46 protein-coding genes and 1 riboswitch (1 of these 47 running past the window's edge) are annotated in these 57,671 nt (G+C 40.2%); of the genes, 33 read left to right on the top strand and 13 right to left on the bottom strand.

The window, feature by feature from the left end; genetic code table 11:
- Positions 1-220: 220 nt before the first annotated feature.
- Positions 221-1,264: a hypothetical protein gene (locus FZF08_RS03250; RefSeq protein ID WP_159467164.1), complete on the bottom strand. Its 1,044-nt coding sequence runs from the start codon at positions 1,262-1,264 to the stop codon at positions 221-223.
- 207 nt (positions 1,265-1,471) lie between these two features.
- Between FZF08_RS03250 and FZF08_RS03255 the strand changes: the two genes are divergently transcribed.
- From FZF08_RS03255 to FZF08_RS03275, 5 genes are all read left to right on the top strand, one after another.
- Complete coding sequence (locus FZF08_RS03255) at positions 1,472-2,074, top strand: NTP transferase domain-containing protein (protein ID WP_159467165.1); 603 nt, start codon at positions 1,472-1,474, stop codon at positions 2,072-2,074.
- 11 nt (positions 2,075-2,085) lie between these two features.
- A complete protein-coding gene (gene fdhD, locus FZF08_RS03260; protein WP_159467166.1) occupies positions 2,086-2,916 on the top strand; it encodes a formate dehydrogenase accessory sulfurtransferase FdhD in 831 nt (276 codons plus the stop codon).
- An 18-nt stretch (positions 2,917-2,934) separates the two neighbouring features.
- Positions 2,935-3,303, top strand: a complete 369-nt coding sequence (locus FZF08_RS03265; RefSeq protein WP_159467167.1) for a DUF7009 family protein — start codon at positions 2,935-2,937, stop codon at positions 3,301-3,303.
- 2 nt (positions 3,304-3,305) lie between these two features.
- Positions 3,306-5,624, top strand: coding sequence for an FdhF/YdeP family oxidoreductase (locus tag FZF08_RS03270; protein WP_409012633.1), 2,319 nt, complete (start codon positions 3,306-3,308; stop codon positions 5,622-5,624).
- 352 nt (positions 5,625-5,976) lie between these two features.
- Positions 5,977-6,747, top strand: coding sequence for a glycerophosphodiester phosphodiesterase family protein (locus tag FZF08_RS03275; protein ID WP_159467169.1), 771 nt, complete (start codon positions 5,977-5,979; stop codon positions 6,745-6,747).
- A 76-nt stretch (positions 6,748-6,823) separates the two neighbouring features.
- On the opposite strand, the gene FZF08_RS03280 is transcribed toward FZF08_RS03275, so the two are convergent.
- The 5 genes from FZF08_RS03280 to FZF08_RS03300 all read right to left on the bottom strand — a co-directional run bounded on the left by FZF08_RS03280 (position 6,824) and on the right by FZF08_RS03300 (position 12,038).
- Positions 6,824-7,606, bottom strand: a complete 783-nt coding sequence (locus FZF08_RS03280; protein WP_229216395.1) for an SDR family NAD(P)-dependent oxidoreductase — start codon at positions 7,604-7,606, stop codon at positions 6,824-6,826.
- Positions 7,607-7,676: 70 nt separating this feature from the next.
- Positions 7,677-8,585, bottom strand: coding sequence for an AraC family transcriptional regulator (locus FZF08_RS03285; protein ID WP_159467171.1), 909 nt, complete (start codon positions 8,583-8,585; stop codon positions 7,677-7,679).
- Positions 8,586-8,655: 70 nt separating this feature from the next.
- On the bottom strand, positions 8,656-9,441 hold the full coding sequence (locus FZF08_RS03290; RefSeq protein ID WP_159467172.1) for a M48 family metalloprotease: 786 nt from the start codon (positions 9,439-9,441) through the stop codon (positions 8,656-8,658).
- Between the two features lie 163 nt (positions 9,442-9,604).
- On the bottom strand, positions 9,605-10,657 hold the full coding sequence (gene metX, locus FZF08_RS03295; protein WP_159467325.1) for a homoserine O-acetyltransferase: 1,053 nt from the start codon (positions 10,655-10,657) through the stop codon (positions 9,605-9,607).
- Between the two features lie 76 nt (positions 10,658-10,733).
- Entirely contained in the window at positions 10,734-12,038 is a 1,305-nt protein-coding gene (locus FZF08_RS03300; protein ID WP_159467173.1) for an O-acetylhomoserine aminocarboxypropyltransferase/cysteine synthase family protein, read from the bottom strand.
- Positions 12,039-12,225: 187 nt separating this feature from the next.
- Positions 12,226-12,334: riboswitch (SAM riboswitch) on the bottom strand.
- A 203-nt stretch (positions 12,335-12,537) separates the two neighbouring features.
- On the opposite strand from FZF08_RS03300, the gene FZF08_RS03305 reads away from it, so the two are divergent.
- From FZF08_RS03305 to FZF08_RS03320, 4 genes are all read left to right on the top strand, one after another.
- Positions 12,538-12,864 carry a DUF721 domain-containing protein gene (locus FZF08_RS03305; protein ID WP_229216396.1) on the top strand — a complete coding sequence of 109 codons (327 nt, stop codon included), beginning with the start codon at positions 12,538-12,540 and terminating at the stop codon, positions 12,862-12,864.
- A 75-nt stretch (positions 12,865-12,939) separates the two neighbouring features.
- The gene (locus FZF08_RS03310; protein WP_159467174.1) at positions 12,940-13,875 is read left to right on the top strand and encodes an LD-carboxypeptidase; all 936 of its coding nucleotides are present in this window, start codon (positions 12,940-12,942) and stop codon (positions 13,873-13,875) included.
- A gap of 15 nt (positions 13,876-13,890) precedes the next feature.
- Positions 13,891-14,691, top strand: a complete 801-nt coding sequence (locus FZF08_RS03315) for an SDR family oxidoreductase (RefSeq protein ID WP_159467175.1) — start codon at positions 13,891-13,893, stop codon at positions 14,689-14,691.
- A 116-nt stretch (positions 14,692-14,807) separates the two neighbouring features.
- Complete coding sequence (locus FZF08_RS03320; protein WP_229216397.1) at positions 14,808-15,149, top strand: four helix bundle protein; 342 nt, start codon at positions 14,808-14,810, stop codon at positions 15,147-15,149.
- Positions 15,150-15,542: 393 nt separating this feature from the next.
- Here the strand turns inward: FZF08_RS03320 and FZF08_RS03325 are convergent, their stop codons facing one another.
- Positions 15,543-16,847, bottom strand: coding sequence for an amidohydrolase (locus FZF08_RS03325; protein ID WP_159467177.1), 1,305 nt, complete (start codon positions 16,845-16,847; stop codon positions 15,543-15,545).
- Between the two features lie 301 nt (positions 16,848-17,148).
- Here FZF08_RS03325 and FZF08_RS03330 point away from each other — a divergent pair, with 301 nt between their 5' ends.
- The 7 genes from FZF08_RS03330 (at position 17,149) to FZF08_RS03360 (ending at position 30,101) form a co-directional block, all read left to right on the top strand.
- Positions 17,149-20,250 carry a SusC/RagA family TonB-linked outer membrane protein gene (locus FZF08_RS03330; protein WP_159467178.1) on the top strand — a complete coding sequence of 1,034 codons (3,102 nt, stop codon included), beginning with the start codon at positions 17,149-17,151 and terminating at the stop codon, positions 20,248-20,250.
- Positions 20,251-20,274: 24 nt separating this feature from the next.
- Positions 20,275-21,657, top strand: a complete 1,383-nt coding sequence (locus FZF08_RS03335; RefSeq protein ID WP_159467179.1) for a SusD/RagB family nutrient-binding outer membrane lipoprotein — start codon at positions 20,275-20,277, stop codon at positions 21,655-21,657.
- Between the two features lie 619 nt (positions 21,658-22,276).
- Complete coding sequence (locus FZF08_RS03340) at positions 22,277-25,561, top strand: SusC/RagA family TonB-linked outer membrane protein (RefSeq protein ID WP_159467180.1); 3,285 nt, start codon at positions 22,277-22,279, stop codon at positions 25,559-25,561.
- Between the two features lie 9 nt (positions 25,562-25,570).
- A complete protein-coding gene (locus FZF08_RS03345) occupies positions 25,571-27,028 on the top strand; it encodes a SusD/RagB family nutrient-binding outer membrane lipoprotein (protein ID WP_159467181.1) in 1,458 nt (485 codons plus the stop codon).
- Between the two features lie 92 nt (positions 27,029-27,120).
- Entirely contained in the window at positions 27,121-28,365 is a 1,245-nt protein-coding gene (locus FZF08_RS03350) for a pyridoxal phosphate-dependent aminotransferase (RefSeq protein WP_159467182.1), read from the top strand.
- Positions 28,366-28,523: 158 nt separating this feature from the next.
- Positions 28,524-29,318: a queuosine precursor transporter gene (locus FZF08_RS03355; RefSeq protein ID WP_159467183.1), complete on the top strand. Its 795-nt coding sequence runs from the start codon at positions 28,524-28,526 to the stop codon at positions 29,316-29,318.
- 60 nt (positions 29,319-29,378) lie between these two features.
- Positions 29,379-30,101 (top strand): endonuclease/exonuclease/phosphatase family protein, encoded by a 723-nt coding sequence (locus FZF08_RS03360; RefSeq protein ID WP_159467184.1) that lies wholly within the window; start codon positions 29,379-29,381, stop codon positions 30,099-30,101.
- 98 nt (positions 30,102-30,199) lie between these two features.
- On the opposite strand, the gene FZF08_RS03365 is transcribed toward FZF08_RS03360, so the two are convergent.
- Complete coding sequence (locus FZF08_RS03365) at positions 30,200-30,955, bottom strand: RNA methyltransferase (RefSeq protein WP_159467185.1); 756 nt, start codon at positions 30,953-30,955, stop codon at positions 30,200-30,202.
- On the opposite strand from FZF08_RS03365, the gene FZF08_RS03370 reads away from it, so the two are divergent.
- From FZF08_RS03370 to FZF08_RS03400, 7 genes are all read left to right on the top strand, one after another.
- Positions 30,955-33,423, top strand: a complete 2,469-nt coding sequence (locus FZF08_RS03370; protein WP_229216398.1) for a BamA/TamA family outer membrane protein — start codon at positions 30,955-30,957, stop codon at positions 33,421-33,423. The genes FZF08_RS03365 and FZF08_RS03370 overlap by 1 nt on opposite strands.
- 200 nt (positions 33,424-33,623) lie before the next feature.
- Entirely contained in the window at positions 33,624-35,081 is a 1,458-nt protein-coding gene (gene miaB / locus FZF08_RS03375; RefSeq protein WP_159467186.1) for a tRNA (N6-isopentenyl adenosine(37)-C2)-methylthiotransferase MiaB, read from the top strand.
- A gap of 67 nt (positions 35,082-35,148) precedes the next feature.
- Positions 35,149-36,447, top strand: coding sequence for a sigma-54-dependent Fis family transcriptional regulator (locus FZF08_RS03380; RefSeq protein WP_159467187.1), 1,299 nt, complete (start codon positions 35,149-35,151; stop codon positions 36,445-36,447).
- A 30-nt stretch (positions 36,448-36,477) separates the two neighbouring features.
- Positions 36,478-37,038, top strand: a complete 561-nt coding sequence (locus FZF08_RS03385; protein ID WP_229216399.1) for an LptE family protein — start codon at positions 36,478-36,480, stop codon at positions 37,036-37,038.
- 65 nt (positions 37,039-37,103) lie between these two features.
- Positions 37,104-37,787, top strand: coding sequence for a hypothetical protein (locus FZF08_RS03390; protein ID WP_159467188.1), 684 nt, complete (start codon positions 37,104-37,106; stop codon positions 37,785-37,787).
- Positions 37,788-37,840: 53 nt separating this feature from the next.
- Positions 37,841-38,215, top strand: coding sequence for a preprotein translocase subunit SecG (gene secG, locus FZF08_RS03395; protein ID WP_159467189.1), 375 nt, complete (start codon positions 37,841-37,843; stop codon positions 38,213-38,215).
- 93 nt (positions 38,216-38,308) lie between these two features.
- Positions 38,309-38,890 (top strand): TIGR00730 family Rossman fold protein, encoded by a 582-nt coding sequence (locus FZF08_RS03400; RefSeq protein WP_159467190.1) that lies wholly within the window; start codon positions 38,309-38,311, stop codon positions 38,888-38,890.
- A gap of 50 nt (positions 38,891-38,940) precedes the next feature.
- Here FZF08_RS03400 and FZF08_RS03405 read toward each other — a convergent pair whose 3' ends face one another.
- Positions 38,941-39,648, bottom strand: coding sequence for a hypothetical protein (locus FZF08_RS03405; RefSeq protein ID WP_159467191.1), 708 nt, complete (start codon positions 39,646-39,648; stop codon positions 38,941-38,943).
- A gap of 232 nt (positions 39,649-39,880) precedes the next feature.
- Between FZF08_RS03405 and groES the strand changes: the two genes are divergently transcribed.
- Positions 39,881-40,177 carry a co-chaperone GroES gene (groES, locus tag FZF08_RS03410; RefSeq protein WP_137338835.1) on the top strand — a complete coding sequence of 99 codons (297 nt, stop codon included), beginning with the start codon at positions 39,881-39,883 and terminating at the stop codon, positions 40,175-40,177.
- Between the two features lie 54 nt (positions 40,178-40,231).
- Entirely contained in the window at positions 40,232-41,863 is a 1,632-nt protein-coding gene (gene groL, locus FZF08_RS03415; protein ID WP_159467192.1) for a chaperonin GroEL, read from the top strand.
- Between the two features lie 328 nt (positions 41,864-42,191).
- On the opposite strand, the gene FZF08_RS03420 is transcribed toward groL, so the two are convergent.
- A complete protein-coding gene (locus FZF08_RS03420; protein ID WP_159467193.1) occupies positions 42,192-42,854 on the bottom strand; it encodes an ABC transporter ATP-binding protein in 663 nt (220 codons plus the stop codon).
- Between the two features lie 88 nt (positions 42,855-42,942).
- On the opposite strand from FZF08_RS03420, the gene sucC reads away from it, so the two are divergent.
- Positions 42,943-44,166, top strand: coding sequence for an ADP-forming succinate--CoA ligase subunit beta (sucC, locus tag FZF08_RS03425; RefSeq protein WP_159467194.1), 1,224 nt, complete (start codon positions 42,943-42,945; stop codon positions 44,164-44,166).
- Positions 44,167-44,674: 508 nt separating this feature from the next.
- Here the strand turns inward: sucC and FZF08_RS03430 are convergent.
- The 3 genes from FZF08_RS03430 to FZF08_RS03440 form a co-directional block, all read right to left on the bottom strand.
- Positions 44,675-46,006, bottom strand: coding sequence for a GntP family permease (locus FZF08_RS03430; RefSeq protein ID WP_159467195.1), 1,332 nt, complete (start codon positions 46,004-46,006; stop codon positions 44,675-44,677).
- Positions 46,007-46,045: 39 nt separating this feature from the next.
- Positions 46,046-47,200: a S9 family peptidase gene (locus tag FZF08_RS03435; RefSeq protein ID WP_159467196.1), complete on the bottom strand. Its 1,155-nt coding sequence runs from the start codon at positions 47,198-47,200 to the stop codon at positions 46,046-46,048.
- A gap of 209 nt (positions 47,201-47,409) precedes the next feature.
- On the bottom strand, positions 47,410-48,285 hold the full coding sequence (locus FZF08_RS03440) for a diacylglycerol kinase family protein (protein ID WP_159467197.1): 876 nt from the start codon (positions 48,283-48,285) through the stop codon (positions 47,410-47,412).
- A 46-nt stretch (positions 48,286-48,331) separates the two neighbouring features.
- Here FZF08_RS03440 and FZF08_RS03445 point away from each other — a divergent pair, with 46 nt between their 5' ends.
- The 7 genes from FZF08_RS03445 to FZF08_RS03475 form a co-directional block, all read left to right on the top strand.
- Entirely contained in the window at positions 48,332-49,339 is a 1,008-nt protein-coding gene (locus FZF08_RS03445) for an App1 family protein (RefSeq protein ID WP_159467198.1), read from the top strand.
- 9 nt (positions 49,340-49,348) lie between these two features.
- Positions 49,349-50,509 (top strand): PLP-dependent aspartate aminotransferase family protein, encoded by a 1,161-nt coding sequence (locus FZF08_RS03450; protein ID WP_159467199.1) that lies wholly within the window; start codon positions 49,349-49,351, stop codon positions 50,507-50,509.
- A gap of 75 nt (positions 50,510-50,584) precedes the next feature.
- A complete protein-coding gene (locus FZF08_RS03455; protein WP_159467200.1) occupies positions 50,585-51,271 on the top strand; it encodes a response regulator transcription factor in 687 nt (228 codons plus the stop codon).
- A gap of 47 nt (positions 51,272-51,318) precedes the next feature.
- Positions 51,319-52,686 (top strand): cell wall metabolism sensor histidine kinase WalK, encoded by a 1,368-nt coding sequence (locus tag FZF08_RS03460; protein WP_159467201.1) that lies wholly within the window; start codon positions 51,319-51,321, stop codon positions 52,684-52,686.
- A gap of 80 nt (positions 52,687-52,766) precedes the next feature.
- The gene (locus tag FZF08_RS03465) at positions 52,767-54,014 is read left to right on the top strand and encodes a TolC family protein (RefSeq protein WP_159467202.1); all 1,248 of its coding nucleotides are present in this window, start codon (positions 52,767-52,769) and stop codon (positions 54,012-54,014) included.
- Between the two features lie 72 nt (positions 54,015-54,086).
- Positions 54,087-55,190: an efflux RND transporter periplasmic adaptor subunit gene (locus FZF08_RS03470; RefSeq protein ID WP_159467329.1), complete on the top strand. Its 1,104-nt coding sequence runs from the start codon at positions 54,087-54,089 to the stop codon at positions 55,188-55,190.
- A 126-nt stretch (positions 55,191-55,316) separates the two neighbouring features.
- A protein-coding gene (locus FZF08_RS03475) for an efflux RND transporter permease subunit (protein WP_159467203.1) crosses the window boundary here: on the top strand, positions 55,317-57,671 show its 5' portion. 750 nt of this gene lie beyond the right edge of the window; 2,355 of the gene's 3,105 nt are visible here — the first part of the coding sequence; its start codon is at positions 55,317-55,319; its stop codon lies beyond the right edge, outside the window.

The following is a 57,671-nucleotide window of genomic DNA, read 5'->3' on the forward strand; positions in this document are numbered from 1 at the left end:
TTNTCAGACAAAGAACCCCTGGAAAATATTTTCGAACACAAACTTCGAAACGAGCCATCATTAACAATTAACCCTTAACAATTAACCATTATAATGCGTTTGCTTTGAGTGGACACAAACGTAGACTTATGTTTTATCACACAAAGAACCCCTGGAAAATATTTTCGAACACAAACTTCGAATAGGCCATCATTAACAATTAACCCTTAACAATTAATCATTATAGCCTCACTTGCCGGATTACGTTTTTTACGTTTAATTCGATAATATCTGTCATAGTCAAACAACGATAGTAATCCGGATTATTATGAAATTGTGCTAATCCGGAACGTAATTCAAGGATTTTTTCAGACGTTGAAATATTATCTTTTTTGGAAACATCCCGTAAAGCAGCCAACCGGTGCCGCTCACTCCGTACCTGATGCACGATTGAAGATTGTTCTTCCTGTTGGTATTGCAGGACGGTTTTATCTGTCAAATGCTCCATTGCCAATTGGACGTAAGACAAGTTTTCCTTAAAATACTGTGGCATGTAAACCTTCATATTTCCTTCATAAAACTGCTGATCAAAATCGATGGCACGTAAACGGAACTGATAATCGTCAAAATCCGGCGTGATCTGCATGACGAAATTATATGCACGCATATCACCTAAAAGCGTAATCATACAGCGTTCATTAAACTTTACAAATTCCTTAGCAATACGTTTGGGATTATAATCTGAATGTTCCAAACGCGTTTTCAAAAAAACATCTCCCGGAATTCCGGCAATATGCTCCTCAATCAATGAATTGCCATCAACCAGGTAATTGACTTGGTTAGGAGAAAAAATTTCTTCCAGTTCCAAACCGTAAATTCGGGATGCGTCCGCTTTTTTTACATAAAAATAATCATAAATATCGTTCAACCGGTTGACGATTTTGATACGGAAAGGATTAGAATTCCCAAAAGTGCAATACTCAATTTTATCAATATACTTATGTTCAACAATGCGGAGATTTCCCGATGCTTTTAACATAGCATAGGCTTTTTTCAAACCATTATGCAGTCGTTCAATATCGTATGGCGGATAAAGCGGACTTTGCCAAAGCGTATCTTTTCCGTTTTTGTCAATTACCGGAAACGATTCATAAAAGTTAAGTAAATCATTATAACCAACCGGAAGCCGGGCTTCACGCTGATAGGAACGAAGGTATTTTCTTAACTCGGCACTTACCGGATAAATTGGCTTCTTTTTGGAAATTTTAACATCACTATTCTCCATAACAATATTTAATAATAATTTAATCCTGCTAAAATCAATTAGAAATCAGAATCTTATCGGTATGATTGCCTTTAAAAAGATAAAGTTAAGTTTTAAATTGAAAGATAAGCTTTGAGTCAAATCACAATAATTATTTTGTAACGTTATATTGACTTAAAAAAAATTTACACGTTTTGGTTTCACTCCTATTTTAATTCGGGATATTAGATGAGAAAGGAATTGTATGGACTTGTCATTTGCGGCGGACAGAGCACGCGCATGGGCACAGACAAAAGTTTGATCGATTACCATGGAAAACCGCAGCGTTATTATGTATACGAAATGCTGGAATGGGTCTGTGACAAGGTTTTTATTTGTTGCAACAGCGTTCAAAAGGAAAGTATCACGGAACCGTATAAAATGCTTCCTGACCTGCCTCAATACGAAAATATTGGACCGATGGCTGGTTTGTTGACGGCCTTTAATTACTATCCTAATCGCGATTTTCTAGTTGTGGGCTGCGATTATCCATATATTACCACGAAAGATTTAAAAGAATTTGCGAAATCAGTAAACGAGGAAAAAATCGCCTCCGCATTCTATAACCAGGAGCATGATTTGTACGAACCGCTGCTTGCATGGTATTCACAAAAATCCAAAAACGAAATTCTGCGTATGTATGACAAAAGTGAATTTTCAATACAACATTTTTTGAATGAAAATGAAGCTGGAAAATATCATCCGGCACGTTCAAAAAATCTCGTAAGCGTCGATACCCCTGAGGATTGCCAGCTTGCAAAGGAAAATATTATCCGTAAAATTCAATTTTGAATTACATTTTCATGTTAAAAGATTCGGTTAAACATATCAGTATCAAGAAGGTTTCTACCAACGGAATTATCGAGGCCGATGATCAGCTCGCGGTGGAAGAACCGTTGGAAATTCAGATAAAATATGACCTGTCCGACAATCAAACGAAGAAAAGCATTTCAGTCACGATGCGGACGCCTGGTAATGACGAAGAATTAGCCATTGGATTTTTATTTACCGAAGGCATTATTAGTTACAGAAATCAAATTGAACATGCAAAGTCCGATTTGCTTGATGAAAACAAAGTAACCGTGACATTAGCAGAAAACGTCGTTCCAAAACTTCATACATCCGAACGGAATTTTTACACAACATCCAGCTGCGGCGTTTGCGGAAAATCCAGTATTGACGCAATTAAAACGGTTTCTTGTTTCCAACAAGAAAAAGATAATATATCAGTACCCGCAGATTTGTTTTACACTTTGCAGACGACGTTAAGAAAAGAGCAGGAAGTATTTCAAAATACAGGTGGCTTACATGCCTCCGCGCTTTTCGATCTGGCAGGAAATTTTCTTTTGCTTCGGGAAGACGTTGGTCGCCATAATGCGTTAGACAAAGTCATCGGCGCATCCTTTATATCAGAACAGCTGCCTTTGTCAAATACGATTTTATTGCTAAGCGGAAGAGCAAGTTTTGAATTAATTCAAAAGGCGAGTATGGCTGGAATTAAAATCGTAGCCGCGATCGGTGCCCCATCCAGTTTGGCATTACAACTAGCAGAAGATTTTGGTATGACACTGATCGGCTTTTTGGGTCAAGAAAGATTTAACATTTATTCAGGAAGTCAGAGGATAACACTTTGACTTAGAGAAATCAACACTATGAAAATAAGAATTCAGGGCAATTCCATCAGGATTCGGCTATCAAAAACTGAGGTAGATACACTGTCGGCGATTGGCTATATTGAAGAAAAAACCTCTTTTGGAAATAATGCTTTTTATTATTGTTTGCAAAAGAAAAAAGGAATCACAGAACTGACTGCGGCTTATGCCGATGACAAAATTACAATGTCTGTTCCCCAATCCTTACTGGCAAACTGGGCGGAAAATAATATTATTGGTTTTGACGCTAACATGGAGATAAGTAAAGATGAAACTTTGTATCTCCTGCTGGAAAAAGATTTTAAATGTCTGGATAATGTAACCGAAGACCAATCCGACAATTTTGAAAACCCAAATAAAACCTGCTAACCATGGACATGGACAATTCATCAATACCAGACGCTGAAAACCCTGAAAAATTCACAGGATTAAAGCGAGGAAAAATCAAAACCATAGCCGCCGGAATTCCCGCCGTAGTTTCCAGTATGGAAAAAGTGGTTGGCGAAGCAGGTTTTAGCAGGGGAATGAAAGCGCTTTGGAGTTTGAATAAAAAAGGCGGATTTGATTGTCCAAGCTGCGCCTGGCCGGATCCCGACGACGAGCGTTCACCTGTCGCGGAATATTGTGAAAACGGAGCGCGAGCGGTTGCAGAAGAAGCAACAGCAAAAAAACTCACGCCTTCTTTCTTCGCAGAAAATTCAGTTTCAGATCTTGCTAAATTATCAGATTACGAAATTGGCGGTAAAGGACGAGTTGCCCAGCCAATGTTTCTACCAAAAGGTGCGACACATTATCAACCGATTTCCTGGGACGATGCGTTTGGTAAAATCGCAGCTTCCTTAAAAAACCTGGCTTCTCCGGATGAAGCGATTTTCTATACTTCCGGTCGTACGAGCAATGAAGCGGCCTTTTTATACCAGCTTTTTGTAAGAGAATATGGTACCAATAATCTCCCGGATTGCAGCAATATGTGCCATGAAAGTAGTGGCGTAGCGTTAGGAGAATCTCTGGGAATTGGAAAAGGCTCCGTTAAATTATCCGATCTGTACGAAGCGGAAGTGATCATTATTTTGGGACAAAATCCAGGCACGAATCATCCAAGAATGCTTTCTGCACTACAAAAAGGAAAGCGAAATGGTGCGAAAATAATTTCTGCGAACCCACTGCCCGAAACCGGTTTAATGGGTTTTAGTAATCCGCAAACCGTAAAAGGTGTTCTGGATATTGATACTGCATTGACGGATCTTTTTTTACATATCAAGATTAACGGCGACATGGCTTTATTGAAAGCAATTCAGATGCTGTTGATTGAAGAAGACGAAAAAAATCCAGGCTCAGTTCTGGATCTGGATTTTATTAAGAAAAACACGATTGGCGTTGAAGATTTCAAGCAGCATATTAAGGAGCAAAATCTGGATGAGTTAATCAAAACCTGTGGAATTTCGCTCACTCAGATTAAGGAAACAGTTGAGATTTTAAAACATAAAACAAAAATAATCGTCTGCTGGGCCATGGGTTTGACACAGCATAAAAATGCTGTTGACACGATCAAAGAAGTTGTTAATTTGCTTTTGCTAAAAGGCAGCATCGGAAAACCTGGTGCAGGAACTTGCCCGGTTCGCGGCCACAGCAACGTGCAGGGCGACCGGACGATGGGAATCTGGGAAAAGCCAACCGACGATTTATTACAAAAAATCGAAGAGAATTTCGGATTTGTGCCACCAAAAGAGCATGGATTAGATGTAGTCAATAGCATCAAAGCCATGCACGCAGGCAAGGCCAAAATCTTTTTCGGCATGGGTGGAAATTTCGTTTCCGCAACGCCAGATACCATATATACCGCCGAAGCTTTAAGAAAATGCAGCCTTACGGTTCACGTTTCCACAAAATTGAACCGCAGCCATTTGGTTCACGGTGAGGAAGCGATCATTTTACCATGTCTGGGAAGAAGTGATATTGATTCTGTCAACGGTGAAAAACAATTTATTTCCTGTGAGAATTCAATGGGCGTAATTCAATCTTCCAAAGGAATATTAAAGCCAATTTCTGATGATTTGCTGAGTGAGCCGGTTATTGTCTGTCGATTGGCAAAAGCATTATTTGGCAATTCCAGCACGGTAAATTGGGATGATTACGAAAACAATTACGACAAAATCCGGGATGCAATTGAAAAAACAATTCCTGGATTTGAGAAATATAATGAGCGTGTGAGAATACCGGGAGGTTTCTATCTTCCAAATTGTAATAGGGAAGGGACGTTTGATACTCCAACCACAAAAGCCCATTTTAATATTGCCCCGGTAACTACCCTACCGATGGAAAAAGATGATCTGATGATGATGACAATTCGAAGCCACGATCAGTTCAATACTACAATTTATGGATTAAACGACCGCTATCGGGGTATTTATAACGAACGTCGGGTGATTTTGATGAACGAAAACGATATCAGCAGTCGTGGATTGAAAGATGGGGATGTCGTTGACCTCGTCAATAACCACGATGGTATTGAACGTGTTGCCAATAAATTCATTATCGTTAAATACCCGATTCCGGAAGGCTGTACAGCCACTTATTTCCCGGAAACGAATGTACTTGTACCAGTAAGCAGCGTGGCGGACAAAAGTAATACGCCTACTTCCAAACAGGTAATTTTGAAGATTAAGAAGCATCTGGAAATAATGGCGTGATCTGGTTGCGGACTATGGCTAAAGCCCTGGGTTAGTATCTTCGCATCAATCCAAAAACCTAAACAGATTTTCAACCCCGGTACACGAACAAGCTTTGAAAGTTCCCTTGGCTTTGGCCATTACTTTTCAACGCAAAAAAACTAACCCAGGGTTTCAACCTTGGGTGCATGAACAAGCCCAGAACTCCCCGAGCCTTAGCCATTGCTTTATTTAGACTTTCGAAAAAGCCATTTCTTAACACACACCTAACATCCCCATTCTTAAAAAACAGTACTTTCGCGGCTACTTACCAGACTTTGGACTGGTAGAAAACACGGTATTGAGTCTTGTATTAAAAGTTAAATCTATTAAAATGAAAAAAAATATTCTGGCATTTGCCGTTTCGCTATTTTGCCTGATTTCGATTGATGGTATGTCACAAAATAAAACAAGAGTAATCGCGCATCGTGGTGCCTGGAAAAATACTGGTGCGACCGAAAATTCCATTGCAGCACTGGAACATGCTATCAAGTTGGGTTGTTACGGCAGCGAATTTGACGTACATATGTCAACTGACTCAGTTCTTTTTGTTAATCATGATCATATCATTCAGGGAACGGACATTGAAAAGGCAACTTCTCAGGAATTATCTCAAATAAAATTAGCCAACGGAGAAACACTTCCAACGCTTGAAGCTTACCTAAAAACTGGTGGAAAACAGAAAAACACACGTTTGATATTGGAGATCAAAACGTCGTCTATCAACAAAGAACGCTCATTGGCTTTGACTACCAAATGTGTTGAAATGGTAAAAAAATTAAAAGTTGAAAAAATCACGGACTACATCGCCTTCGATTTTGATGTTTGTTTGAAAGTGAAACAACTGGCTCCAAAAGCACATGTTGAATATTTAAACGGAGATAAAACGCCGGCTGAAATTCTTGCAGCGGGGTTATCAGGAATTGATTACCACTATTCTGTTTACAAAAAGAACGAGAACTATATTGAAGAAATGCATAAAAAAAAGCTGACAACCAATGCCTGGACAGTCAACGATAAATCAACCATGCAGTGGTTTATTGACAAGAAGGTAGATTTCATTACCACCAACGAGCCGGAGCAATTGTTTGAGTTATTGAAATAAGATTCTAACAATAAAAAATGAGCAGCAATATCGGAGATTGATACTGCTGCTCATTTTTTATTACTTAAAACGGTAATTACAAATTCATTCCGCCCGATGCTTCAATACGCTGAGCATTAATCCAGCCAGCTTCTTTTGAACACAGGAATGCCACAATTCCACCGATATCTTCAGGCAGACCGACTCTTCCAAGTGCTGTAATAGAATTCATATGGGCTTCCATTCCTTCATGCGAAGCAAAAGCACGTTTTGTAAAATCGGTGTGGATAATACCGGGTGCAACAACGTTGGCTGTGATTCCACGATGGCCCAATTCCTTAGCCAAGTAACGCGTAAACACTTCAATGGCCCCTTTAATTGATCCATAGGCTGCATAACCAGGAGTTGCAAATCTTGCCAGTCCGCTTGATAAATTTACTATTCTTCCGCCATCCGCCAATAGGGGCAATGCTTTTTGAGTAAGGAAATAAACACCTTTGAAATGAACATTGATTAACTCATCAAAATCTTCTTCGGTTGTATCTGCAAAGGCAGACGAACGATCAATTCCTGCATTATTGATAAGAAAATCAAAAGTTTCACGTCCCCATTTTTCTTTCAATAAAGTTGAAATAGCTTCAAAAAATCCTTTAAATGCTTTGGTACTTGCCACATCCAGTTGAACCGCTGCCGCAGCTCTTCCTAATTTCTCAATTTCAGCAACTACTTCATTCGCTTCATTTTCATTCGTACGGTAAACGATAATAACGTCATTCCCTTTTTGCGCCAGTGTTAGCGCCATATTTTTCCCTAATCCACGGCTTCCGCCTGTTACAAGAGCAATTTTATTTGTCGATTCCATCTTTTTTTGTTTTTTCATTTTGATAGAACAAAGGTACAGCACCTTAGCGCAAGCTATCTTGCAGATTTCAAATCAGGAATTACAAAAATCAAATCCAGGACCTAAATGACTTCGGTGTAAGACTGGTATGTTTCTTAAACAGATTATTAAAATGCGCAGGTTCTTCAAAGCCCAGACTATACGCAATCTCGGAAATATTCCAGTCAGTATGTTTGAGCAAGATTTTGGCTTCCTGCACAATTCTTTCCAAAATAAGTCCGGTAGTGGTTTTACCAGTCATTTCCTTCAAAACTTTATTCAGATAGTTGACGTGGATCGAAAGCTGATCGGCATAATCTTTAGCCGATCTTAGTTTTAATTTTTGATGCGGGGGTTCAACCGGAAACTGTCTTTCAAGCAACTCCATAAATAATGAAGATATCCGGCGAAATGCGTTGGTCTCCGTATTCAGAGCAGAAACGGGTTGTAATTTTTGTCCGGTATGGATCAATTCTATGACATAATTGCGGATAAGATCGTATTTATAAGCATAATCAGATTCCAACTCCCGAAGCATTTTACTGAAAATCAGCTTTACTTCATCCATTTGTTCATCTGTAAGAAAAAAGATCGGATTACCACCTGGCTGAAAAACCGGCATATCCGGAATTACAACTCCAGTATTGCTCTGGACAAAAAAATCTTCTGAAAAAATGCAAAAAATCCCTGTCTGATTATCGTCAAGCGAATGATAGTTGTAGGGAATTTGTGGTGTAGCAAATAGCAGCGCATTCTTTTCAATCTCTATAACCTTATCAGCATATTCAGCCCGGTTTCGCCCGATAATCAAACTTATCTTGTAATAAGCTCTTCTATTATAAGGCATTTTGGTTTGCTTGGCACTAAAAACTTCTTCGGTTTTAAAAACGTTAAAGTGCCCGATTTCCTTCTGAATCCTTTCCGGGATTAGCAGGGAAGCCTCTTTATAAAAATCCTGCACTGTGAGTATTTTCGCCATAGTCCAAAATTACGAATTTCAAATCTTTATTGAAAAATAATTGTTATTATAAAAGAAAACAGGCGCCGCTTTATTTACGTTTATGGTACTTTATAATGGTACTTTTCAGATTTTCAATCCTGTTTTCAGGAACCGGATGCCTGTTTAGAAAATCTTCTGCACCAGGAATTTCTGATTTTCCACTAAGTTTTTCCAGAATCTCCGGAAATGCCTTGGGATTATATCCTGCTTCAACCATGTATTTCAGCGCCAGTTCGTCAGCTTCGCTTTCTTCCTCTGAATCAAAAGTAATCTTCAAAAGATCGGTTATGTAGCTGTTGATCTGGTTAGGGCTATAATTGGTTATAACATGTGTTGAATCTTTAAATTTTTCCAGAATATCAAATCCAGACAACTTTTCCGTGGTATGCCGCCCCATCACATGTCCTATTTCATGACTTAATATAATGGCGATTTCATCATCCGTTTTAAGCAATTTCAACAATCCTCTGGTAATAAAAATCTGTCCGCCAGGAAATGAAAAAGTATTAACCATTTGTGAATCAGCAAGTATATGAAAATCAAATTGGTAGGGAGATTTACTTACCTGCCTTACCGCTACGAGTTTTTGACCAATTACTTTCACTTTATTTTTTATATCCGTATTCGAATAAAGGCCGCCGAATCTGGCTGCCATATCCGGAGCACATTCAAGTCCGAGCTCGATTTCCTGTTGATGCGTAAGGTTAATATGCTGCTTTTTACCGGTTACGGGATTGAGCTGCGTTTTTCTGAAAAATAATAAAACAGAGATTAAAACCACGATGACAATCAGGATAATCCCTGTTGTGTATTTCCGGATTTGATTGGATAACATGGTTCTTTAATTTGTCAAATATGGAAAAGTCGGATGAAAATCAATTTATATTCCCGTGGATTAAAATCCGCGGCTACAATGTCGGCCTTGCCTACGGCAATGGGTTTTAAAACGAAAAGTCCTGCGGTTTGCACAGGACTTTTTCATTTATACCAATTTTTTATCAACCAATTTTTGCAGTTTGTAATTGTCCGTTGGTTTCACGCCAGGCGCGGATAACCTGCGTTAATTGTTTGTATTCAATCAAAAATCCGTCGTGACCGTACAGGGAATCGATTTCCTGAAATACAGCATCAGGAATGTGACGGGCTAAGAATTGTTGTTCGGACACCGGAAAAAGTAAATCTGATTTTATACCTAAAACAAGTGTTTTGGCTTTAACCAATCCCAACGCGTGCACGATTCCTCCACGATTTCTTCCTACGTTATGCGAATCCATAATTTTGGAAAGTGTCCAATAGGAATACGCATTAAACCTTTTTACAAACTTATCGCCCTGATATTGCTGATAGGATGACGCCCGAAAATCGTCTATCTGATCAGGATTATCACGGGCCTGGGTGAAATTGTAAGTATCGTAGTTTCGGTAAGAAAGCAAAGCCATGGAACGTGCTGCGCGCATGCCCATTTTCCCGGAATCTTCGTGATCTTCCTGCCAGGTTTGATCCGCCTCAATCGCCATTCGCTGGGATTCGTTGAAAGCGACTCCCCAGGGAGAATGCAGTGCATTTGAGGCAATTAAAATCAGTTCTTCGAAAAGATCCGGGGCCTCAACAGACCATTCCAACGCCTGCTGTCCACCCAAAGACCCGCCTATACAAAGTTTAATTTTTTGTATGTCAAGCTCCTGGCGAAGAATTTCCAGTGTCCCAACCACGTCCTTTACCGTAATCGTCGGAAAATCCCGAAAGTACGGTTTCTGTGTTTTTGGATTGATCGACATAGGCCCTGTTGAACCATAAGCTGACCCGAGGACATTGACACAAATGATAAAGTCCTTTTCTGAATTAATGTATTTGCCATCACCAACCAAACCGTCCCACCATTCGGCAGCATCAGAATTGCCGGTTAAAGCATGACAAATCCAGACAATATTATCATCCTCCGGATTTCGGGTACCGTACGTCGAGTACGACAATTCAAAACCTGGTAGTTCACGTCCCAATTCCAAAGGATAGGCATAGGGATATCTAAAAATCTTGTGTTCCGCTTGCATACGTGCCAAAGCACTAAGTTTAAATACTAAAACTATTTAAAATCAAGGAGTTAAAATTAACTCCCTGACCATGGTATTACCTCACAGCTTCAAAAGCCTGCTGAAGGTCTGCCTTTATATCTTCAATATGTTCAATCCCAACAGACAGCCGCAATAACCCGGGTGCAACGCCTGCATGTTCCTGCTCAGTTTCCGAAAGCTGGGAATGTGTTGTACTGGCCGGGTGGATGATCAGTGTTTTCGAATCACCGACATTGGCCAGATGGCTTGTCAATTTTACAGAATTCACGAAAGTATCCGCGGCTTCTTTTCCCGCTTTTAGTTTGAAAGAAAGTACTGATCCGGCACCTCTGCTCAAATATTTTTCAGCCAGTGCTTTGTATTTGTTACTAGCCAAACCAGGATAATTAACAAATTCAACGTCTGGATGTCCTTCCAGCCAGATTGCCAAAGCCAACGCATTTTCACTTGCACGTTCCACGCGAAGTGTGAGCGTCTCTAATCCTTGTAATAATAAAAAGGAATTAAACGGACTTTGAGACGGTCCCCAGTCACGAAGACCTTCGACGCGTGCACGAATGATAAACTGGATATTTCCGAAAGGTCCGTTTTTACCAAAAACGTCGTTAAAAACCAGTCCGTGATAACTTGGCGACGGTTCTGTAAATTGTGGATATTTTCCATTTCCCCAGTCAAAAGTACCGGCGTCAACAATGACCCCGCCCATCGTAGTACCGTGTCCACCAATCCATTTTGTAGCAGATTCAACAATAATATGTGCGCCCCATTTGATTGGCTGACAAATTGCACCACCTGCACCGAAAGTATTATCTACAATAATCGGCAAGTCATATTTTGCTGCCAAAGCAGAAAAAGCTTCAAAATCCGGAATGCTGTAACTTGGGTTACCTATCGTTTCCAGATAAATCGCTTTTGTTTTATCGTCAATCAGTTTTTCAAAACTTGAAATATCGTCGCCATCCGCGAAACGTGCTTCAACGCCGATATTTTTGAAGGAATTTTTAAACTGGTTAAAACTTCCACCATATAAAAAGGAAGTAGAAACAAAATTGTCGCCAACGGTTGTAATATTATTAATAGCCAGAAACTGCGCCGCATGGCCCGAAGCAACACCCAAAGCCGCAACTCCTCCTTCCAGAGCAGCCAGTCTTTTTTCAAAAACATCAGTCGTCGGATTCATGATCCGGGTATAGATGTTTCCAAATTCTTTCAACCCGAACAGATTTGCACCGTGTTCTGAACTGTTGAACGTGTAAGAGGTTGTCTGATAAATTGGCACAGCGCGGGCATTGGTAACCGGATCGGGTTCCTGACCTGCATGTAATTGAAGTGTTTCGAACTGATACGTTGTGTTTGACATACTTTTTTGAAAGGTTTATTTGTGCGGCAAATATTAACTAACTACAAAAAATTCAGGAAAAACGGCAACAAAACCTCATTGGAAAAACCATACGGAAATGCTGTTGAGAAGCTTTGCTTATCAATTGTAGATACGAGGACGAAGCCCTCCGGCTTGCGGAAATTCTAATAATGTTCATGCGCGTTTGATTTTATATCTCCTAAAACAGCTTAGGTAGGAATTAGCACCTTTCTCGACGCATGAGTAGGTTGCCAGAGGTTCGTAGAGCCTATTCTCTCGCCTCTTCTTTATAAATCAACCGCTAAAAGTGAAGCAAATTGACTTGATGATGCAATGATAAGCCCGGAAGGCGGGAAAAACAAATATTGCTATTAAATTTTAGTCGAATCGATACGCGTATGATTAATCTCTTCTATTGTTTTACTGTTTTTTATCATTCTTTTATTTTCTCCTTCCAGCCTTCCCTGCTTTGTCCTATCTTTGTATAAAGTACATTTTTATGGCAATGCATTATCGTTTCGACAAAGAAAAATCTTCCCGAAAACCGGGGATTACTCCGCTTAAAGAGGCGATAGATATGATGATTGACCGCTACAAACTCAGAAGCCGGTTTGATCAGTCGTATGTTGTGGCGCATTGGGATAAAATTATGGGATCAGCCATTGCCTCCCGGACAAAAAGTATTTACATCAAAGACCGAATCCTCTTTCTTCATATTGAATCGGCTCCGTTAAGAAGCGAGCTTGTTCGTGCAAAATCAAAAATTATCGAATTGATCAATCGCGAAATGAAATCTGACCTCGTGGAAGATGTCGTTTTCATATAATCTAAACGGATCAATCTGATATCCATTCTAACAAATCAACCACCAACTGCATATAAGATCTGCGCACTTATTACTATGCCCACTATACAAATTCCGCCTTTTTTACAACCAGGTGATAAAATAGGGATTGTTGCACCCGCCAGCGCTATCCATTATGATGATATACTTCCTGGAATCAGCTTATTTCGCGATAAATGGAAATTAAAAGTTGTTGAAGGAAAAACATTAAAGTCTTCTTACAATCAATTTTCAGCAACGGATGAAGACAGAATAGCCGATTTGCAGGCAATGCTCGATGATCCGTCGATCAAAGCGATTATCGCTGCCCGTGGCGGGTATGGTTGTTCCAGAATCATTGATCGGCTCGATTTTACTGACTTCATCAAATCTCCAAAGTGGATTGTTGGATTCAGCGATCTGACGGCCATTCTTTCACAGTTATACCAGCTCGGTTATGCCAGCGTGCATGCTCCAATGGCTAAATCCATCACCCAGGAAGGTGCGGAAAAAGCAGCGGAATCTTTGCGATCGATTTTATTTGGTGAGCTTCCGGGATATTCGGTTGAACCAAATCCTCTGAACCGAAACGGCAGCGCGGTAGCTGAAATTGTGGGTGGAAATCTCTGTTTGCTGGCACACTTAATCGGTTCAAATACACAGATTGACACCGAAGGAAAAATTCTTTTTATTGAAGATCTCAACGAATATTTGTACAATCTGGACCGGATGATGATCCAGATGAAACGGGCTGGAAAACTTAGTCATTTGGCAGGTTTAATCGTTGGGCAATTTACTGATATGAAGGACAATTCAACGCCTTCTTTTGGAAAAACGGCTTATGAAATCATCCACGAGCATGTTGCAGAATATGATTACCCGGTTTCTTTCAATTTCCCCGTCGGACATGTAGCGGATAACCGCGCCATCGCTGTGGGTATGAATGCTTATCTTGACGTTAACAAAGAAGGTGTGGAACTTCACTTTTTATCCTCCGCTCCTACCATTATATAAAGTTGAATTTTTAGCATGGATACATTTCAAAATAAAGTTGTCTGGATTACCGGTGCCTCTTCCGGCATTGGAGAAGCAATCGCGATGGCATTTGCCAAAGAAGGCGCAAAACTGGTTTTGACAGCAAGAAGAGAAGAAGAACTGGAACGTGTAAAATTAGCAACCGGCTTACCGGATTCCTCGGTTTTGATTCTTCCTTTTGATGTTACTGAATTCGACAAAGCTGAGGGCGCTGCTGCTGAGATTATGGCAAAATTTCAACGGATTGATATTATGGTACACAATGCCGGAATCAGCCAGAGGTCTTATATCAAAGATACCGATCTTGAAATTTATAAGAAATTGATGGATGTCAATTTTTACAGCACTGTGGCTATTACAAAAGCAATTTTGCCTTATATGATCAAACAGCAAAGTGGACATTTTATCGTGATCAGCAGCGTAGCAGGGAAAATCGGAACAATTATGCGATCCGGATATAATGCTTCTAAACACGCATTACAGGGTTTTTACGATTCTTTAAGAGCAGAATCTTATAACGACAACATTAAGGTAACAACGATTTGTCCGGGTTATATCCGTACCAACGTTTCTGTGAATGCAATCAATGAAAAAGGTGAGAAATTTGGTAAAATGGACGCCAATCAGGAAAAAGGAATCGCACCTGAAGAATGTGCAAGACAAATTCTGAATGCAGTCAAAAAGGATAAAAAGGAGATTTATATTGGAGGATTTACCGAAGTAGCGGCTATATATCTGAAGAGGTTTTTACCGAATTTGTTATTTGACCAGGTACGAAAAAATACACCGGAATAATTGTTAATGATTAAGGGTTAATTGTTAATGATGCTCAATCAAACACACTATTTTAAGGGTTACTTATTAAGGGTTAATGCTTCCAGACCAAACACACTATAAAAATGAGGGAAAATATGGTTAAGGACAAAAGCTTTGCTTTTGCGATTCGGATTGTCAGGCTTTATCAGTATTTGTGTAATAGTAAAAAAGAATATGTTCTGTCAAAGCAGTTATTGCGAAGTGGCACGAGTGTAGGCGCTATGGTGCGGGAAGCTGAACATGCTGAAAGTAAGACTGACTTCAAGCACAAAATGTCGGTTGCCCAAAAAGAAAGAAACGAGACCATTTATTGGCTTGAACTTTTGACTGCAACTGAATTTCTAACACAAGAACAGTTTGATAATATTAACGCAGACGCCGTTGAAATCATAAAACTGATCACAACAATTATCAAAACAAGCAAGATTAACAATTAATGGTCAATGGTTAAGGGTTAATGAATGAGACTCAAACATCAAATCCACCATCATTAACCCCTAATAATTAATTGTTAATTGTCAATGGTTAAGGGTTAATGAACGAGACTCAAACATCGAATCCACCATCATTAACCCCTAATAATTAATTGTTAATTGTCAATGGTTAAGGGTTAATGAACGAGACTCAAACATCGAATCCGCCAACATTAACCCCTAATAATTAATTGTTAATTGTCAATGGTTAAGGGTTAATGAACGAGACTCAAACATTGAATCCACCATCATTAACCCCTAATAATTAATTGTTAATTGTCAATGGTTAAGGGTTAATGAACGAGACTCAAACATTGAATCCACCATCATTAACCCTTAACAATTAACCCTTAACCATTATTTACGTGCTTTTTTCTCCATATAGTCAACAGTCAATCGACTCAAAGATCTCACTCCCAATAACATTCCGCTATCATCAATAAAGAAATCAGGCGTATGGTGTGCTGAGGCTGTCAAAGGATCCTTCCCAACGGGCATTCCTCCTAAAAAGAAGAAAAATCCAGGTACCTTTTGCTGGAAAAAGGAGAAATCTTCTGCGCCTGATGCCGCCGGTACAAGTTTTACATTATCCTTTCCCGCAACATCCTTTAAAGTACCGATCATTTCTTCTGTCAAAGGAATATCATTATACGTTACCGGATAAAGTATTCCGATATTTACATCTGCTTTTGCACCTGCACTTTCAGCAATATTAGTGGCAATTTCCGTGATACGTTTGTGCACTTTTATGTGCATATCTTCATCGAAAGTCCGGATGGTACCGATCATTTTCACCTCTTCCGGGATAATATTCTGGCGAATTCCGCCATTGATTGCACCAATTGTTACAACAGCAGGCGCTTTTGTAAGATCAAGATTACGACTGACGATCGTTTGTAAACCCATAACAATTTGGGCAGAGGTAACAATTGGATCCACTCCCGACCATGGATAAGCACCATGCGTTTGTTTTCCTTTTACATCAATACTGAAAAAGTCAACCGCTGCCATGGTTGCCCCTGGCTTGTACCCAATTTTCCCAACTTCCGTTTGAGAGTTAATATGCAGACCGAAAATCGCATCCACTTTTGGATTTTCCAGTACACCTTCTTTGATCATCAATTTTGCACCACCTTCTTCACCTTCCGGAGCGCCTTCTTCTGCCGGTTGGAAAATGAATTTAACCGTTCCTTTCAAATCAGCTTTCACAGAAGACAAAACTTCGGCCACTCCCATCAGAATAGAAATATGTGTATCGTGTCCACAAGCATGCATCACACCCACTTTTTGCCCGTTATAATCTGTTGTAACCGTAGATTTAAACGGAACATCTACTCTTTCCGTTACCGGCAGACCATCCATATCCGCACGTAAAGCGACAACGGGACCCTGTTTTCCACCTTTGAGCAAACCGACAACACCGGTATGTCCAAAGCCCGTCTGCACTTCAATTCCCAGACTTTTTAAATGGGCAGCTATCTTTTCAGCCGTTTTGAATTCCCGATTTCCAAGTTCAGGGTGCTGATGAAAATCCCTGCGCCATTCGATGATTTTGGGCTCAATCGATTTCGATTTCTGGTCAATTTTGGTACTTAACGGGGACTGAGAAAAGGAAGAAAAGCCAGCAAAAGTCAAGCTGGTTAGAAGTAAAAGCCTGCGCATAATAAGAGTGATGTTTATAAATTAGGTAGAAATAATTCTTTACTCAACCAAAGTAGTCAGAAATAATGATTTTTCCATTTGCTTAAAACCTCAGCTTTAAAACCAATGTTATCACCGGTCACAATTAATGGATTTACCTCTGCTATTTATCTCTTGTTTTTCGAGTGAAGCCAATTCCGGGGAACCAAATAAACCAAATCTTAATTGTAGAAAACACTGCTATACGTTGAAATAAATAAACTTATTATTATTTTTATAACAATTATTATATTCATCAAAAACAAATCTTAATCGTTAAAGTATGAGGAAGTTTCTACAATCACTATTGGGTATCTCACTGCTGCTCAGCAATCAGCTTTACGCCCAGGACGTCAATGTAACCGGGAAGGTTATAGCAGACGACGGTTCTACATTACCGGGGGTTAATATTGCTGTAAGATCGACTACAAATGGCACAACAACTGACGTTCAGGGGAGTTATAGCATTCAGGTAAAACAAGGTGCTACATTAGTATTTAGTTTTATTGGGTTTGCATCAAAAGAAATCGTTGTGGGCAGCCAGTCTGTCATTAACGTCACGCTTGCCGCAGGCACTAACCAACTTAGTGAAGTAGTTGTAACTGCTCTTGGTGCAGTCCGTGAAAAACGGTCCCTTGGCTACGCAGTTTCCGATCTGAACGGCGACCAGCTTGCCAAATCCGGAGAATCCAATATCGTACAAAGTCTTGCGGCAAAAACGGCCGGGGTTATTGTAACGGGTTCGTCAGGATTGCCTGGCGCTTCCAGTAAAATCGTTTTGCGTGGCCCGGCAACATTTACCGGAGAGCAGCAGCCGCTTATCGTGGTTGACGGCGTTCCTATCAATAATGAAACCGTGACCTCTTCGGCCGGAGATTATCCGTTCAACGCTAATTTGGGTGGTGTAAATAATTCTAACCGCGCACTTGATATCAATCCGGACGATATTGAATCTGTAACGATTTTGAAAGGACCAGCCGCTTCTGCATTGTATGGGGCACGTGCAGGAAATGGTGCTATTCTTTATACAACCAAAAGAGGAAAAAAGCAGAAAGGAATTGGCGTCACGCTTAATTACCGTCTCGAACTTTCCGAGGTGAATAAATTGCCCGATCTGCAAAAAGAATATGCACAGGGCACCAGTGGAAAATACCAAACGGCAGATCCGGGACCTGATTTGAGACACGGTACCGATGATGATGTTGCACTGGGAACAGCCAGCAGCTGGGGACCAAAAATATCTTCCGATCCGTCTTTGAAATATTATGACAACCCCGGAAATTTCTTTAAAACTGCTGTCTCACACAATACAAACGTTACGCTTTCAGGCGGAAATGATAAATCCTCTTTCCGTTTGTCATTTGGAAATCTTACGCAAAACGGTATTATTCCAAACACGGATTATAAAAGAAATTCAGTTCGTTTAACGGCTGATAGTTATCTGACAGATAATTTCAAAGTAGGTGGAACAGTAAGTTATATCAATTCCGGAGGTATTAAATCCCAGAACGGAAGCAATGTAGCAGGTACGATGCTAAGTCTTTTACGGACACCGGCTTCTTTTGATCTGAGAGAATATAAATATGCAAACGGATATAACCGGACTTATTTTGCTGCTTATGACAACCCCTTATTTTCAGCACATGAAAATCCGTTTAAGGACGAAATCAACCGTGTTCTAGGAAATATTTATCTGAATTATCACATGAATAAATATTTCGATGTTACCTATAAACTCGGTGTGGATTCTTATTCCGACCGTCGCCAGCAGATTTATGCAATCAGCTCGAATGGTGACGACAACTCCGTAGGGTATGGACAGGTCAACTATGATAACGTTACAAGTCGCGATGTTTATGGCGACTTAATTTTCCGCGGGGAATTAAAACCCACGAATAAATTAGGTATTAATTATACCGTAGGCCACAACATTACCTCTGCCAATTTTACAGATAATTTCCAGAGAGGCCGTAACCTGACTGTTCAGAATTTCTATAATCTTGGAAACGCTTCTGAATTATACGCTTCCAATAATACGCAGCGTAAATATACTACGGCAGTATTCGGACAGCTGGATTTCGATTATGCAAGCCAGATTTACGTTTCACTTACCGGAAGAAATGAATGGTCTTCAACTTTTGGGAAAAGTAAAAACAATTTCTTTTATCCATCAGCTAACGTTTCCTGGGTTTTCAGTGAATTATTCAGTTCTGATATCGTCACATTTGGAAAAATCCGCTACGCATATTCCGAAGCAGGGATTTCACCTACCGCTTATCGTAATAAAACATTTTTTGGAAAACCTTCTTTTACAGACGGATTTACCAATGGTTTGAGTTTTCCTTACAACGGTGTGAACGGTTACTCTTACTATAATCAGGTTGTGGGAAACACCAATCTTAAACCGGAACGGGTAATTGGCAATGAAGTTGGGTTGAACCTTAAATTTTTGAAACAACGCTTTGACCTTGACCTTACGGTTTACAACCAAAAAACACAGGATATTTTATTGGACAGACCAACAGCTCCGGCATCCGGATTTACCGCAGAATATACAAATTCCGGCCAGTTACGTAACCGTGGTGTGGAAGTAATGATTTCTGCCAATGCGATCAAAACAAAAAGTTTCAGCTGGGATATCAGTTTGAACTGGTCCAAAAATGTAAGCAAAGTTTTGAAACTCGCAGAAGGTGTACAGGAATTAAGCCTGGAAAGTGCGTTTACAGGTATTGGCGGTTATGCCATTGTGGGCCAGCCGTTGGGTGTGCTTTATGGAACAAAATGGCAGCGTAATGATAAAGGGGATCTGATCATTGGCTCTAATGGGATTCCATTGCAGGAAACAGCCCAGGGAAATATTGGAAATCCATACCCAAAATGGCTGAGCAATTTACGTAACACATTTACTTACAAAGGCATAAGCCTGACTGCACTGATTGACGTACGCCATGGCGGAGCAATCTGGAATGGAACTTATGCGCGTCTGAACCGTATCGGGCGGACTCAGGAATCTGCTGATCGTGAAAGAACTTATGTGATTCCGGGTGTAACGGCTAGTGGCGAAGCGAATACCAAAGAAGTAACTGCACTTAATTATTTCAGCAGCTATGTTGGTGACGGTGGCGCAGCAGCAGAACAATTTGTAGAAAATGTTAACTGGCTCCGTTTGCGGGAAGTTGGTTTGAGCTATCGTTTCAAGTTTAAGAAATATGTCAATTATGTTGATGTTTCTTTCACGAGCCGTAATCTGTACCTGAATACAAATTACAAAGGTGTGGATCCGGAAACCAGTTTAACGGGTGCAGGGTCTAACCTGCAGGGATTTGATTACTTCAATAATCCGGGTAGCAAATCATATATTTTCGGCGTAAACATCGGATTTTAATTTCCACAAAGCATCGTAATCATTATGAAAAAGATATTATTTACATTTCTTGCCCTGACCGTTGTCGCAACATCATGCAAGGATAAATTTGACGAATACGGAGTAAATCCAAACGACCCTGAAACCGTAACAGCGGCTTCACTCCTTACCGGCGCGGAAGTTTCAACTTTTGCAGCTTATGGCGGACAACTAGGCCGTGTAACCAGTATGCTTGTACAGCAAACTGCCGGAACTTCGGAGGGATCACAGACGCAGGCCTTTGCAAACTATACAATCACAGAAGCCGATGTGGTTAACGAATGGGCCAATTTGTATAATGGTTCGTTAAACAACACGCTAACACTGATCAAGGATTACGGCGCAGAGAATCCCTACTATGCCGGGATGGCAAAAGTAATCACTGCCATGAATATTGGTATTGCTACGGATCTTTGGGGTGATATTCCCTATACAGAAGCGATTAAAGCACTTTCAGGAAATTTCAATCCAAAATATGACAAACAGGAAGATGTTATTAAAAGCATCCAGACTTTGCTTGATGAAGCAATTACCGCCCTTAGTACTGCCAAAACAGCCAATAAATTTATCCCAGGTGCCGACGATCTGATTTTTGGCGGCGATACAAAAAGCTGGATAAATGCAGCCTATATCATCAAGGCCCGTTATGCAAACCGTTTGAGCCAAAGTGATCCGACGGGAAGTGCTACCAAAGCGTTGGAATATCTTGCCAAAGTAGACTCATCCGCCAGCGATATGGATGCGAAGTTTTTCAATACAGGAAATACCTATAATCAATGGTACGATTTCTATAACAACCGTACGAATAACCTGAAAATGGGAAAATTCTTTATCGATTTTATGGCTGCAACAAAAGATCCGCGTCTGCCATTTTTTGCTACACTGGATGAAGACGGTAAGTATTCTGGCACGCCAGCTGATGATCAGGACCAAACGACGACTTCTGACCCAGGACCCGGTATTGCCTCGGCAGATTCCCCAATCGGATTGGCTACTTTTACAGAAGCAAAATTTATTGCGGCAGAAGCTCAGTTAAGATTAGGCAAAACGGCAGAGGCCGCCGCAGCATACAATATCGCGGTTGTCTCATCCGTGAAACGTGTAACAGGAAGTTCTATCTCAGCAGATTTCGCAAAAACAACTGCCTCTGAAACTTCGGCATCTTTGACTTTGGAGAAACTGATCACTCAGAAATATGTTGCACTATTTACGCAGATCGAGCCATATAATGATTTCCGCAGAACAGGTTTCCCAAAACTTACAGCAAATCAGAATTCATCAAAAAAGCAGATTCCGGTACGTTTGCCAACCTCACAGGATGAGCGTGTCAACAATCCGAATGCAACCGTAGTGGATGATATTTATACGCCGGTTTGGTGGGACAAATAACTTTCAGCATTCATAGTAAAAGGAAGAGTTGCCCGGATGTTCCTGGCAACTCTTCCTTTTTTATTGGCAAAGTAACCATTTATAATTTAAAGTATATTAAATCAAACAATCGTAAGTAAAATTATTTTAATTACTACAAAAGAATATTTATCCAAATATAATTCTGAAAAACGACGCAGTTCGTATTCTTTTTATACGCTTAACCTATTATAAGAAGAACAAATTGTACCATTAAACGTAGATTATATAAGTTTAATGATTTTATTAAAATAAAATTAAAAATTGGCAATGTTTACGCTCATTTTTTGGACAATTCGCAATGTTGTCTGCTAAATACTGTTTTACGTATCTTCTTTACCGTTCTGAAAAAGAGACTGATTCTTCTTAACATTATAGTAATAATCCTATTTTATTTATATAAAAACCGACTTCAACCATAATTACAATTTTCACATTTAATACTAGATAATTACTGAGAATTATAATATTATATCAGGAAAATAGGTCTACTGCCAAAGTAAATTTTGAATTTTTGTAAAAATACCTTGTAATGGTTAAAACAATAATTACTTTTGCAACATTAAATTTTCTTAATAAAACCTAACTTAATTTTTAAAGTATGAGGAAGATTCTATTATCGTTATTGGGATGTTTGCTGCTTTTGGGCACACAAACGTACGCCCAAGATCGCTCCCTGACTGGAAAGGTCATTGCAGAAGACGGCTCAACATTGCCGGGTGTAAATATTTCCGTAAAAGGAACGAACCGGGGATCAACAACAGACGCTAAGGGAGAATATTCGATTGCAGTTTCACAAGGTGCTACACTGGTTTTCAGTTTCATCGGATTTCAATCTCTGGAAGCAAACGTTGGTACCCAGTCAGTACTCAACATTACATTAAAAAATGATGTGAGCCAACTACAGGAAGTTGTGGTAACGGCTCAGGGAATCGAGAAAAAACGTAATGAGCTTGTTTACGCGGCTCAGGGTGTGACCGCTGAGCAAATCACGCAGTCTCGTAACCCGAACGTCATGAACGCGCTTGCTGGTAAAGTTGCCGGTATGGATATTAAGTCATCAAATGCAATGGGCGGTTCTACCAACGTTGTAATTCGTGGTTTTAAATCAATGACAGGTAATAACCAGGCACTTTGGGTAATTGACGGCGTTCCTGTTTCCAATGCAAACAACAACTCTAGTACACAGCAAGGTGGTGGTGCAGGTGCTGACTACGGTAATGCCGCAGCGGATATTAACCCTGACAACATTGCATCTATGAACGTACTGAAAGGAGCTGCTGCTTCTGCACTTTATGGTTCTCGTGGCGCGAATGGTGTAATCATGATCACCACTAAAAAAGGAAGAAAAAACAGCTTTGACGTGACGGTTAATAGTGGTGTTACCTGGGGTAAAATTGATAAAACAACTTTTGCCAAATATCAGAACGAATATGGTGGAGGTTATGGTGGTGACAAGGCCTCTGATGGCTCTGTAAACCCGGACAGATTTTACTCAGGTAATTTAGGCTCAGGCAATGGACCGATCGCTCGTTTTGACGATGATGCTTCTTTTGGAGCCAAATTTGATCCAAGCCTTATGGTTTACCAGTGGGATGCACTAGATCCATTCTCTCCTAATTATCAAAAAATGAGACCTTGGGTTGCTGCTTCTAACGGTCCATCCAAATTTTTTGAAACGGCTGTTACCTCAAACCAAAGCATCAACATTAGCGGTGGTGGTGATAAAAGCACATTCAAAGTTGGTTTTACAAGAAATGACGAAAAAGGAGTTCTTCCAAACAGTACTTTGAAGAAAAACCTTTTCAACTTTGGAGCTACATATGATCTAACTTCGAAATTAGTGGCATCTGCTGCTGTTAACTTCAGCCAAATTACTGGTATGGGACGTTATGGAACAGGTTATAGTGGTAAAAACCCTAACCAGGCTTTCAGACAGTGGACGCAAACTAACGTTGACCTTCTTGAACAGAAAGAAGCGTATTTCCGTAACTCACAAAACGTAACATGGAACTGGAACGATTACTTAAAACCAACAGGACCAATTTACGCAGATAACGCATATTTTAACCGTTACCAGAACTACAACAATGATGCTCGTACGCACATCCAGGGATATGCTTCTATGACGTACAAACTTGCTGACTGGGTTGATGTAATGGGACGTTATGCGTATGATGGAACTACAGATATGCAGGAAGAACGTACAGCTGTTGGTAGCTCAGGAATTCCTGCTTATTCAAGATACGATCGTACCTTCTACGAAACTAACCTTGACTTTTTGGCTAACTTCCGTAAAGCGATTACAAAAGACCTGAGCTTTGCCGGGGCTTTGGGTACGAATATGAGAAGATCAAAAATGTCTTCTATCCGCGCTGCAACGAATGGAGGTTTGGTAGTTCCAAAACTTTACTCTTTGTCAAACTCTGTGAGTGCAATTCAGGCACCAGAAGAAATCGTTCAGAAAATTGGTGTAGATGGTATTTTTGCTAATGCATCTTTTGATTACAAAGGCTTGATTAATCTTGACCTTGCTGCAAGACAAGACAAATCAACTACGCTTCCAACATCAAATAATACTTATTTCTATCCATCGGTTGGTGCTAACTTTAACTTCTCAAACCTTAGCTTCCTTAAAACAAGCACATGGTTGTCGGCAGGTAAAATTCGTGCTAACTACGCAGAAGTTGGGAACGATGCTCCTCCTTTGTCTATCTACAATACATACGACAAACCAACTGGTATCGGTTCTGTACCATACTTCTCGCTTCCAAACACAAGAAATAACGCTGACCTTAAATCTGAAAGATCTAAAAGTTACGAATTTGGTGTAGAAGCTTCTTTCCTGCAAGACCGCATTGGTTTCGACGTAACATATTACAAAACAAATACGCTTGACCAAATCATTCCTGTAACGATTTCATCTGCGACTGGTTACACAGCAAGATACGTGAATTCAGGAGAGATGCAGAATAAAGGTGTTGAGATCGCTGCCTTCATTACACCGATCCAGACTTCCAACTTCTCATGGAAAATGAATGTGAACTTTACAAGAAACCGTAACGAAGTGCTTAGCCTTTACGGAGATGTAACAAATGTTCAGATCAACTCTTTCCAGGGTGGTGTTACAGTAAATGCTGCACTTAAAGTTGATCCTCTTACAGGAAAAGCATCAGGCGGTGGATATCCATATGGTGTGATCAGAGGAACAAACTTCTCTTACAACGATGCAGGACAAAAAATTGTTGGTACAAACGGTATCTACAAACCAACTGCAAGTTCTGCCGAGATCATCGGTAATCCAAACCCGGATTGGTTAGGTGGTGTTTCCAACACATTGAAATACAAATCACTTGCGCTTAGCTTCCTGGTTGATATACGTAAAGGCGGCGATATCTGGTCACTTGATCAGTGGTACGGAGAAGGAACAGGTCTTTATCCTGTAACAGCTGGTTTGAACGAACTTGGAAATCCTAAAAGAGATCCGGTTTCACAAGGTGGTGGTGTATTATTCCCAGGTGTACAAGCTGACGGAACTCCAAATACAGTTAGAGCTCAAAACATCGACGGTAACGGTGCAACTGCTTATGGTTATGCTGCAAATGGTCCTCGTGCTGCTTACATCTACGATGGTAGCTATGTGAAATTGAGAGAAGTTTCTCTTAACTATTCACTTCCAAATGCAATCGTTTCTAAACTGCGGGCATTCAAAGAAATCAATGTGGCCCTTATTGGTCGTAACCTTTGGATCATCCACAAAAACATGAAGTATTCAGATCCTGAAGATGGATTGAGTTCAGGTGCAGGTAATGGAGCAGGTGGATACCAAAGTGGTGCTTATTCAGCTGTTAGAAGTTATGGTTTCAATGTTAAATTCCGTTTCTAAGAAATAAATATGAAAAAATTATCAATTCTGGTTGCGTCCATCTTTATGTTAACCGCTTGCGTTGACAGCCTGGACGACTACAACGTGGACACAAAGAAAGCGACGGCTGTTCCAGCAGTAACTTTGTTCTCCAATTCATTGAAGGGGCTTATTGACGATGTCACAACGCCAAGCGTAAACACAAACAATTTCCGTTTGTATGTTCAGCAGTGGTCAACAACGACATATCTGGATGAGCCTCGTTACAATTTGACTGCACGTACCATTCCTCAGTCTTTCTGGCAGGCTATCTACCGTGACGTGATCTCTGATATCACGGAGGCAAAGAAAATCCTTAATGCCAATACTTTGGTAGCTGCGGATGCAAAAGCCAATCAGTTGGCTCAGCTGGAAATAACTGAAATTTACGCATGGTCAATCCTTGTGAATACTTTCGGTAACATTCCTTATACTCAGTCGATGGATCCAAACAATCCACTACCTGCTTATGACGACGCAAAAACTGTTTATTATTCTCTTTTAGACAGATTGGATGCTTCTCTTGCATCGATCAATACAACAGGCGCTGCATTTGGATCAGGTGACTTGATCTATAAAGGTGATATGACAAAATGGAAAAAGTTTGGTAACTCGCTAAAATTGAAAATGGCTCTTATCATCGCGGATAGTGACGAAGCAAAAGCAAAAGCACTTGTTGCAGCTGCTGCGCCAAACGTTTTCACTTCCAATGCAGACAAAGCTGCCTTCGCTTACGTAAGCACGCCTCCAAACTATAACCCGGTAGCACAAAATCTTAACGCTTTATTCTCAAGCCGTCAGGATTATGTAATCGCTTCTACTTTTATCAATCCGCTTAACGAATTGAACGATCCAAGAAGACCTATATTCTTTACGCCAACAACGGCGGGAACTTATGTTGGAGGTAACTATGGATTCCTAAACACTTATTCTGCTTTCTCTCATCCAGGTACTAAGATCATAGACCCAACTTTGGAAGGTCTTTATATGGATTACAGCGAAGTTGAATTTGATTTGGCAGAAGCTGTTGAAAGAGGATTTATCACAGGTAGTGCAGAAGATCATTATAACAAAGCCATTACGGCGTCAATCACATACTGGGCAAGCCAGGCATCTTTGACAACAGGCCCAGCAGACGCTGCTACTTATCTTGCCCAGCCAAAAGTGGCTTACAAAACAGCAACGGGTGATTGGAAACAAAAAATCGGTACTCAGAAATGGATCGCTCTTTACAATAGAGGATACGAAGCATGGGTTGAATGGAGAAGATTGGACTATCCAAAATTGTCTCCTCCAACAGGCGGTAACGCTCAGGCAGGTTTAGCTATTCCGGTAAGAATTATCTATCCGATCAACGAACAGACGCTTAACCCAGCTAGCCGTTCCGCTGCTGCAACAGCTATTGGCGGTGACTTGGCATCTACTAAATTGTGGTGGGATAAGTTTTAATCAAGAGAAAATCTTACAATAAATGAAACGGGCAAAATTTAATTTTGCCCGTTTTTTTATATATTTGAACCTTGTACTTTATTATCAAACGCATGGAATTCTTAAAAAGTCAGCGCCTTAACAATCTCAAATATGAAATTCGTGGGGCTACTTATGAAAAAGCATTAGAGCTGGAAAGCCTTGGCTTCAAAATTCATAATCTGAACATTGGGAATCCCGCGCCATTTGGTTTCGATTCTCCTGATGAAATTGTGCACGATATCATTATGAACATCCGTAATGCGCAAGGCTATTCTGATTCACGTGGATTGTTTTCGGCCCGTAAAGCGGTCATGCATTATACGCAGACCATCGGAATTCAGGATGTTGAAATCAATGACATTTTTATAGGAAACGGAGTTAGTGAATTGATCCTTCTATCGATGCAGGCGCTATTGAATCCCGGTGATGAAATCCTTGTTCCTTCTCCCGATTATCCGTTATGGACAGCAGCAATCGCTTTGAGCGGCGGTAAGCCTGTACATTATGTATGCGATGAAGAGTCCGACTGGAATCCGGATCTGGAAGATATGGAAAGCAAGATCACTTCCCGCACCAAGGGAATTGTACTGATCAATCCAAACAATCCTACCGGCGCAGTGTACGAAAAAGATGTGCTGATACGCATCGCAAAAATGGCAGAAGAACATAAGCTCATCATTTTTTCGGATGAGATTTATGACAAAATATTATACGACGGAGCCCTGCATTATCCGATGGGAAGTTTGGTCAATGATACCCTCTGCGTTTCTTATGGCGGACTTTCCAAAAATTACCGTTCGGCAGGTTTTCGTGGTGGCTGGATGATTTTGAGCGGGGCAAAGCACAAAGCCAAATCGTATGTCGAAGGTTTATTGCTTTTGGCGAGCATGCGTCTATGCGCCAATGTTCCCACACAATATGCCATTCAAACGGCACTGGGCGGTTATCAAAGTATTAAGGAACTTGTGGTCCCAACAGGAAGATTGCACAAACAGATGAATCTGATTTATGACAGACTGGTAGCTATTCCGGGTATCACGTGCGTAAAACCCAAAGGTTCTTTATACGTTTTTCCAAAAATCGATCTAAAAAAATTCGGGCTGGAAAATGATGAGAAATTTGTATACGATCTGCTGAGCGAACAAAGAGTTCTCGTAGTAGCCGGTACAGGTTTCAACTATATTTCCGAAGACCATTTCAGGATCGTTTTCCTGCCAACGCTTGACGAATTAAATCAGGCTATGGACAAGCTGGAATATTTCCTTGAAACAAGACGGGTATTGTCAACCAGGACAGTAGAGGACGTTATCGCCTGATTTTTAGCTTTTAGCGATTAGGTTTTAGCTATTAGCTTTTTTCCAGCTAATAGCTATTTTTTTGCCAAATATTCAAAACAAAAATTCTCCTATTAACTAACTCAAACAGAGCCAATGGCTAATGCCCAATCGCAAAAAGCCAACAGCTACCCAAACCTATGATCCAACAAACAGTGGCAGAGCAAAAAAGGCAACGTCTTTTTCTTGTGCTCTGCGGAATCTTCCTGACCAATGCGCTTGTCGCCGAAATTATCGGTACTAAAATTTTTTCTGTTGAAAGTCTTCTCGGAATCAATCCTGCCCAAATCCCGATCGGCGGCACCAAACTTGATTTCAACATGACAGCGGGCGTGGTAAACTGGCCGGTTGTTTTTATAACTTCTGATATTATCAATGAATATTTTGGAACGAAAGGTGTTAAAAGAATTTCTTATCTGACAGCGATTTTTATCATTTATACTTTCCTGACCATATTTGTTGCTACAAAATTACCCCCTGCACAATTCTGGCTGGATGTTAATAATACGGATAGTCATGGAAATCATTTCAATATAAACGACGCCTTCAATAAGATTTTCAATCAGGGATTAGGGATTATGATCGGTTCGATCGTAGCGTTTCTTTTGGGACAAATTCTGGATGTTTTTGTCTTTTCATGGTTACGAAAAAGAACGGGCAGCAAACATATCTGGCTTCGTGCTACGGGTTCAACGATGTTTTCCCAGCTTGTAGACAGTTTCGTCGTTTTAACAATTGCCTTTTACATTTTTGGAAACTGGGACATGAAACAGATTCTGTCTGTGGGAAGTATCAATTACTTATACAAAGGCTCTGTCGCCATTTTACTGACGCCAATTCTGTATATCGCCCACTATTTTATTGATGGGTATTTGGGGAAAGAATATGCGGAAGAGCTTGCGCATCATGCGGCTCATGATGGGGAGGTTTTGTGAAGTATTAGGCCATGAAAATGATTAATCGTATTCAGTTGCACAATAAAACTGTAACAAATCATGAAGATTATTACCTGGAATTGTAACATGGCTTTTAAGAAAAAAGCTCGTTCTATTTTAGAATATAATCCTGATATCCTGGTCATTCAGGAATGTGAGCATCCAGACAAATTGTTTTTCCCAGATGATATTGCCAAACCAATTGACGCTTTATGGTTTGGACAAAACTTCAATAAAGGACTTGCCGTTTTTTCGTATAACGATTTCCACCTTACTGCATTAGAAGTCCAGAATGACACATTCCGGCATGTTATTCCAATTGCGGTAACCAGTCCCGAAATCAATTTTAATTTGTTTGCAATTTGGGCAAATAATCCGTCAGATACGGACGGAGCTTATATTCGGCAGGTTTGGAAAGCAGTTGCTTATTATGATAAACTACTAATCAATACAAAGACAATATTGATAGGCGATTTCAACAGCAACAAGATTTGGGACAGAAAAGGCAGATTAACCAATCATGAAAATCTTGTAAATCTTTTAGAACAAAAAGGAATTTTCAGTACTTATCATGGTCATCATAAACAACTACAAGGATTAGAAGCGCACCCAACGCTTTACATGTATCGCCACGAGAATAAACCGTATCACATCGACTACTGCTTTGCGTCGGAAGACATTATGTCAAACATCGACACTTTGGTCATTGGTGAATTTGATTTCTGGAAAACTTACAGTGATCATATGCCTTTAATGATATCGTTTTCATCGAATTGTTCCTAAAATACATTGTTTGTTACCGGTCCGACGGCGAAAAAGCCGTCCGACGGGTATTAAAAACTTATAAGCACAAATATTTTTTTTATTATAAAGAAAAAACCTCACCCAACAATCCGCCGCATATTATCCAGCATCACCGCCGTCGCAATCCCGACATTCAATGACTCCGCCTCTCCTACTCTTGGAATGGTAATTCTATGCGTGATAAAAGTCTCAACTTCCTGCCCTACACCATTGGATTCATTTCCCATTACCACATAACCTCCCTCTGCGGAAAATTTATGTTCGTAAATGGAATCACCATTTAAAAATGCGCCCAGAATATTTCTTCCTTTTGCGTTTTGTGAAAAAAATTCAGAAAGATTGGTATAGTAGGTTTGAACACGTGTAAATGATCCCTTACTGGCCGCAATAACCTTGGGATTATAAAAATCAGTGGTATCAGGTGAGCAGATTATTTTCTTAATGCCGTACCAGTCTGCAATCCGAATGATGGTTCCCAAATTTCCCGGATCACGAATATCATCTAAAATCAATACATATTCCTGCATATCTGCGCTTAAAAAAACGTTATCTTTCGTCTTTGCCACAGCCAGGCAGGAGTCATTGGTCTGAAAAGAACCCAAACCCTCTAATTCTTTTAATGTTACAGTTTCGACAAGAGTTTTATGGTCAGATAAAATACTTGAGTATTTTTGTTGAAAATCCGGAGTAGCCAATACGAATTCAACTTCAAACTCTGAAGCCAACAATTCAAGTACACTGATAGCACCTTCCACGATAAAAGCCTCGTGAAGCTGACGGTACTTCTTGATTTTCAGAGCATTAATATATTTTACACGATTTTTAGACAACATTGAATATTAGTTGTAGGTTTACATATTTCGGATATTTCTTCCTTTTCTTCCTGGGAGTGACAGGTTGCGCCCGAAAAACAACCACTTCAACAGGCCAGTACTTTTTGGGCACTTCTACTTTTAAAGGCAACAAAGTCATCAGTGATTCCGATCTTGATGCACTTATTCCGCAGAGACCCAACAGCCGTTTTCTTAGTTTGCCAATCTTTCCAAAAGTAGGAATTTACCAGTTTGGACAGCTATTTTACAAAAAAGAAGAAAAGCAGCGCAAGGTTATCGAAGTGACGCAAAATTATCAGAAAGAATCGCGTTTACACGAAAATAATGTCGGACAATTAGAAAAGATTCAAAGAAGATATGCCAAAAAGCTGGCTCGCGCCCAAAAACGGGTCGATGAAGGCAATTTCTGGATGCGTGTTTTGGGAGAAGCGCCGGTTTATTATATTCAAAGTGAAGTAATGAAAAATGCTGAAAAGATGCAGAAGTATCTTTACAACAATGGTTTTTTTCAAAACACAGTCACATTTAAAAACGATACAACCTTCAAACGGATTCAGGTAAAATATTTTATCCATGAAAACCGGCCTACCGTTCTTGACAAAATAAATTATCAGGTAAGAAACCAGATGATTGACAGTCTTTTAAAATCGTCTTCCAAAGATGCTAACCTGATCAGTAAAAAAAGATATGATGGCGATTCTTTTGAAGAAGAAAGAATTAGAATTGAAACACTGCTGCGTAACCAGGGATATTTCGGCTTTTCCCGCCAGAATATTTCTTTCCTGATTAACGATACCATTACCAAACCCAAAACCGACAGTCTTTTCAGGACGGTCGATGTGAACGTAAAGGTAAGTTTGCCGGCAAAAGAAAAAAATCCCGTTCCTTATACCATAGAATCTGTTCGTTTTGAAGTTTTACCACCGGCGGGCCTACCGGATTCCCTTTTCAAAAAAGATACTGTTTATTCACAGGGAATTCAATATATTTTCGCCGACAAAAAGTTTGCTCCTCGAATTCTTGATACAAAAATCGTCGTTCGTCCCGGCCAGCTTTACAGTCAGAAAAACGAAAGAGACACACAACGACAACTTTCTTTGACGGATCAGTTCCGGTTTGTAAATTATAGTTTTGACTCAACGGGGCATAATCTGAAAGTACATTACCAGGCCATTCCACTTGAAAAATACCAGGTTTCAGCAGATGTCGGTTTGAATGTAATCCAGCTCCAGGGTGCTCCCGGGCCTTTTGCTAACCTTTCTTATAAAATCCGAAATGTATTTCATGGACTGGAAAATTTCGAGGCAAACTTGCGTGCCGGTATTGAGCTGGTACCTGGTTTTGTAGAAAATGGCGGGATTTATAAGAGTCAGGAAATCGGTTTGAATACTTCACTGACTTTTCCTCGTTTGCTTATTCCATTTCGTTCTTTCAGAAATACCTCAGCTAAATATAATCCGCGTACGCAAATCGGTTTGGGATATAACTATGTTGAACGACCGGAATATACCCGTACCAATGTAAAAGTTGCTATGAGCTATTCCTGGCAGCCAACCACGAAAACTTTGTGGACGTTATCGTTTATTGATCTTAACATCTTGAACACAACCAAAATACAATCTACTTTCCAAAATTTGCTAGACGAATTGTCCAAGCAGGGCAATAACCTGAAATATAGTTTTACTAAATCTTTTGTTTCGGACGTAAACCTGACGTTCGTTCATAATACAAATTCAATCATCGGCCCACAAAAAAACGCCCACTATTTTCGGACGTCGCTGGAATCAGGTGGCACAACCCTGAATATTCTGCCATCACAAGAAAAATGGATCAATAACACATTCGGAAGTACGGGAGATACATTGCAATTTTACAAATATTTAAGAGCCACAGTGGATTATCGCCATTATTGGCCAACGGGTAGGCGATCATCTTTCATAGCAAGAGTAAATTCCGGCGCCATTTACAGCTATGGAAACAACAAAGTTCCGCCCTATGAAAAATACTTTTTTGCCGGTGGATCCAATAGTTTAAGAGCATGGCTACCCCGCAGATTGGGTCCGGGTTCTGCGGCTCCGCGTATTACTTCCAATAATTTATCCATTGAAGCGCCAGGCGATTTCCTTTTGGAAGGAAATCTGGAATGGCGAGGTCATCTGGCCAAATTCTTCGGGGATATCAATTATGCTTTGTTCATTGATGCCGGAAATGTGTGGAGCTTAAACAGCGCTGCGCCGGACGATCAAAAACTAAAATTGAACACATTCGTAAAAGAAATAGCAGTAGGAACTGGCTTTGGTATCCGATATGACCTTTCCTTTTTTATATTGAGATTCGATTTCGGAACAAAAATTTACGATCCCTACACAAACAAATTTGTACTAGACAAACTCGAATTCAGCAAACTTTTCAACAGAAGACAAGAAAACTTCCTAAACGTCAACCTTGGCGTAGGCTATCCATTTTAAAATTACACTTTCAACTTTCAATCCCGAGGCGACCGCTCTCAACTTTTAACTTACCTTAACACCCAAGTTCTCTGCCAGTTTGTCAGTTTATGCCGTTTTATTTGTAGCTTTGCAGTTCGTACCCGGAACAAATCGTGATGAGAAATCATTATAAGAAGACTTCCGAACATAGAATACACATCGTTCAATTTCACGGACAAATGGAGAATAGAATTGCGCAGACTTTAAAAATATTAACCGAAACGGACAAAGAAGCGTGTGAGACCGTGCGTGTTTCGGAAAATGAGCCAATAACTAATAAAAAACGTTTATTCATAGAAAGTTACGGCTGCCAGATGAATTTCGCAGACAGCGAAATTGTGGCTTCTGTAATGCGGGAAGCAGGTTTTGCAACCACATCCGATGCTGAAAATGCGGATCTTGTATTCCTGAATACCTGTGCAATACGGGATAATGCTGAACAACGTGTAAGAACGCGCCTGAAACAGCTTAATGTATATAAGAAAAAAAGACCGGGTATGCTCATTGGTGTACTGGGTTGCATGGCAGAACGACTAAAAGCCAAACTTCTTGAAGAAGAAAAAATGGTGGATATCGTAACCGGGCCTGATGCTTACCGTGATCTTCCAAGATTGGTTGAAGAAGCCGAAACAGGACAAAAAGGTGTGAATGTTTTTCTTTCAAGAGAAGAAACCTATGCCGATATTTCTCCTGTACGTTTGAATTCCAATGGCATTACTGCATTGATTTCCATCATGCGCGGATGCGATAACATGTGCAGTTTCTGTGTAGTACCCTATACCAGAGGCCGCGAACGCAGCCGTGACCCGGAATCAATTTTAAAGGAAGCTCAGGATCTTTTTGACAATGGCTACAAAGAAGTAACCTTGCTCGGACAAAATGTGGATAGCTACAAATATGCTAACCCGAATGATAAGACCGAGATTTTTTCATTCGCAAAACTTTTGGAACAAGTGGCCTTGATCAGCCCCGAACTTCGTGTACGTTTCAGTACGTCACATCCAAAAGATATTACGGATGAAGTACTTTATACGATCAAAAAATACGATAACATTTGCAAGTATATTCACTTACCGGCACAAAGCGGAAATACACGCGTGCTCGAAATCATGAACCGTACTTACACACGCGAATGGTATCTGGAAAGAATCGACAGCATCCGCAGAATTCTGGGTCATGAATGTGGAATTTCCCATGATATGATCGCCGGATTTTGTACTGAAACAGAAGAAGAACACCAGGATTCACTTTCGTTGCTGGAATATGTGCGGTTTGATTTTGGATATATGTTCTCCTATTCTGAACGTCCCGGGACACCAGCCGCGAAAAAATTCACAGATGATATTCCTGCGGATATCAAACAGAGACGTTTGGCAGAAATCATCGAAGTACAGCAAAGAATTTCAACCGAAAGAAATAAAACATTGATCGGCACTATACAAAAAGTCTTGGTTGAAGGTACTTCAAAACGTTCAGATCAGGATTTTTCCGGCAGAAGTGATCAGAATAAAGTCGTTATTTTTCCGAGGGAAAATTTCAAAAAAGGTGATTATGTTAATGTGTTGATAACGGATACTACCTCTGCAACTCTGCGCGGAAAAGCGGTGGTGGAGGAAGAAATAATACAATTAGCTTAATTTAAGATAGTCCGTTGCATTAACCAAAAAAGGCTGAACGCTAAAAGCTGGAAGCCAATCGCTCTTAATGAATCCAACAGAGATACAAGCAATAAAAAACCGGTTCGGGATTATCGGAACCTCACCAGCGTTGAATCATGCTATCAATGTAGCGGTTCAGGTGGCGGCGACAGATCTTACCGTTTTGATAACAGGAGAAAGCGGAAGTGGAAAGGAATCATTTTCGAAAATTATACATAGCATAAGTTCAAGAAAACATGGCTCTTTTATAGCCATCAACTGCGGCGCAATTCCGGAAGGAACCATCGATTCAGAATTTTTCGGTCATGAAAAAGGTGCCTTTACCGGTGCACTGGATTCCAGAAAAGGTTATTTTGAAACGACCAATGGAGGAACAATTTTCCTCGATGAAGTGGGTGAAATGCCTTTGGGTACGCAATCCAGATTACTTCGGGTTTTGGAAAACGGTGAATATATTCGGGTTGGTTCTTCCAAAGTTTTGAAAACCAATGTGCGTGTTGTAGCTGCTACGAATGTTAATCTACTGGAAGCGGTAAATAATGGGAGATTTCGTGAAGATTTATATTACCGGTTAAATACCGTTCCCATTTACGTGCCGCCTCTGCGTGAACGAGGTGAGGATGTGCTTCTACTTTTCAGAAAATTTACAAACGATTTTTCGGAAAAATATCGTACGAAAGCAGTCAGGCTTGATGTTGACGCACGTGAATTGTTGATGCGGTACGAATTTCCGGGGAATATTCGTCAGCTTAAAAATATTGCAGAGCAGATCACCATTCTTGAAACAGATAAGGATTTGCCGATCAATGGCGCAACTTTAAACAATTACCTGAATCCATTACAGCCTTCGAGCCGAAAAGGACTTGTTCCACTGAGACAAGGAGACGATTCTTCAACTTCTTTTTCGGAAAGAGAATTGTTGTATAAGGTTTTGTTTGATATGCGCCGCGACATGACGGAGCTCAAAAAGCTGGTTCGCAACGTTTTGGAAAATGAAAAGTATGGTGGTGATATTTTGAAAGATCATCAGGAATTATTCAGTTCTATAAACAATCCAGAACCTGTTGTTTCAGCGCCTACAAGTGAGCCAACAAGATTACTTACACCACCGCAGCAAACCAGGACCGTAGATCTGGACCGGTATTCTGACGAACGTGTTGAAATTGAGGATGTTTTACACGTAGCGGCAGAAGAAGAATCTCTTTCTCTGGAAGACAAAGAGAAAGAAATGATCATTAAAGCGCTTCGTAAGAATAATAACAAACGAAAATACGCTGCCAGTGCATTGGGAATTTCCGAACGCACGTTATATCGAAAAATAAAGCAGTACGATATCGAGGAATAGAAGTGTGTTATAAAAATTGAAATGTCAAAAATGAATTTTTCAGGAAAAATAGTATTGAAAAAAATAAGCACATCCTCTCTCGCTACCAAGAGATTGATGTCGCTGTTTTTCATTTTAAACGTTTCCTTTCTGGTTTCCAGCTGTGGGGTTTATTCCTTCACGGGAACCAGTTTATCGCCGGATATTAAGACCTTTACAATTATTAACTTTAATATGGCAACTGCCGGGGGACCGTCGGATCTGCCTCAAAAATTAACGGAACAGGTTAAAGAGTATTTTCAAAAAAATACGAGTTTAACTTTACAGCAAAACGGAGGAGATCTTCTTATTGAAGGAACCATCACCGGTTATGATGTTTTGGCAGCAGCACCAACTGCTAATGACCAGGCTGGACTTAACCGCTTGAATGTGACGGTACAGGTAAGGTTTACAAATGCAAAAGATGAGACCAAAAACTTTGACCAGTCTTTTACCTATTACGCCGATTTCCCTCAGGATCAAACGCTTAACCAGAATGAGTCGAGATTATTACCAACGATCCGGGAAAACCTTGTTCAGCAAATTTTCAATAAATCTGCGGCGGACTGGTAAAAAGTTGCCAGTATTTGTTCTAAATTTATTTTTATTATTTTTCAAAATCAAAACATTACGGTTTAATGGCAATCGTTGATAAGGAAACGTTTAGTCGCCTGGTAAAATATCCCAACGACCTCGACGTGTCGGTAATTCCCAATCTTGAAGCTACGATCAAGGCTTTCCCGTATTGTCAGATCTCCTATTCTCTGCTGGCCAAGGCATCGGTTCAACCGGATTCAGATCAATTGAATGATAAAACGCCACGGGCTGCGGCTTATGCTTTGAGCAGAATTGCACTTCAGCAACTTGTGGAAGGAAAATATAAATCAAAGGATTCCGAAATATCATATGACAATGTTGATGTGTTAACAGAAGAATTACCGGCAACGGTAAGTGAAGATATTCTTGAAGTATTGGAAACCAAAGAAATAAAAGCAAATCCGGTATCAAGTATATCAGAATTACAAAAAAAACAACAACAGATTATTGAAGGTTTTATCAAAAACAATCCCCGAATGGGAGCGATAAAGCAGGATATGAATGCAGAACCGCTGGCTTTGGATCTTACCGGAAGAGTGGCACAATCAAATTCTTCTGAATCTTTCGGGGGAGGAATTGAGACAGAAGCATTTGCTAAAATTCTGGTCCGTCAGGGCAAAACAGATAAGGCAATTGACATATATCAAAAATTGATTTTGAAAAAACCAGAAAAAAAGGATTACTTTGCGAAAAAATTAAGTGAACTGATCCACAGCCGATCTTAATTACTACTTACTTTTTAATTTCGTATTCATTCATTCTATATTATATATAAGGCATGTATTTGGGTTTGATTATTCTGGTTGCGATCGTCGCAGTATTATTGATTCTGGTGGTATTGGTTCAAAATTCAAAAGGAGGAGGTCTTTCCAGCGAATTTAGTGGCGCAGGTACTGCACAAATGTTCGGTGTAAAAAAAACCACTGATTTGCTTGAACAAATCACTTGGGGATTAGCAGCAGGAATCATTGTTATTTCATTGGCATCTTACGTTATCGCAAGCGGCGGCGCTTCGGATGCGGGCGGGATTAACAGTGTAAATATTGATAAAGCACAAAACACAGTAGTGCCTGGCGCAAAATTGCCAACAGCTCCTGCTTCAACAGCTCCTGCGGCAACTACGCCAGCGGCGCCTGTTGATACAACAAAATAATAAAAAAGTAACGTTTTTACGTGCAGCTAATATTGACAGATTGATTTGTCTTTATTAGCTGCATTTTTTTATAATCAGTTCAGAATAAATCTGATGAAAAGGATTACAGTATTTTGCGGATCAAGCTTTGGCACCGATTCTATTTATAAAAAACAGGCGACTGCACTGGGCAGAGCTTTGGCAAAAAATGGAATTGAGCTGGTATATGGCGGTGCAAATGTTGGCCTGATGGGTGCAGTCGCAGATGGCGTTTTGGATGAAGGAGGAAAAGCAATCGGTGTTTTGCCGCATTTCCTTCAATCCAAAGAAATTGCACATGCCGGATTAACGGAATTGATCCTGGTTGAAACCATGCATGAAAGAAAAACCAAAATGAATGAATTGTGTGACGGTGTTATTGCTTTGCCGGGAGGTTTTGGTACACTCGAAGAATTTTTTGAAATGCTAACCTGGGGACAACTTGGTCTTCATAAAAAACCCATCGCAATATTAAATATTGATGGATTTTACGATTCGCTGAAAATCTTAATCCAGGCAATGGTCGATAAAGGTTTTCTTAAACCTGTAAATCAGGAAATGCTTTTGGTAAGTGATAACATTGAGGAGCTGTTAACCAAAATGAGTGAATATACAGCACCGGAAGTTGGAAAATGGATTTCTAAAAAAACGACATAATAATATTTTCAAAGATAAAGTTTGATTGCCGACAGCCGACGGCAATCTTATCAGGCTACATTCATTTGCTTCACGATAAGTCGCTGAACAACGGGCAGCAAAGTTTCTTCCAAAGGATAATCGTATTTTGACTCAATCATATAAGTTGCAGGATTTGGCCAGGCCTGGAATTTCCTAGTCAGGTCAATTTTTATCTGCTCCAAAGTAGTTCCGATACTGGTCCGCACAGAATCCACGTAAACCGTTTTCAGGCTTCTTTCCCGCATTTGATTATAAAGTGCAAGCTCATACCTGAAAATGGTAATCATTCTTTCATAATTATTCAGAAAAAAAAGATAACCTTCCTCGGTACGAAGCGGAACTATACCTACCGGTGAAATTTTTATATTTTCTCCAACTTCCGAAAACCGATCTGAGCCCTCTTCCATCGATTTTGAAAATCTGGGAATAGCGAAATCAAGGATATAGTTTAACTGAGAGAGGTATACATCGTCATGCAACGTATCTTCATACACCAGTTTTGCAGCGGATAAATCCATTCCTTTTAACTTTTTAGGAAAAGAATCCTGAATCGCGCTTTTATTTGCCTGCAAATTCTGGCAGGAATCCAGGTGCAATTTCAGTTCCTGTAAATAGGGATAAAGACGATTGGAGTTAAATTCACCGTCGATATGCTGAAGGTATGCCATCAGCACATATTTTTTGTATTCAAAATCAAAAATACCTTCCGTCAACCAATCATTATGAAGCTTCGTCATTGTATTCGCCGTTTTGATGCCTGCTAAAATTTAGGCATTTCTGACGATATACCAAACGAATGTATTTCCCTGACATATATATTATTATAAAATTCATATTGAAGCAGGTTTACATACAAAATTGTCATACAGCCCCTGAAAAAATGTCAGAGGAAACGGGCTGGCATAGATTGTGCTTTAAGGTTGCAAGTCATATCAATACTGACAACATAAAAATAAACGTTTAATATCTATGTCAACTTTAGCAGAAATACAAGTGAACGTACAACCTCTGGCTGATCGTGTTCTTGTAGAACCAGCCCCAGCCGAAGAAAAAACAGCATTTGGTATCATTATTCCTGATACTGCAAAAGAAAAACCACAACGCGGTACAGTAGTAGCAGTTGGACCAGGCAAAAAAGATGAGCCTATGACTGTTAAAGTAGGAGACACCGTATTATACGGAAAATATTCAGGTACTGAATTGGCATATGAAGGCAAAGATTGTCTTATTATGCGTGAATCAGATATCTATGCTATCATTGGCTAGTCATCTGACACCATCGGTATTTTAAAATCTTAAAAAATAAAATAAAAATTTAAAATGGCTAAGAAAATATTTTTTGACATTGAAGCCCGCGATAAAATAAAAAAGGGTGTTGATACTTTGGCTGACGCCGTAAAGGTAACTTTGGGACCTCGTGGCCGTAACGTAGTTATTGACAAAAAATTCGGTTCACCTAGCATCACAAAAGATGGTGTAACGGTTGCGAAAGAAATCGATTTGAAAGATCCTTTCGAAAACATGGGTGCTCAATTGGTTAAAGAAGTAGCTTCTAAAACTGCTGATTCAGCGGGTGATGGTACTACAACTGCAACAGTATTGGCTCAGGCTATTTACTCTATCGGAGTGAAAAACGTAGCTGCTGGTGCTAACCCAATGGATTTGAAACGCGGTATCGAAAAAGCGGTTTCGGCTGTTGTTAAAAATCTTGAAGCTCAGAAAAAAGATATCTCTACTTCAAAAGAAATCGCTCAGGTTGCTACTATTTCAGCTAATCATGACGAAGAAATCGGTAATATGATTGCCGAAGCGATGGAAAAAGTAGGTAAAGAAGGTGTTATCACTGTTGAAGAAGCGCGTGGTACCGAAACAGAAGTTAAAACTGTTGAAGGTATGCAGTTTGACCGTGGATATCTTTCTCCATATTTCGTTACAAACACTGAGAAAATGGAAGCTGATCTTGAGCGTCCATTCATTCTTATCTCTGAGAAGAAAGTTTCTTCAATGAAAGAACTTCTTCCAGTACTTGAAGCAGTTGCTCAAACAGGTCGTCCTTTGCTTATTTTGGCAGAAGATGTTGACGGAGAAGCGTTGGCTACCTTGGTAGTGAACAAAATCCGTGGCGCTTTGAAAGTTGCTGCTGTTAAAGCTCCTGGTTTTGGTGACCGTCGTAAAGCTATGCTTGAAGACATCGCTATCATCACAGGTGGTACTGTAATTTCAGAAGAACGCGGTTTCAAATTGGAAAGCGTTACTTTGGATTACCTTGGTACTTGCGAAAAAGCAATTATCGACAAAGACAACACAACTTTGGTTAATGGTGCAGGTAACTCTGAAGATATCCAGAGCCGTGTTAACCAGATCAAAGCTCAGATCGAAAATACTACATCTGATTACGATCGTGAAAAACTTCAGGAACGTCTTGCTAAATTGTCAGGTGGTGTTGCCATCTTGTATATTGGTGCAGTGACAGAAGTTGAAATGAAAGAGAAAAAAGACCGTGTTGACGATGCATTGCACGCAACTCGTGCTGCTGTTGAAGAAGGTATAGTAGCTGGTGGTGGTGTTGCTTATATCCGCGCAACTGCTGCTCTTGACGGACTTGTTGGAAACAACGACGACGAAAACACAGGTATCAACATCATCCGTGTAGCGCTTGAAGCTCCATTGAGAACAATCGTTTCTAACTCTGGTCAGGAACCATCTGTTGTTGTTGCAAAAGTGAAAGAAGGAACTGGTGCTTATGGTTACAATGCTAAAGACAATGTTTATACAGACTTGTTAGAAGCTGGTATCATCGATCCTAAGAAAGTTTCCCGTCTTGCTTTGGAAAACGCAGCGTCTATCGCAGGTTTGTTGTTAACAACAGAATGTGTAATTGCTGACGATCCGGAAGAAAGTGCTGCACCAATGGGTGGCGGACACGGCGGTGGAATGGGTGGAATGATGTAATCGTCCCCTAGACATATAAATTAGGCAAAAAAACAGCCGTCCGGAAATTCCTGACGGCTGTTTGCTTTACTCAACGTTATGAAAATCTCCAACCCTAAGGAAATTTAAATATTAGACGCGCTGGTTTTAAGTAAGTCACAATACAATTGAAAATATTTTATATTATTTTTTTATTACCCTATAAATAAAAAAAATGGCCGTCCGGAAAATCCGAACGGCTATTTACTTTACTCAACGTTATGAAAAACTTCGCCATTATGACACGGTCATAGCAGCGAAGTCACATTTAAAACAAAAAAAATTAACAATTTGTTTACTTATCTGTATTTTATACTAACATTTTTCCATCCTGCATAACAATCCTCCTGTCTGCCATTTCTGCTAAATCCTCATTATGAGTGACTATGATAAATGTATGACCAAGTTCATCTCTCAATTTAAAAAACAACTGATGAAGCTCCAATGCATTTTGCGAATCAAGATTTCCGCTCGGTTCGTCTGCCAAGACGATTGCTGGCTTATTCAGCAAAGCACGCGCTACGGCCACTCTTTGTTGTTCTCCACCTGAAAGTTGGGAAGGCAAATGATTCATCCGGTCCGACAAGCCTAACAAGCCCAAAAGCTCCTCTCCTCTTTTCTTTATTTCCTTTTCACTAAGCCCTGCATTAATGTATCCAGGCATGCAGGCATTTTCCAAAGCAGTAAATTCGGCCAGCAGATTATGGAACTGGAAGATAAAACCAATCTCCTCGTTCCTGAATTTAGCCAGATCTTTATCTCCCAAAGAAGAAACGTTGGTATTACCAATAAATACCTGGCCCTCATCCGGCCGGTCCAGCGTTCCCAGTATATGCAGCAATGTACTTTTCCCCGCACCCGATGCACCGACGATTGCAACAACTTCTCCACTATTAACCTCAATATCTATTCCTTTTAGAACCTGCAAGGCGCCATATGTGCGCTTTATTCCTTTTGCCCGAAGTAAATTCATATTATGAAAAGATAATTAGGGAAAAAGCTACCCCCGTTTTGATTAATTCCTTAATTTGCCGTGAAAATACCAATTTACTTTTATACTCATGAATATTCACGAATATCAAGGCAAAAGTATCCTTAAAAAATACGGCGTACGTATTCAGGAAGGACTTGTTGCCGACACCCCCGACAAGGCGGTGGAAGTCGCCCGTGAGATTAGCCAGCAGACAGGTACCAAATGGTATGTGGTTAAATCACAAATTCACGCGGGTGGGCGTGGTAAAGGCAGAATTGTTGGCAGCGAACAACGCGGTGTTGCTTTGGCAAAATCTGTTGAAGATGTCCGTACAATAGCAAATAACATTCTGGGAAAAGTACTTGTTACGCACCAGACTGGCGTTGAAGGCAAACGAGTTAACAAAGTTCTGATTGCTGAGGATGTTTACTATCCGGGAATCAGTGAGCCGAAAGAATACTATCTGTCTATTCTGCTTGACAGAGGTAGAAACTGTAATGTCATCATGGCAAGTACAGAAGGTGGTATGGATATCGAGGAGGTTGCTGATAATTCTCCTGAAAAAATCATGAAAGAATGGATTGATCCAAAAGTTGGATTACAACCTTTCCAGGCGCGTAAAGTTGCTTTTGCTCTTGGTTTGGAAGGCGATGCTTTCAAAGAAATGGTGAAATTTATCGGTTCTCTTTACAAAGCGTACATTGAGAGCGATGCAGCGATGTTTGAAATCAACCCGGTTTTAAAAACATCTGATAATAAAATTCTTGCAGTTGATGCAAAAGTGGATCTGGATGACAACGCTTTGTACCGTCACCCGGAACTTGCTGAAATGCGTGATACCAACGAAGAAGATCCTTTGGAAGTAGAAGCAGGCGCTAACAACCTGAACTATGTAAAACTGGACGGAAACGTAGGTTGTATGGTAAACGGTGCGGGACTTGCAATGGCAACAATGGACCTTATCAAGCTTTCAGGCGGTGAGCCGGCTAACTTTCTGGATGTTGGGGGTGGAGCTAACGCACGTACCGTAGAAGCAGGTTTCCGTATCATTCTTAAAGATCCTAACGTTAAGGCTATCCTTATCAATATCTTTGGTGGTATCGTTCGTTGCGACCGTGTTGCGGCAGGTGTTGTTGAGGCTTACAAAGCAATCGGCGAAATTCCTGTTCCAATCATCGTTCGTCTGCAAGGAACAAATGCTGAAGAAGGAGCACGTATTATTAACGAATCAGGTTTGAAAGTTCAGTCTGCGATTGAATTTAAAGAAGCTGCTGCGAAAGTTTCAGAAGTTTTGGCTCAATTAGGAGTTTAATTCTTTTCGAATACTATTGAAAAAGGACGATCGTGAGGTCGTCCTTTTTTTTGGTTTTATTGAGATGTATTAAATTGTAGTATAAAAATATTACGGTGCTCTGCACCTTTCCGATAGCCAGTCAATTGTGGTCTCTACAAATATTTTGGTGCTCCGCACCTTTTTCGAATGAATTATAATTATTTAAAAGGTGCAGAGCAACAAAATATTTGTAGAAAAACAATCGTAATTCCCGAAAACCAAAGGTGCAGCGCACTGAAATATTTGTAGATAATCAATCGCGATTCCCCAAAAATCAAAGGTGCAGCGCACCGAAATGTTTGTAGATAGACAATCACAATCCTCCGAAAACCAAAGGTGCGGCGCACCGAAATATTTGTAGATAATCAATCGCGATTCCCCAAAAATCAAAGGTGCAGAGCACCAAAATATTTGTAGAAAAACAATCGTAATTCCCGAAAAATCAAGGTGCGGCGCACCGAAATATCACTTCTTCAAAATCCGCTTTTCAAACCAATATCAAATACAAAACCAACGTAGTCAAAAAACTGACAACACCTTGTAATCCTGTTAAAATGGTATGCGTCCGGTAAGTATCTTTCGCCGAGATTCCTGTAAACTGCGAAACTACCCAAAACCAGGCGTCGTTCGTATGCGACACGATCATAGCCCCGCTACCCGTTGCCATTACCAATAATGTAATTTGCAGCGGAGTAACAAATCCAAGTGTGGCTAAAAGAGGTGCAATGATACTGGTCGTCAAAACCATAGCGGAAGTCGTAGAACCTTGTGCAGTTTTGAAAAATGCGGCAATCAAAAAGGTAATGATCAAAAGAAAAATACCTGACATTTCATTTCTTGTCAGCCATTCGCTTACCATTTCTTTCAAGGGCGTTTCTTTTAAAACTGCACCAAAAGCACCTCCGGCACCTACTAAAACGAGCGTAGTCCCACAATGTTCGATTCCACTTTTGAAACAGGAAATCATTTTCTCAGCTGCTTTTTCCGGAAAAAGAGAATAACTGAAAAAGATAGCTAATAAAAATGAAACCAGCGGACTGCCAAAAAAGCTTGTCCAACGCATCACATTTTCGGGGAAATGTAAAATCTTCGCAAAAGATGCCAGTGTGATTAATAATATTGGAAGTAAAATCGGCATGAAGGCTTTCCAGGCGGCTGGCAATTTCCTGTTTTCAATTTCAGTTAGTTTCGGATTTATTGCTTCTATTATTTTTACATTTTTCGCATATTTCGCAGCAAACCAGGTCGACAGGAAAAGACTTGGAATAGATACGATTAAACCAATCAAAATAACCAAACCAACAGAATCTGCAATGCCCAGATTTCCGGCAGCAGAAAGTGGCCCCGGCGTTGGCGGAACTAAGGTATGCGTTGCAAAAAGTCCACCAGAAAGAGAAAGCGAAATAACAGCTAATGGTTTGTTTGTCCTCTTAGCGACAATCTGATTGAGTTTGTGCAAAATGATATAACCGGAATCACAAAAAACGGGTATCCCAACGATAGCACCGATTACAGACATCGCAAACGCCGGACGTTTTTCTCCAAACAATTTTAAAATTACATCGGCTACTTTAATAGCGGCGCCGGACTGATCCAGAATTGCACCAATTACGCAGCCCAAAATAACCATCAGACCGATTTTGGACATCAGCTCACCAAAACCTTTTCCAATGGTTTCGGCCAATTTATCGATCGGTAATCCTGCAAAAATCCCTACACCTAACGCAGCAATAAGTAATCCTGCCAGCGGATGCATTTTTAATACTGTTGAACTTAAAACTATAAAAACAATGGCAAGCAAAACGATAACAATGATCATATTTTTAAAAAGCAGATTCCGTAATTCCGAAGAGATTAATTACAAAAGTTTCAAAACAGCTTCATCACCCATCACAGCATTAGCCGGCCGTGGATGTGCGGCATTAAAAACTTCCAAATCTTTTTGATCCAATACTTTTGACGGATTTTCATCAATATTTCCCTGCGCATCAGAAACCGCCTTAATGTCGAGATTTAAATGTTTTGTCATGAAAATATACATCGCCTTCCGCTTGCTTGGGCCATAATCATGTTTTTCCTCAGCCAAATGAACATTTTCAACTTCACTATTTTTGCCATAAAGCGAATAAATATTCTGAATAAAAGGGAACTCTACTTCCGGCGTATTTTTGGTCCAGTCGCCACCGTCAGAAGTTAACAGCATTGGTCTTGGCGCCGTAAGAGCAGCTATTTCAACATTATTTGTTTGAAAATCTCCTTTTTTGTGGATCGGCATACCACTTTCACAAACGCATCCTCCGAAGAAATGTGCCGAAACCATGACCGTCGGCGCAGAAACTTTTACACGCGGATCCAGAGCTGCTAATAAAAAGGTCTGCGTTCCCCCACCCGACTCACCGGTCACTCCGATACGTTCAGGATCAACACCTGGCTGTGAAATCAAAAAGTCCAGCGCACGAATATTATCAATGGTGTTAAGTTTTAAAGCTTTGGAAAACTTATGTTCTGTTTGTTTCGCATCACCTTGTCCGACCATATCCAGTACAAAAACAACAGCACCCATACGCGCCAAAGTTGCGCAACGTTTCTGAGTTTGTTCACGGAAGCGTCCGTGCGGATTTTCTCCATGCCCATGCGGACAAAGGATTCCGGCGTATGATTTTTGTTTTTTAATCGGCCGATATAGGTTTCCCGTCACGTAAACACCAGGCAGACTTTCAAACGCAACATTTTCGATGGTATAACCATCCATTGTACGCTTACTATGAATAATCGGTGTAGATTTTGGCTTGGCTGGAATCGTTTCCAATTCCATACCTGCACGAATTTGTGCCTTGATTTTTTGAGCTCTTGTTTCCCAGGCCAATTTAGAAGCTGGTACATGACTATCCAAAAATGCTTTTCCTTCTGCCTCAGTGAAATAGGCTCCCTGGCACAGTTCTGCTTTTTGAGCAAAAGAATTTATCGACAAATAAATTGCCGTCGTAAGTAAGATCGATGTTAAGGTTTTCATTTTCAGGAATTACAGATGATGCAATAACCTGAAAAGACACGAAACCAGTTTGGACTACTGCTTAAAATTCAAAAATGAATTTTAAGCTTTCGGCAATCGGGCGACGGCTGTCAAATCCAATAAGGAAGAAACCCTCCAATAAAAATATAAACGTGGTGGATAAATTCTCCATCAACGATTGAAAGCCGAAAGCTGACCGCCAACCGCCATTAAGGAATCGCGATCCGCACAAAACCTTTCAGTATTTCAGCATTTAATTCTCTGACTTCACCTTTGTATTCACCATCAACCTGAAAATAAACTTCTCTGTCAATACATTCAATTTTTGCTTTTTCAACCGAAATAATTTCCATTACATCATGGTTAAATTCTGTATTTCCGGTCAGGAATTTGGCTGTTTCAATGAAATCAATTTTTTTCGCTATAACCAGTTCAAACTTTCCGTCCGACATGTCGCCAAATGGATTTATAGTGATCCCAGTCCCATATTTTTTTGCATTCGCTATGATCACAACAAGTGCCTCAGTTTCAATGATACCCTGGGTCGTAGTAATTCTTACCTGAAAGTTTTCATGTTCATTCAATGTTTTGAACATTTCCAGCGCATAACCCAGTTTTCCTCTTGTGTCTCCGCTTTCATAATTTTTCACCAAAAGTGCGTTTAGGCCTATATCGCTCAGGTGAAGGCTGATATCTTCATTAATTTTTACCGCATCAATGTGGACAGAATTTTCACCAAAAGCCACTTCAATTGATTCATCAATGGAAACCGGAAGTCCAAAATCTGCCGATAGCCCATTAGCCGAACCCGCCGGAATAATACCAAATATTACATCTAACCCCTGAACTGCTTCCGCAACCATCGATATAGTGCCGTCACCTCCGGCTACTAAAATACGGCTGGGGCATAGGTTTTTTACCAGTTCCCTTATCTGAATTAAATCATCCGTGCCGGTTGTTGAAAAAATACTTAAAACATAACCATCCTCCTCCGCTCTGGCGGTAACTTTGGAAAGAATTTCCTGTTTATCCTTATCCCCGGATATTGGGTTGACAACCAACAAAACTTTTCGTTCTGAAAACATATTCTCTAATTTAGGCACTTCAAGTGAATAAGGATCTGGTAATAATATGAAACGATGCGACTTAAAACTATACAGAGGCTATGCAAATAAAAAGGAAATAGTTGTTTTTGGCCATATCGTAGAAAAATATCCCGAAGGCGATCACAAATATACCCGCACCGGTTTTAGGTATGCACGTACAATCATCCAGTTATTTTCATTAAAAACCATACCAAATTTACGTGTAGTTTTGCGCGTGGGTTCGGTAGTAGCAGAAACGCGGGCAGAAGAAGATGGATATTTCCGCTTTCAGGTACCTTTTCATGAACCTATGGAAGGAGGCTGGCATCCTTACGAAGTAAGTGTGGACGATGAGATAGGGAAACATAAGTACCAGGCTACCAGGCATGAAGAGTTTTTTCTTCCCTATGAAAGCTCTTATGGCATTATTTCTGATATTGATGATACGTTTCTGATATCCCATAGCAGGCGGTCTTTCAAAAAATTATTTGTGCTGCTTGCAAAAAATGTCCAGGCCCGCAAACCTTTTGACGACGTGGTGAAACATTATCAGCTTTTGTCCTTCGCGAGCCGTACAAATCCCCAACAGCAAAATAATGTATTCTTTTACGTTTCGAGCAGCGAGTGGAATTTGTACGATATGATCGTCCGGTTTGCCGAGCTTAACGGATTGCCAAAGGCGATCCTTAAACTTAAAAAAATTAAATCGGGACTTGATGATTTTATCATGACCGGCGCAGGCTCACACGGGCATAAATTTCGAAAAATCCAGAATATTATCGAATTTTACCCGGAGTTACAATTTATTTTACTAGGTGATGATTCGCAGAAAGATCCCGAAATATATGCGGAAATATGTGCCATATATGCGCCCAATATCCGGGCTGTTTATATTCGCCAAACGCGTAAAAGAAGTAAATCCGAGGTCACAATACTTTTAAAAAGAATACAGGAAATGAATATTGATACAAGCTATTTTTCGCATAGTAATAAAGCTATCATTCATTCTATTGAAACCGGAATTGTGTTCAGACAACCCACGGAAAATAAATAAATTCAAATAATGGACATCTCTTATATTCTGAATGAACTTGGTGAAGACCGCAGCCAGTATTTTAATGCCGTGGCACCTCCAATCGTCCAGACCAGTAATTTTGTATTCGATACTTTTGAAGAGTTAAGAAATGCCTTTGCCAACGAAGATTCAAATTTTCTTTATTCCCGCGGAAATAATCCTACGATTGATATTCTAAGTAAAAAACTGGCGGCACTGGACGGAGCCGAAGATGCTTTGGTTTTTAACAGCGGTGCATCGGCCATTTATTGTTCTGTGATGGCTAATATCAAGTCGGGCGATCACATTGTTTCTGTTCAAAAACCGTATAGCTGGGCGACAAGATTATTTGATAATATTCTTCCGCGTTTCGGTGTACAAACAACTTATATTGACGGTACGAAAATTGAAAATTTCGAAAACGCACTTCGTCCCGAAACTGCCGTTATTTATCTTGAAACCCCGAATACGCTGACTTTTGAATTACAAGATCTGAGAGCCGTTGCCGCCCTTGCCAAAAGTCGCGGGATCATCACAATTGTCGACAATAGTTACTGCACACCGCTTTATCAAAAACCACATGCTTTGGGAATTGATCTCAGTCTGCAATCCGGCACTAAATATCTCGGCGGCCATAGTGATGTATTAGCCGGTGTGCTTACGGGTTCAAAAGAAATGCTAAAGAGAATTTTCAACGAACAATTGTTAAATACAGGATCCGGAATTTCCCCGTTTAACGCCTGGCTGATTTTACGTGGTTTGAGAACGCTTCCCATGAGACTCGAACATATTTCCAAATCCACACAAAAAGTAATAGCTTACCTCAAAAATCATCCAAAAATTGAACGTATCATCTTTCCCTTTGATGAAGATTTCCCGCAACTTGAACTTGCACACAGACAAATGTCCGGCGCCTGCGGACTTTTTACAATTTTATTGAAAGCGGATTCAATTGCTCGAATCGAGCTCTTTACTTATTCATTGAAACATTTTTTGGTAGCCGTTTCCTGGGGCGGGCATGAGTCGCTTATTATGCCGCAGGCTGCTGCACTGGCGCCTGAACTTTTCGATGCAAACAATGAACATCATCGTTTGGTGAGAATTTATATTGGTTTTGAAGACCCTGACTATCTTATCAAAGACTTTGAACAAGCTTTGGAAGTGCTGTAATTTAAAATCCAAGATTGTTGGAAAATCGATATTACGCGTAACTTACTGCTCAATTATGAAATTACCTGATACTAAATGAAAACCATACTCATTGTCGAAGACGACAGGCGTATTGCCCAAAATATTTACCGCGGATTACATGCTGAAAATTTTGAAGCGGAAATTGCATACGATGGTATTACAGGTAAAAATCTGGCTTTAAGTAAAAAATTTGATCTTATTTTGCTTGATGTTAATCTTCCGGGATTAAAAGGATATGATGTTTGCCAGCAAATCCGTGTTTACAAACCCTCCCTTCCAATCATCATGCTCACAGCTTATGGTGAAATTGAGGATAAAGTGGAAGGATTAAATAGAGGTGCTAATGATTATATCGTAAAACCTTTTGATTTCAGAGAACTTATGGCCCGTATCAACGCCGCTTTACGGGTTTCAGAACTGAATAATCCGGAAACAGAAAACCAGACCTTACGCATAGCGGATCTGGAATTAAACATTGGGACAAAGGAAGTAATCCGCGCAGGAAAATCCATTGAGCTGACTGCAAAAGAGTTTGCATTACTTGAATATTTTCTCTTACACAGGGGGCGTGTTGTTTCAAAAATGGATCTGGCAGAACATGTCTGGCATCTGAATTTTGATCCGGGCACCAATGTTGTCGAAGTTTATATTAACTATTTGCGTAAGAAAATTGACAAAAATTTTGATACAAAACTGATCCATACAAGGCCAGGTTTGGGATATATTATGAAAGAAGAATGAGCGGTTTAACAAAGAATTTCCTTTACCACGCTTTGAAATTATAATCAGTGAAAATAAAAGACCGGATCGCCCTGCAATTTACATTAATGGTAGCCGTAATATTACTGCTTTTTTCAGCAGCAATTTACAGTTTATCAGCACGTTACCGACAGGAAGAATTCTATGACCGGTTAAAGAGCAAAGCACAAACAACCTGCCGGCTTTTGGTAAATGTAAAAGGAATTGACAAGGATCTTCTTAAGATTATTGATAAAAATACACTTACGGAAATGCTTGATGAAAAAGTATTGATTTTCAATTCCAAAGATGAATTGGTGTATTCCAGCGTCGATGACAAACTGATCACTTATCATTCCGAACTACTTAATGAAGTAAGGGCAAACAAGGAAATGGAATTTTTTCAGGAGGATAGCGAAACCATTGGTTTACTTTATCAGGAAGGCGACGAACCCTTGGTGGTATTAGCGTCAGCTTTTGATAAATTCGGACGTAGTAAGCTTGATAATCTTTTACAAATCCTGGCTTGGGGGCTTATCGGTGGCATCGGGTTAACCATTGCGCTCGGGATCTATTTTGCAAGCAATTCTCTGAAACCCATTAGTTTGATTAACGAGCAGGTTTCCCAGATTACCGCGCATAATCTCGCGCAAAAGCTGGATGAAGGAAACCGGAAAGATGAAATTGCACAGCTTGCTATAAATTTCAACACCGTACTTGACCGGCTGAATAAGGCTTTTGAACAACAGAAAAGTTTCGTATCCCACGCTTCCCACGAATTAAGAACACCTTTGGCGGCACTAAAATCAGAGATACAGCTCGGCCAGCGTTTTACAAAAAACAATCCTGAACTGGAAGAGGTTTTTGCAAATTTATTCTCAGATACCGAGCGCCTGATCAGCATTACCAATAATTTGCTTTTTTTAGCCCGTTCCATAGAAAACATGGGCAATATGAAGTCAACTTCGGTCAGAATTGAAGACATTGCTTTTTTGGCTAAAGAGGAAATACTTTCCTCTTTTCCAAATTATAATATTCTTATCGATTATATTTCAATACCCGAAAACGAAAATGATACGATTATCGATGGGAATGAAGAATTATTGAAGCGGGTACTTCTAAACCTGATTGATAATGCATGCAAATATTCGTCCAACCACACAGCGCGGGTCTTGATTGGTACCAATGAAACCGATTGTTTTGTAAAAATCACTGATGAAGGAATTGGAATTAGTCCGGACGACCTACCCTATCTCTTTGACCCATTTTACCGATCATCTCACACGAGCGAAGTTCCGGGTTTTGGTATCGGACTTTCTATTTGTCAGCGCATTATCGATCTTCACCACGGCACCATAAAAGTGACTAGCGAGCTCGGAAAAGGGAGCGAATTCCAGGTCAGTTTAAAGCACGTTTAGCATTCTAATTTTTTTCTAAGGTTATTCTAAGCCTCCTGTAATACCCAGTGACGAATATCGCATCTTTCTAAAATGGAATTATGCGAACTTACGTCACCGTACTCTTACTTTTCTTTACCATCAGTTTACGAGCCCAGGATACTCTCCGGCTTACAATCCGACAAGCGGACAGTATTTTTTTACAAAAAAACCTCGACATCTTAGCAGAAAAATATCAGATCGATATTTCTAAATCTCTGGAAATACAGGACAAGCTCTGGGCTAACCCTACACTTTCATTGGAGTTGAGTGCTTACAACCGTTCGCGTGGCGCATTTGATGTTGGCCGTCAGGGACAAAAGGCGGTAACAATTCAGCAGCTTATTACGCGTGCAGGGAAAAGAAATAAACGTGTCGCGCTAGATGTAGAATCTACCAGAAAAAGCGAATTTCAGTTTTACGATCTTATCCGTACTCTGAAATTCGAGCTTCGGGAGATGTTTTTTGAAACCTATTATCTCAGCCAGACAATTGCACTTTATGATAATCAGATCGCGACATTAAATACAACTGTTACTGCTTTTGAAAAAGAATACAACCGGAAAAATATATCGCTGAAAGAAGTTGTCCGCCTGAAAGCACTTCTGTTTCAGCTTACAAATGACCGCGCTAATATTCTTTTTGAACTTTCAGAAAATCAGCGCGACCTGCGCACTTTATTAAATTCTGAAAATCCGGTAAAACCGGTTGTTGACAGTACTGACATCACCAGATATCAGCTTAAAAATTATAATCTGGCCATTTTGAAAGACAGGGCTTTACAAAGTCGGGCCGACTTAAAAGTGGTGGAATCTTCAACAAAACAAGCTGAATTGAATTACACTTTGCAAAGAGCACTGGCTGTTCCGGACATTCAGGTTGGCGCAGTGTATGACCAGTCGAGCAATTATGTAAGTAATTATTTCGGACTTTCCCTTTCAATGGATTTGCCCTTCTTTAACAGAAACCAGGGAAATATCCGTGCTGCAAAAAGTAATATCAGTTATTTCAAAACTGCGGAAGCTGCCAAGCAAAACGTTATTAATAATGAAGTTGACGCCGCTTTACAAAAAGTTGTCGTAGCTGAAAAAGCTTACAAAGGCGTAGAAAATCATTTTACCGACCAATTTGAATTATTGAGCAAAGGGTTTTATGACAACTTCCAGAAACGGAATATCACGCTTCTGGAATTTATCGACTTCATTGAAACCTATAACGAGAGCATCAAGGAGTTCAACCGCCTGCAAGCTGACCGGATCAAGGTTTATGAAGAGTTAAATTTTGTGGTTGGTGAAGAGCTTTTTAATTAATCAAACGAATTAAATTCTTATAACATACGAATGAAAGCTGAAACAAAGCATTTAGATCAACTATTTTACGGAATGAGACCATCGGCGGGTAAAAGTTTAGTATACCTGTTTTCGCTGGCTTTCGTCAGTTTATGGTTATCATCTTGTACCAAGGAAACAGAAAAACAGGAAGAATCAAAAGCGTTTATGTTGTCGGATACCATGATGAGCCGCATCACATTGGATACTGTTAAAACAGAAACCGTTCGTAATGAATTGACACTGGTTGGGAAAGTAGTTCCTGATGAAAATCAGGTTATTAAAGTTTTCCCTCTGGTGGGTGGAAATGTGGAAGATGTAAATGTTGAATTAGGAGATAATGTACGTAAAGGCCAGAAACTGGCAACAATCCGTTCAGGAGAAGTAGCAGATTTTGAGCGTCAGATGATTCAGGCCCAATCGGATTTATTAATTGCGCAAAAAAATCTTTCCTCAACAGAAGATTTGTACGAAAGCAAACTGGTTCCTGAAAGAGATGCCATCACAGCTAGACAAATGGTTGACAAAGCGCAGGCCGAAGTGAGCCGAATGAAAGAGATTTTTTCAATCTATGGTTTGAGTAAATCGACAAATTATACGGTAAAATCTCCTATCAATGGTTTCATTATTTCCAAAAATGTAAACCGCGGAATGCAGCTGCGTTCTGATAATTCGGAAGCTCTATTTACAGTCGGACAAATTGCAGATGTGTGGGTTTTGGCGAATGTAAATGAAAGCGATATCCCTCGTATCAAGGTTGGCATGACCGCCGACGTACATACGATCAGTTTCCCGGACGAAACTTTCAAAGGCAAGGTTGATAAAATCTATAACGTGCTTGACCCTGAAACAAAGGCAATGCAGATAAGAATTCAGCTGAATAATATTGGTTACAAATTGAAACCGGAAATGCACGCAACGGTGAATTTGAATTTTGAAGAATCCGATAGAATGACCGCCATTCCATCTCAATCCATCATTTTCGACCGTAGTAAAAACTGGGTATTGGTTTTCCATAGCCGCAGCAAAATTGAAGCGCGCGCAGTTGAAGTTTACCGGACTTTAACAAACCGAGCTTACATCAAAAGCGGACTAAAAGACGGCGAACAAGTCATTTCCAAAAACCAGCTGCTTGTGTATAACGCAATTAATGATTAAAAAAAAATGATAGAATGATTGAATGATAGAATGAGTGAATGTTTGCCCATTCTATCATTCATCGCACCGGAGACCCGGCCTATCATTCTATCATTCAATATTCTCTCATTCAAAATTGAATTTTTAATGAATAAATTCATTCGGGGAATCGTAGGTTTCTCTCTCAAAAACCGGTTTTTCATCTTCTTCCTGACGGGCCTTATGATCGTGGCCGGCGTGGTCAGTTACAGAAGTACGCCTTTGGAAGCATTTCCGGATATTACCAATACGCAGATCATTATCGTTTCACAGTGGCATGGCCGGAGTGCAGAAGAAATTGAACGGTTTGTTACACAGCCCATCGAAATTGCCATGAACTCGGTTCAGCGGAAAGCCAATGTCCGAAGTGTAACGATGTTTGGTTTGTCTGTTATCAAAATTATTTTCGATGACGATGTGGAAGATTTTTTCGCCCGTCAACAAGTCAATAATCAGCTAAGAACTGTTTCATTACCAGATGGTGTTGAGCCGGAAGTTCAGCCTCCATACGGACCAACAGGAGAAATTTTCAGATATTCTCTTGAAAGTAAAGACCGCGACAGCCGTGAGTTGTTGACCCTTCAAAACTGGGTAATCGACCGTCAGTTGCGTAGCGTTCCGGGTGTAGCCGATGTGGTTGCTTTCGGTGGCCGTGAAAAGATTTATGAAGTTCAGGTAAATCCTACAAAACTGGTTAAATACAATATTACGCCGTTGGAAGTCTATCAAGCTGTTACAAAAAGTAACGTAAATGTTGGTGGTGATGTAATTGAAAAAAATGGCCAAGCCTATGTTGTACGAGGAATAGGATTACTGGAATCAACACAGGATATTGAAAACATTATTGTAGAATATGTAAAAGATTATCCGATCCTTGTAAAAAACGTAGCTGATGTAAAAGAATCGGATTTGCCCCGTGTTGGGCAGGTCGGTTTGGGCAAAAATGATGACGTTGTTGAAGGTATTGTGGTACAGCGCAAGGGAGAAAACCCAAGTGAAGTATTGGCAAGAATCAAGGAGAAAATCGGTGAGTTGAATACGAAGATATTGCCACCGGATGTTAAAATGGTCACTTTTTATGACCGTGACAATCTGATTGAATTTTGTGCTGATACGGTAAAACATAACCTTGTTGAAGGAATTGTTTTCGTAACAGTTATCGTATTTCTATTCATGGCAGACTGGCGGACGACGATCATCGTTTCCATCATTATTCCGCTGGCGCTTCTATTTGCGTTTACTTGTTTGAAACTGAAAGGGATGTCTGCCAACTTACTATCGATGGGGGCGATTGACTTCGGAATTATCATTGATGGGGCCGTGGTGATGGTCGAGGGAATATTTGTAGCCCTGGATCATCTTGCCCACAAAAACGGAATGGATCGGTATAATAAACTTTCCAAACTCGGACTGATCAAAAAGACGGGTGGTGAAATGGGAAAAGCTATATTTTTCTCAAAACTGATTATCATTACCGCACTGCTACCTATTTTCAGTTTCCAGAAAGTGGAAGGTAAAATGTTTAGCCCTCTGGCATTTACCTTAGGTTTTGCCTTGCTTGGCGCTTTGTTTTATACACTTACGCTGGTTCCGGTTTTGTGTTCTTTCTTGTTGAATAAAAACGTTCGTGAAAAAAATAACCCGATCGTTAACTTCTTTGACAAAATCGTCATGGGAGGTTTCAACTGGTGTTTTGGACATAAAAAGATCAGTTTTATATTCGCTACCGTATTTTTAAGTGTTTCTCTTTTCTCTTCAACATGGCTTGGAACCGAGTTTTTGCCACAGCTGAATGAAGGTGCACTTTGGGTTACTGCCGAATTGCCAATGAGTATGTCGCTGCCTGAAAGTGTGAAAATGGCAAGTGATATCCGGAAAGATCTGGCCACTTTTAAAGAAGTGAAACAGGTACTTTCTCAGGTTGGCCGTTCCAATGACGGTACTGACCCGAACGGATTTTATTTCTGCCAGTTCCAGGTGGATTTGGTGCCAAAGAAAGAATGGAAACGTAAAATCACGAATGAGCAGCTTACTGATGAAATGAACAAATTGCTAAGCGTTTATCCGGGTGTTTTGTACAATTACTCACAGCCGATTGTTGATAACGTAGCAGAAGCTGTGGCTGGATACAAGGCAAGTAACGGTATTAAGATATTTGGTCCAAATCTTGAAGAACTTGAAAAATATGCAAACCTGTCCATGGACGCTGTTCGGGATGTGGATGGTATCAAAGACCTGGGACTTATCCGTAACATTGGTCAGCCGGAGATCAGCGTAATTTTGCAGGATCACAAAATGGCACAATATGGTGTAAGTACAGCTGATGTTCAGGCGGTTATTGAAATGGCAATTGGTGGAAAAACAGCGTCAATCCTGTACGAAGGTGAACGTAAATTTGATATTCGTCTGCGTTATCAACAACAATATCGTCGTGATGAGCAGGATATTCAGCAATTGATGGTA

This window comes from Dyadobacter sp. 3J3 (genome assembly GCF_009801115.1).
In the GTDB taxonomy this organism is placed as follows: Bacteria; Bacteroidota; Bacteroidia; order Cytophagales; family Spirosomataceae; genus Dyadobacter.

Coding starts and splice junctions, on each gene's coding strand:
- FZF08_RS03385 (WP_229216399.1), top strand. CDS start 36,478: ATGAATTTTTCAGGAAAAATAGTATTGAAAAAAATAAGCACATCCTCT.
- fdhD (WP_159467166.1), top strand. CDS start 2,086: ATGTTAAAAGATTCGGTTAAACATATCAGTATCAAGAAGGTTTCTACC.
- FZF08_RS03250 (WP_159467164.1), bottom strand. CDS start 1,264: ATGGAGAATAGTGATGTTAAAATTTCCAAAAAGAAGCCAATTTATCCG.
- FZF08_RS03380 (WP_159467187.1), top strand. CDS start 35,149: ATGAATCCAACAGAGATACAAGCAATAAAAAACCGGTTCGGGATTATC.
- FZF08_RS03310 (WP_159467174.1), top strand. CDS start 12,940: ATGCCCACTATACAAATTCCGCCTTTTTTACAACCAGGTGATAAAATA.
- FZF08_RS03470 (WP_159467329.1), top strand. CDS start 54,087: ATGAGACCATCGGCGGGTAAAAGTTTAGTATACCTGTTTTCGCTGGCT.
- FZF08_RS03405 (WP_159467191.1), bottom strand. CDS start 39,648: ATGACGAAGCTTCATAATGATTGGTTGACGGAAGGTATTTTTGATTTT.
- FZF08_RS03365 (WP_159467185.1), bottom strand. CDS start 30,955: ATGTTGTCTAAAAATCGTGTAAAATATATTAATGCTCTGAAAATCAAG.
- FZF08_RS03270 (WP_409012633.1), top strand. CDS start 3,306: ATGGACATGGACAATTCATCAATACCAGACGCTGAAAACCCTGAAAAA.
- FZF08_RS03360 (WP_159467184.1), top strand. CDS start 29,379: ATGAAGATTATTACCTGGAATTGTAACATGGCTTTTAAGAAAAAAGCT.
- FZF08_RS03465 (WP_159467202.1), top strand. CDS start 52,767: ATGCGAACTTACGTCACCGTACTCTTACTTTTCTTTACCATCAGTTTA.
- FZF08_RS03280 (WP_229216395.1), bottom strand. CDS start 7,606: ATGAAAAAACAAAAAAAGATGGAATCGACAAATAAAATTGCTCTTGTA.
- FZF08_RS03255 (WP_159467165.1), top strand. CDS start 1,472: ATGAGAAAGGAATTGTATGGACTTGTCATTTGCGGCGGACAGAGCACG.
- miaB (WP_159467186.1), top strand. CDS start 33,624: ATGGAGAATAGAATTGCGCAGACTTTAAAAATATTAACCGAAACGGAC.
- FZF08_RS03430 (WP_159467195.1), bottom strand. CDS start 46,006: ATGATCATTGTTATCGTTTTGCTTGCCATTGTTTTTATAGTTTTAAGT.
- FZF08_RS03330 (WP_159467178.1), top strand. CDS start 17,149: ATGAGGAAGTTTCTACAATCACTATTGGGTATCTCACTGCTGCTCAGC.
- FZF08_RS03440 (WP_159467197.1), bottom strand. CDS start 48,285: ATGTTTTCAGAACGAAAAGTTTTGTTGGTTGTCAACCCAATATCCGGG.
- FZF08_RS03435 (WP_159467196.1), bottom strand. CDS start 47,200: ATGAAAACCTTAACATCGATCTTACTTACGACGGCAATTTATTTGTCG.
- FZF08_RS03265 (WP_159467167.1), top strand. CDS start 2,935: ATGAAAATAAGAATTCAGGGCAATTCCATCAGGATTCGGCTATCAAAA.
- FZF08_RS03305 (WP_229216396.1), top strand. CDS start 12,538: ATGGCAATGCATTATCGTTTCGACAAAGAAAAATCTTCCCGAAAACCG.
- FZF08_RS03315 (WP_159467175.1), top strand. CDS start 13,891: ATGGATACATTTCAAAATAAAGTTGTCTGGATTACCGGTGCCTCTTCC.
- FZF08_RS03325 (WP_159467177.1), bottom strand. CDS start 16,847: ATGCGCAGGCTTTTACTTCTAACCAGCTTGACTTTTGCTGGCTTTTCT.
- FZF08_RS03300 (WP_159467173.1), bottom strand. CDS start 12,038: ATGTCAAACACAACGTATCAGTTCGAAACACTTCAATTACATGCAGGT.
- FZF08_RS03355 (WP_159467183.1), top strand. CDS start 28,524: ATGATCCAACAAACAGTGGCAGAGCAAAAAAGGCAACGTCTTTTTCTT.
- FZF08_RS03275 (WP_159467169.1), top strand. CDS start 5,977: ATGAAAAAAAATATTCTGGCATTTGCCGTTTCGCTATTTTGCCTGATT.
- FZF08_RS03455 (WP_159467200.1), top strand. CDS start 50,585: ATGAAAACCATACTCATTGTCGAAGACGACAGGCGTATTGCCCAAAAT.
- FZF08_RS03335 (WP_159467179.1), top strand. CDS start 20,275: ATGAAAAAGATATTATTTACATTTCTTGCCCTGACCGTTGTCGCAACA.
- FZF08_RS03290 (WP_159467172.1), bottom strand. CDS start 9,441: ATGTTATCCAATCAAATCCGGAAATACACAACAGGGATTATCCTGATT.
- FZF08_RS03345 (WP_159467181.1), top strand. CDS start 25,571: ATGAAAAAATTATCAATTCTGGTTGCGTCCATCTTTATGTTAACCGCT.
- FZF08_RS03450 (WP_159467199.1), top strand. CDS start 49,349: ATGGACATCTCTTATATTCTGAATGAACTTGGTGAAGACCGCAGCCAG.
- sucC (WP_159467194.1), top strand. CDS start 42,943: ATGAATATTCACGAATATCAAGGCAAAAGTATCCTTAAAAAATACGGC.
- FZF08_RS03390 (WP_159467188.1), top strand. CDS start 37,104: ATGGCAATCGTTGATAAGGAAACGTTTAGTCGCCTGGTAAAATATCCC.
- FZF08_RS03445 (WP_159467198.1), top strand. CDS start 48,332: ATGAAACGATGCGACTTAAAACTATACAGAGGCTATGCAAATAAAAAG.
- FZF08_RS03320 (WP_229216397.1), top strand. CDS start 14,808: ATGGTTAAGGACAAAAGCTTTGCTTTTGCGATTCGGATTGTCAGGCTT.
- FZF08_RS03285 (WP_159467171.1), bottom strand. CDS start 8,585: ATGGCGAAAATACTCACAGTGCAGGATTTTTATAAAGAGGCTTCCCTG.
- FZF08_RS03420 (WP_159467193.1), bottom strand. CDS start 42,854: ATGAATTTACTTCGGGCAAAAGGAATAAAGCGCACATATGGCGCCTTG.
- FZF08_RS03350 (WP_159467182.1), top strand. CDS start 27,121: ATGGAATTCTTAAAAAGTCAGCGCCTTAACAATCTCAAATATGAAATT.
- metX (WP_159467325.1), bottom strand. CDS start 10,657: ATGCAAGCGGAACACAAGATTTTTAGATATCCCTATGCCTATCCTTTG.
- FZF08_RS03400 (WP_159467190.1), top strand. CDS start 38,309: ATGAAAAGGATTACAGTATTTTGCGGATCAAGCTTTGGCACCGATTCT.
- groES (WP_137338835.1), top strand. CDS start 39,881: ATGTCAACTTTAGCAGAAATACAAGTGAACGTACAACCTCTGGCTGAT.
- secG (WP_159467189.1), top strand. CDS start 37,841: ATGTATTTGGGTTTGATTATTCTGGTTGCGATCGTCGCAGTATTATTG.
- groL (WP_159467192.1), top strand. CDS start 40,232: ATGGCTAAGAAAATATTTTTTGACATTGAAGCCCGCGATAAAATAAAA.
- FZF08_RS03340 (WP_159467180.1), top strand. CDS start 22,277: ATGAGGAAGATTCTATTATCGTTATTGGGATGTTTGCTGCTTTTGGGC.